This window comes from Pseudomonas sp. NPDC087814, from assembly GCF_044742865.1.
Classification (GTDB): Bacteria; Pseudomonadota; Gammaproteobacteria; order Pseudomonadales; family Pseudomonadaceae; genus Aquipseudomonas.
In genome coordinates this window covers 344,616-395,146 of record NZ_JBIUVK010000001.1, presented here as the reverse complement: position 1 = coordinate 395,146, position 50,531 = coordinate 344,616, and the positions used below count along the sequence as shown (strand labels likewise).

Here is a 50,531-nt window from a genome sequence, read left to right as displayed (position 1 = left end):
AACGATGACGCGGGCATTCTGGATGAACGCGGCGCTCTCAGGTTTTTCGCGAGCAAGCCCGCTCCCACAGAAAAGCAGATCTGTTTTCGCTCTGGCTTTTGATCTGGCTTTTAACACTCAAGCCGGCCGGGAGGCCGCTGTGCTTTTGCTTTTGCTTTTGATTTTGATCTGACTGCCCCAATAAGCCCGAGGCCGAACGCAGGCAGTGCGGAGCGGGTAAACCGGCAGGACGCCGGTTTAGCCGCGCCGGGCCATGGATGGCCCGTCGCGGCGGCCCGCTTCGCGGTGCCGGAGTGAGGGAACGCCGAGCCCTAGCGAGGCGCCGACAGGCGGGGCAGAGCCCTTTGCTTACTTTGGGGCTTTTCCAAAGTGAGCCGCTGTAAGAGCGGAACCATAAGCGGCCGTTACCCAAATAACGGATATGTACTCAATCACCCCCCAAACGCATCCCTGAGAAACCCCGGCGCGATATACCGCTGATAATGCGCCTCGGACAAAATAAAAAACTCCCGATCAATCGCATCCCGCAACTCAGGCAAACCCCACTCCCGAAACTCCGGCATCAACACCATCCCGTAAGCCTCAAGATTGCTGATCACCCGCGCCCCCCGTGCAATCAACTGATAGGCCCAGCAGTACTCCGACTGATGCGGTACAAATCGAATCTTGCGCTGCTCCAGCTGCCCCCGCAGCATTTTCGGGTCAAACACCTCAAGCTTCCCGGCCATCACCTGCACCAACAACTGCTCCAGCCGCAGCCAAACCGCACGTTTTTCTTCCTCGTTATACCCGTTCCACTGAATCACCTCATGGTGAAACCGCTTGCACCCCCGGCACACAAGATCGCCGTAAACCGTGGAGCACAGGCCTACGCAGGGGGTCTTGATGGTTTGGTTAGACATGGTCGACAACGCACAAATCAGCGAAACAGTTGCACATGTTAGCCCTTTGTCTAAGGTTGATCACCCTGCAAACTTGGCGCGGCAACTTACGTTTAGAATTTTTTTGCCGTAGAATCATCCGGCCTTGTAAGGCGCCAATAATCCGTTGGAAGCTGTTTTCAAAGCGTCACGAGCACAGTCGTTCCTAAAGAACGGTGTTGGCGATGGTTATTTACCCGGTAAATAGCCAGCGCCAACCCTCATCAGCTCCGTTCTGCAGGCGTAAAACTTTGAAAGCAGCTTCTGTGAGGATTGCCGGCAGCGCTGGCTCTACGGCCCAAAAAGCCCCTGAGCGCATGCGTGCCGTGCATTTCTGGATGAGCGTCCCGTGGGACCACTGATGAGGGTAATAACTGTGCTTGAAGCCTACCGCAAACATATCGAAGAGCGTGCAGCCCTGGGTATCGTTCCCCAGCCGCTTAACGCCGAACAAACCGCAGGCCTGGTCGAGCTGCTGAAAAATCCCCCGGCTGGCTAAGAAGAATACCACGATGACCTGATCACCAACCGCATTCCACCAGGCGTTGACGAAGCTGCCTACGTCAAGGCCGGTTTCCTGTCTGCCCTGGCCAAGGGCGAAGCCACTTCTCCCCTGATCGACAAGAAACGCGCTGTTGAACTGCTCGGCACCATGCAAGGCGGCTACAACATCGTGACCCTGGTCGAGCTGCTGGACGACGCCACCCTGGCCCCCGTCGCTGCCGCCCAACTCAAGCACACCCTGCTGATGTTCGATGCTTTCCACGACGTCGCGGAAAAAGCCAGGAACGGCAACGAACACGCCAAAGCCGTGATCCAGTCCTGGGCCGACGGCGAGTGGTTCAAGAACCGCCCGACCCTGGCCGACAAGATCAGCCTGCGTGTGTTCAAGGTCACCGGCGAAACCAACACCGACGACCTGTCCCCTGCCCCGGACGCCTGGTCCCGTCCTGACATCCCGCTGCACGCCCTGGCCATGCTGAAAATGGCCCGTGAAGGCATCGTGCCGGATGAGCAAGGCAAGACCGGCCCGATGAAGCAGATCGAAGAAATGCGCGGCCAGGGCTTCCCGATCGCCTACGTCGGTGACGTGGTCGGTACCGGTTCGTCGCGTAAATCGGCCACCAACTCGGTACTGTGGTTCTTCGGCGACGACGTGCCTTACGTGCCGAACAAGCGCGCTGGCGGCTTCTGCTTCGGCAGCAAGATCGCTCCAATCTTCTACAACACCATGGAAGATGCCGGCGCACTGCCAATCGAGTTCGACGTTACCAACATGAACATGGGCGACGTGATCGACCTGTACCCGCATGCTGGCAAAGTCACCAAGCACAACAGCGATGAAGTCCTGACCACCTTCGAAATGAAGACCCCGGTCCTGTTGGACGAAGTCCGTGCCGGCGGTCGTATCCCGCTGATCATCGGCCGCGGCCTGACCGAGAAGGCTCGCGCCGAGCTGGGTCTGCCACCTTCGACCCTGTTCAAGCTGCCGGAAGCCCCGGCTGAAAGCGACAAGGGCTATACCCTGGCGCAGAAAATGGTCGGCAAGGCCTGCGGCGTGGCTGGCGTTCGTCCAGGCACCTACTGCGAACCGAAGATGACCACCGTCGGCTCCCAGGACACCACCGGTCCCATGACCCGTGACGAACTGAAAGACCTGGCGTGCCTGGGCTTCTCCACCGATCTGGTAATGCAGTCGTTCTGCCACACCGCGGCCTATCCAAAGCCGATCGACGTGACCACCCACCACACCCTGCCTGACTTCATCATGACCCGTGGCGGCGTATCGCTGCGTCCGGGCGACGGCATCATCCACAGCTGGCTGAACCGCATGCTGCTGCCAGACACCGTCGGTACCGGTGGTGACTCCCACACCCGTTTCCCGATGGGCATTTCGTTCCCGGCCGGTTCCGGCCTGGTAGCGTTCGCCGCCGCCACCGGCGTCATGCCGCTGGACATGCCGGAATCGATCCTGGTGCGCTTCAAAGGTGAAATGCAGCCTGGTATCACCCTGCGTGACCTGGTTCACGCCATTCCTTACTACGCGATCCAGGCTGGCCTGCTGACCGTAGAGAAGAAAGGCAAGAAGAACGCTTTCTCCGGCCGCATCCTGGAAATCGAAGGCCTGGACAACCTGAGCATCGAACAAGCCTTCGAGCTGTCCGACGCCTCGGCTGAACGTTCGGCTGCCGGTTGCACCATCAAGCTGTCGAAAGAATCCATCACCGAGTACCTGAACTCCAACATCACCCTGCTGCGCTGGATGATCGGTGAAGGCTACGGCGATGCGCGCACCCTGGAACGTCGTGCCCAAGCGATGGAAGCCTGGGTTGCCAACCCTGAGCTGATGGTTGCCGATGCTGACGCCGAATACGCTGAAATCATCGAGATCGACCTGGCCGACATCAAGGAGCCTGTGCTCTGCGCGCCAAACGATCCGGACGACGCCCGTCTGCTGTCCAGCGTTGCTGGCGAGAAGATCGACGAAGTGTTCATCGGTTCGTGCATGACCAACATCGGTCACTTCCGCGCTGCCGGTAAACTGCTGGATCAGGTCAAGGGTCAGCTGCCAACCCGTCTGTGGCTGTCGCCGCCGACCAAGATGGACGCTCACCAACTGACCGAAGAAGGCTACTACGGCATCTACGGCAAGGCCGGCGCGCGCATGGAAATGCCGGGCTGCTCGCTGTGCATGGGTAACCAGGCACGTGTAGAGCCGAACTCGACCGTTGTGTCGACGTCGACCCGTAACTTCCCGAACCGTCTGGGTGACGGCGCAAACGTCTACCTGGCTTCGGCCGAGCTGGCGTCGGTGGCTTCCATCTTGGGTCGCCTGCCGACCGTCGAGGAGTACATGGAATACGCCGCGAAGATCAACACCATGGCCAGCGACGTGTATCGCTACCTGAGTTTTGACCAGATCGCCGAGTTCCGTGAAATTGCTGCAAGCGCCAACATCCCTGTGGTTCAAGCCTAAGGTTTTGTTGCTGTAAACGAACGCCGCGTATCGTCAGATGCGCGGCGTTTTTTTATGCGCCTCGATTGAGGCCCAGACCTTGTCCTGCGCCTGGGTGCACGGCGTGCCTTCCGGGTGTGCCTGGATCGTGGCGATCACCGCGCGTAACTCTGCCTTGCTCTGGTCCATTCGGGCTTGAAGCTCTTCTATCTGCGCAATCCTGCGCTCAAGCCTCAAGATGATATCGGCGCGTTTCGCCTCGCTCGGCGAATCGTCGGGCATCAGCGCCTTCAACTCCTGCAAGCTGAAACCGGCGCGCTGAGCGCCCTGGATCAATTGCAGCGTCTGCAACGTCTGCATGGGATAACGGCGATAGCCATTACCTTGTCGCTCGACCTGGATCAGCCCCTGGGCTTCGTAAAAGCGAATCTTCGAGGCTGCCAAGCCGCTGCGTTCCGCCAGTTCACCAATATTCATCGCCAACCCCATTGACCTTAAAGTGACCTTTAAGCTTAGCCTGAGCGCTCCCAATGTGAGGAGTCAAGCATGTCGCCCTTTGAAGCGTTGCAATTGCCCAACGGCCAGCTCATCAGTAACCGCATCGCCAAGGCGGCGATGGAAGAGAACATGGCGGATGCGAACCAGGCGCCTTCCGAGGCCCTGATGCGCTTGTATCAAGCCTGGGCCGACGGCGAGCCCGGCCTGATCCTGACCGGCAACGTGATGATTGATCGCCGTGCCATGACCGGCCCCGGCGGCGTGGTGCTGGAAGACGAACGTCACCTGGACAAGTTTCGCCAATGGGCCGCGATTGGCCGGGCCAAGGGCGCGCAGTTCTGGGTGCAGCTCAACCACCCGGGCCGTCAGACCATGGCCAACCTCGGCCAGCAGGCCCTGGCACCTTCGGCGGTGGCCCTCGATCTCGGCGGCTTTTCGAAGATGTTCGCCCAACCCAAAGCCATGACCGAGGACGATATCCAGGACGTCATCACGCGCTTCGCCACCAGCGCGCGTCTCGCCGAAAAAGCCGGTTTCAGCGGTGCGCAGATCCATGCGGCCCACGGCTACCTGCTCAGCCAGTTTCTCTCGCCCTTGAGCAACCAGCGCACAGACCGCTGGGGCGGCAGCCTGGAAAACCGCGCTCGGCTGTTGCTGGAAGTGATCAAAGCCGTGCGCGCCGCCGTGAGCGCGGATTTCTGCGTGGCGGTGAAACTCAACTCCGCCGACTTCCAGCGCGGTGGCTTTGACGCCGCCGACGCCCACGCCGTGGTCGAGCTGCTCAACCCGCTGGCCATCGACCTGCTGGAACTGTCCGGCGGCAGCTACGAAGCCCCGGCCATGCAAGGCGAGGCTCGCGACGGACGCACCCTGGCCCGCGAAGCCTATTTCATCGAGATGGCCAGCGACCTGGCGAAAGTCGCCAACATGCCGGTGATGGTCACCGGCGGCATCCGGCGCTTGCCGATCGTGCAGCAAGTCCTGGACAGCGGCATCGCCATGGCCGGGATCGCCACCGCGCTGACCCTGGAGCCGCACCTGATCAAGCAATGGCGCGCCGGCCGCGATCTCAACCCGCAACTGCCGCCGATCCGCTGGAAGCGTAAACCCCTGGCCAGCCTGGCGAGCATGGCGGTGGTGCGTTATCAGCTTCGCCGCCTGAGCCGTGGCCGCCAGCCGAAACCCGGGGTGACGCCGCTGCTGGCGTTGATAAAAGACCAACTGTTTATCGCCCGCCGCACTCGGCAATATCGCGCCGCGATGACCAATTCTTCACATTGAGCGGGGAGCATTCAGCGCCATGGAACTGTCCTTAACTGATCAGCAGCTTTTTACCCTCACTGACGATTGGAGTTCTTCATGGCGAAAATCACCCTGGCCCAGCAATTGGCGACCACCCTTGAACAGGCGGGCATCAAGCGCATCTGGGGCCTGACCGGCGACAGCCTCAACGGCCTGACCGACTCCCTGCGCACCATGGACAGCATCGAGTGGATGCATGTGCGCCACGAAGAAGTGGCCGCGTTTGCCGCCGGTGCCGAAGCCGCCGCCACCGGCGAACTGACCGTATGCGCCGGCAGCTGCGGCCCCGGCAACCTGCACTTGATCAATGGCCTGTTCGATTGCCATCGCAACCACGTGCCGGTGCTGGCCATTGCCGCACAGATCCCCTCCTCCGAGATCGGCCTGAACTACTTCCAGGAAACCCATCCCCAGGAACTGTTCAAGGAGTGCAGCCACTTTATCGAGCTGGTGACCAATCCCGAGCAGATGCCTCACGTGCTGCACCGTGCCATGCGCTCGGCGATCCTCAATCGCGGCGTTGCGGTGGTGGTGATTCCAGGGGATGTGTCACTGTTGGAAGTAGAAGATAAATTCAAACCGTGGCCGGCCCTGCTGGCACCGCGCACGTTGCCGGCGGAACAGGACCTGCAACGCCTCACCGACATCCTCGAACACAGCGGCAAAGTCACCCTGCTGTGTGGCAGCGGCTGTGCCGGCGCCCACGATGAGGTGGTGGCCCTGGCTGACGCCCTCGGCGCGCCCGTGGTGCATGCACTGCGCGGCAAGGAACATGTGGAGTGGGACAACCCGTTCGACGTCGGCATGACCGGCCTGATCGGCTTCAGCTCCGGCTACCACGCCATGCTCAACTGCGACACGCTGATCATGCTCGGCACCGACTTCCCGTATCGCCAGTTCTACCCGACCGACGCAAAAATTATCCAGGTCGACCGCAACCCACAGGCACTGGGCCGGCGTGCCACGCTGGACCTGGGCATTGCAGCTGACGTCAGCGAGACCATCCAGGCGCTGCTGCCGCGCCTGACCCGCAAGACGGACCGCAGCTTCCTCGAAACCTCGCTCAAGCATTATGAAAAAGCCCGCCAAGGGCTGGATGACCTGGCGGAACCGTCAAAGGCCGGCAGGCCAATTCACCCGCAGTATGTCGCGCGCCTGCTCAGCGAACTGGCGGACGACGACGCAATCTTCACCGCCGACGTGGGCTCGCCGACAGTCTGGGCGGCGCGTTACTTGAAAATGAACGGCAAGCGCCGGTTGATCGGCTCGTTCAACCATGGCTCGATGGCCAACGCCATGCCCCAGGCCATCGGTGCGCAAGCCGCGTTTCCCGGGCGCCAGGTGATTTCGATGTCCGGCGACGGTGGGTTCACCATGCTGATGGGTGACTTCATCAGCCTGGCGCAGCTGAACCTGCCGGTGAAGCTGGTGGTGTTCAACAACTCTTCTTTGGGCTTCGTCGCCATGGAGATGAAAGCAGCAGGCTACCTGGATACCGGCACCGAGCTGAAAAACCCGGACTTTGCCGCCATGTCCAACGCCATGGGCATCCTCGGTATTCGCGTAGAGCAGTCCGAAGACCTGGAACCGGCCCTGCGCCGCGCACTGGCCCACGACGGCCCGGTGCTGGTGGACGTGGTCACCGCCACCCAGGAACTGGTGATGCCGCCGAGCATCAAGCTGGAGCAGGCCAAGGGCTTCAGCCTGTACATGCTCAAGGCGGTGATGAGTGGGCGCGGTGATGAGGTGATCGAGTTGGCGAAAACCAACTGGCTGCGTTAATAGCGCCGTAGTGGCCGACCACGCGGCCTGACCGCAGACAAAAAAGACCCCGCTTAAATAGCGGGGTCTTCTTTCGCACGGCTGATCAGCCGTGCTGTTTTTCCACCCACTTGCCATAGGCGTCGATAAACGCCTGCAAAAACGGCTTGGTCTTTTCCGACACCTTCCCCGACTCATCGAACACGCTGCCCGCACCGCCCAGGTAGGCTTCCGGCTGCTGCATGCACGGCACATCGAGGAACACCAGCGACTGGCGCAAATGGTGATTGGCCCCAAAACCGCCGATGGCGCCGGGAGACACACTGATCACCGCACCCGGCTTGCCGCTGAAGACACTTTGGCCATAAGGACGTGAACCGACGTCAATCGCATTCTTCAATACACCCGGCACGGAGCGGTTGTATTCGGGGGTCACAAACAGCACCGCGTCGGATGAACGCACGTGTTGACGGAAAGTACTGTAGGCTGCCGGCGGTGCAGCACCGTCGATGTCCTCGTTGTAGAGCGGCAAATCGCCAATTTCGACAATATTCAACTTGAGGTTGGCGGGCGCCAACTCGGCCAGTGCCAGGGCGACCTTGCGGTTGATCGACTCTTTTCTCAAGCTGCCGACCAGTACGGCAATCGTGTAGACCTTGCTCATTGGGGTTTCCCGATTTCTGACTTAAGGAGTTTGTAGTTATAGAGCCTGCGCGACGCTATCACCAGCGCGTTTTTGCAATCCCCAGGGACGTTTACACCGCAGATGGATTTGTAAGTAATGTCTGAAAAAGTCAACGAATAGTATTTTTTTTCAATAGGTAAACTACCCCGCTCTCCTACGGTCTACAGAACCGCAAATCGAGTGTTTATCTCCAGAGGTTCTAAACAGATGGCAGCAGTACTTGTCGGACAGTTCCATGCCAGAGACGCGGAAGGTCGCGTTTATTCGGTGCATGAGTTCCAGGAATCCAACCCGCCCCTCGACGGCCTGGCTGGCTCGGCGCCCACCACCACCTACAAGCTGGCCATTGGCGACCGCGTAGAAAAACTGGATGGCGATGAGTTCAGGCTGATTCAGTCGGGCACTATCATCACCCGCGAATCCGCCACGATCCACGCTTCATAAGACGTTATTCCCCATAGGCGATATCAACATTATCGCCGACGCCTCCCAGTGTCCGGTCCTTGCCGAACGAGAACAGATCAAAGTTGGTTTTGGCCTGGCTGGGAGGATAGTGGTACTGATAGGCCACGCCCCAAGGGTCCGTCAGCATGTCCTGATCCTTGAGATAGGGGCCCCGCCACTTCCCTTCTCCCGCTGGCTGAACCGTCAACACCGCCAGCCCCTCGTCGTCGGTAGGATAACGCCCTACATCCTGATGAAACTGCTCGACTGCCTTGCCCAGCTCTTTCAACTGGACCTTGGCCGTGGCGATTTCCGACTGAGTCACGTCGCCGAAGATCCGCGGCCCCACCGCAACCGCCAACACGCCGACCACCAGCACCACCACCAGCAGGTCCCACAACGAAAACCCGCGCGTGTCTGTTTTACCGAGCATCGATAAGGCTCCCCCGTGGATCCTCTGGTTGATACGCCCTTTGTATGACCTGCTGGTTGCAGGCGCCAAGGGACTTGATCGTGCAAGTCTAGTTGGGGCGCTGCCGTGGCGGGTCTTTTTTCCACGCCCGGGCCTGAGCCATTGAATCCACGTCGCGCTGAACATAGACTCCGGCCATGCGTTTACGTCATATCGAAGTCATTCAAGCGATTTTACAGACCGGACACCTCGGCACCGCCGCCGAATGGTTGCAACTGCCCGTGGCCGATGTGGACGCAACCCTCAAGGATGCCGAGCTGCAATTGGGTTTCATGCTGTTTGCCAGTGTGCGCGGACGCTTGCAGGCCACCCGGGAAACCCTTGAGCTGCAGGCCGAAATCGCCCACCTCTATGCAGCCCTTGAGCCGGTGCAACGCCTGGCCAGCAGCCTTAAGCACCATCATGCCCCGCCCTTGCGCGCACTGTGCACCCCGCCGCTGGCCAATCAACTGCTGCCCCAGGCGATCGCCGTGCTGCGCCGACGTTTCCAAGACACGCCGTGCAACCTCTCCAGCCATTCCACCCGGGATATCGTCAAAAGCCTGCTGCTGCACGAAGCCGACCTCGGCCTGAGCCTGCACGACCCGGACCATCCGCAAATCCACAGCCAACCACTGGCCCACGGCAAGCTGCAATTGCTCGCGCCCCATGGCTGGCTGAAGCCTCGGCAGAAGTACATTGCGCTACAGGAACTGGCCGGGCAGTCGATGATCGGCCTTGAAGGCCAGGACCCGCTGAGTCGCCTGCTGGACAGCAAACTGCAAGCCCTGCGCCCGCTGCCGGTGGTGCAAACGCGGGTGCAGACGTATCAGATGATGCGCAGCATGGTAGAAGCCGGGGAAGGCCTGGCGATTGTCGACCCGTTCACCGCCAGCGGCGCACGGGAAGCCGGGCTGGATGCGTGCCCATTGTCACCGCCGATTATGGTGACCTTGTATGCGTTGACCCTGAAGGGCAGCGAGCCATCGCCCGCCTTGAATGCGCTGCTGGAGATTGTCACCGAGAAGGCTGAAAACCTGCTGACAAGCACATTGCCGTGAATGTGGGAGCTGTCGGGCCTTGGCGAGACTGCGAAGGCGGCGGCACAGTCGATAAAGAGGTTGCCTGACACACCGCCATCGCGGCCTCGCTGGGGCTCGACGGCTCCCACAGGGGGTCGGGGGAAGTCTGGGAGTTGTGTGCTCGGTCGCAAGTACTTGGGTTGCGCAAATCGAATGTGGGAGCTGTCGAGCTTTAGCGAGGCTGCGAAGGCGGCGGCACTGTCGATAAAGAGGTTGCCTGATACACCGCCATCGCGGCCTCGCTGGGGCTCGACGGCTCCCACAGGGGGTCGGGGGAAGTCTGGGAGCTGTGTGTTCGGTCGCAAGCACTTGGGGTGCGCAAATCGAATGTGGGAGCTGTCGAGCTTCAGCGAGGCTGCGAAGGCGGCGGCACAGTCGATAAAGAGGTTGCCTGACACACCGCCATCGCGGCCTCGCTGGGGCTCGACAGCTCCCACAGGGGGTCGGGGAAGTCTGGGAGTTGTGTGCTCGGTCGCAAGCACTCTGGTTGCGCAAATCGAATGTGGGAGCTGTCGAGCTTCAGCGAGGCTGCGAAGACGGCGGCACAGTCGATAAAGAGGTTGCCTGACACACCGCCATCGCGGCCTCGCTGGGGCTCGACGGCTCCCACAGGGGATCGAGGGAAGTCTGGGAGCTGTGTGTTCGGTCGCAAGTACTTGAGTTGCGCAAATCGAATGTGGGAGCTGTCGAGCTTCAGCGAGGCCGCGATGGCGGCGGCACAGTCGATAAAGAGGTTGCCTGACACACCGCTATCGCAGCCTCGCCAAAGCTCGACGGCTCCTACAGTTGATCGGTGCAGCTCAGACTGCTTCCAATTCTGTCTTGAACAACCGATACCAGAAAATCGCCACTTCGCGCGTCTGCGGATCAATCCCGCGATAGCGCAGGTGGTCGATCCCGCCCATCACATACCCGCAGCGCTCATACAGCCGGCAGGCACCGAGGTTGTTGTTCTGGGTCTCCAGCATCATCCCCGGCAGGTTCTTCTTGCGGCTCCAGAACTGCGCCACGTCCAGCAATGCCTTGGCCACCCCGTGGCGCCGCGCGGGCAAGACCACCGCCAGCTCATCCACATGGGCAAAGCCGTTCCAGTTGGTGCTGACCACGATATGCCCCACGGGCCGGTCATCGAGGTAGGCCATGAACACCGCACTGTCGGCCGCGTCACGGAAGCTGGCGAATTCCTCGGGGTCGATGCCGTAGCATTTGCGGTACGGCACGATACGCTCCACCGCCCACTGGTCGACGCGCTTGCCCATTTCCGGCTTGCCGTAGGCGTTGACTTCAAAGCTGAAGTCGTTCCCCCACACGTAGGCGTCAAATCCTTCGTCAGCCACCCGGACACTGAGGCCCGGGTACTTCGGGTTCATTACAGCTTGCATAAACATCCTTAACCCTTGATGCAGTCGACGGTGTAACAACGACCACTGCCGTCATCTTCGTGTTGCAGTCCATGAACATCGGCAACAAAGCCGGGGAAACTGCTATCGAACGTCCTGGCAAACGCCAGGTAATCAATGATCGAGCGAGTCGATTCGGTAAAGCGCTCACCCGGCATGATCAACGGAATGCCCGGCGGGTAAGGCACCAGCATGACCGCTGCGACCCGACCTGGCAAAGCGTCGATGGACACCGCCTCGACTTCGCCCTTGACCAACAGGTCATAGGCGTCGGCCGGTTTCATGGCGATTTCCGGCAGTACCGTGTACATCCGCTTCAGGTGCTTGGCCGTGGCATTGCTGCGGTAACAGCTGTGCAACTGGTCGCACAGATCCTTCAAACCCAATCCCTGATACCGCGCCGGGCCCTGCTGAAACACCGATGGCAAACAGACAGCAAGGCTCACGTTGGCGTCATAACTGCGCTTGAATTCCAGCAGTTCGGTGAGCAGGGTACTCCACTTGCCTTTGGTGATGCCCATGGAAAACAGCACGAGGAACGAATACAGCCCGGTCTTTTCCACCACCAGCCCACGTTCCCAGAGGAATTTACTGACCACCGCAGCGGGAATTCCGCACTCGCTCAAAGCCCCGCCGGCATTCAGGCCAGGCATCACCAGGGTGACTTTTATCGGGTCCAGCAGCACGTAGTCTTCGGCGATATCGCCAAAGCCATGCCAGTCGGCCTGGGGTTGCAGCAGCCAGTCTGCCGTCACCACCCGGTCAATGCCCGCCACCAGCGGCGGCTGCCAGATGGAAAACCACCAGTCTTCAGCGGCGATGTGCTGGCGCAGGTTGGCCAGGGCACGGCGGAAGCTCAGGGCTTCGTCAAACATCTCCTGCAGCAAGGAACGCCCCGCCGGCCCTTCCATCATTGCGGACGCCACATCCAGGGAGGCGATGATGCTGTACTGCGGCGAGGTGGAAATATGCATCATGAACGCTTCGTTGAAGCGGTCGCGGTCCAGCTTGCGCACGCCGCCATCCTGCACATGGATCATCGACGCCTGGCTGAACGCCGCCAGCAGCTTGTGGGTGGAGTGCGTGGTGAACACCAGCGGGCTGTCGGCCGTGCGCGAGGTGCCCATGCCGTAGCGCCCGGCAAAGAACTCATGAAACGCCGCGTAGGCGTACCAGGCTTCGTCGAAGTGCAGCACCTCGACGCTGTTGCCCAGTTGCTGCTTGATCAGTTCGGCGTTGTAGCACAGGCCGTCATAGGTGGAGTTGGTGACCACCGCCAGCTTGACCCTGGCCGGTCGGCCTCGGGTCAGCGGGCTGGCGTCGATCTTGGCGCGGATCGACTCGGGGCTGAACTCGCTCAGGGGAATCGGCCCGATGATCCCCAGTTCATTGCGCTCCGGGCACAGGTACAGCGGGATGGCGCCGGTCATGATGATCGAATGCAACACCGACTTGTGACAGTTGCGGTCCACCAGCACCAGGTCATCCCGGCCCACCATCGAGTGCCAGACGATCTTGTTGGCGGTGGAGGTGCCATTGATCACGAAGTAGGTGTGATCGGCACCGAAGTTGCGCGCTGCCCGCGCCTCGGCTTCGGCCAACGGGCCGGTGTGGTCCAGCAGCGAGCCGAGCTCCGGCACCGACACCGACAAGTCCGAACGCAGGGTATTTTCCCCGAAGAACTGATGAAACGCCTGCCCCACCGGGCTTTTGCGATAGGCCACGCCGCCGCCATGACCGGGGGTGTGCCAGGAATAATTGGAATCCGCCGTGTGCTGCACCAGGGCCTTGAAGAATGGCGGCAACAGGCCATCCAGGTAGGCGCGGGCCGCACGGGCCACTTGCCGGGCAAGAAACGGCACGGTGTCTTCAAACAGATAAAGAATGCCCCGCAACTGGTTCAGCTCGCTCATGGCATCGGCCGGGGCGTTTTCCAGGGTGACCTGCTCACCGAGGGCGAAGATCGGCAGGTTTGGCGCCCGCACCCGCGCCAGGCGGATCAGCTCCACCATGTTTTGCATCAGATGGGTATTTTCCCCGGCGCCCTCGGCGGCAATCAGCATGCAGGCCAGGCCGTGATGGGTCGAAGCCACCAGGCGACCCTCGGCGTAGTCCACCGCCGAAAAGATACTGAAGCCCTCCTGCTCAAGCTCCCGGGCGATGCCCCGGACGCGGTCGCCGGCAACGGTGTCGGCCTTGATGTCGCGGTGTACGATCAGAACCGGGAACTTCAGGTCTTTGTACATGAGCGCTTGGCGTCCTGAGGGCTATGCCTTCAGGGTAGAAGCTCGGGGCCGATGTGGCGAATGAAGATGTTCAACCGGTGTTCATAAAGCGCCGTCGATGACCTCGTGCAACACCAGCGCCGCTTGCACCGCTTGCTGGCGAGTCGCCAGGTTGGTGAAGCCCATCAACAGACCTTGCTGACCACCGGGCTCGATACTCCAGCCCGACACGGCCTGTATCCCCAGCCCGGCACGTGCGGCGGCCGCAGCGACGGCCTGATCGCAGACGTCCACCCGCAGCCGCGCCAGCAGGTTGATCCCGCCGGACTGCTCATCCACCTGCAAAAGCGCCCCGCAATGACTGGCCAGTGCCTCCACCAGAAAGCCGCGCCGCGCGGTGTAGAGCTGGCGCATTTTTTTCAGGTGGCGGGTGAAATGGCCCTGGTCGAGAAAGTCCGCCGTGGTGGCTTGCAACAATTCGGCGCTGCGGTTTTGCAGCACGCCGGCGCTGGCCTCAAAGGCCGGGAGCAGCGCCCGAGGCACCACCAGATAACCCAGGCGCAGCCCCGGGAAGAGCATCTTGCTGAAACTGCCGGAGTAGATCACCCGGTCGGCCGTGTCCTGGCTCTTGAGCGCGGCCAGGGGCTGGCCCTTGTAGCGAAACTCACTGTCGTAGTCGTCTTCCACCACCCAGCCGCCGTGGGCCTGTGCCCAATCGAGCAAGCGATGGCGCCGCGCAGCACTGAGGGCCACCCCCAGAGGGCTCTGGTGGGCCGGGGTGACAATCGCCAGCCGGGCGCCGGGCGCACGCCGTACGCCCTCCTCCACATCAAGCCCGTCGTGGTCCACCGGCACCGGGACCAACTGCACCCCCAGGTGCAGCAGCAGTTGCCGCGCATGCAGGTAGCCCGGGTCTTCGAACCAGCATGGCTGGCCGGCCATCTGCAGCGCATCACACACCAGCGCGAGGCACGCCGAGTAACCGGCACACACGAACACCTGCTCCGGCGAACATTCCACGCCCCGGTACAGCGCCAGGTATTGCGCGATCGCTACACGCAGCGAGCGGGCACCACGCACATCGCCCATGGCCAGGCTGTTCACATCGACTCGGCGCACTTGCCGGGTGACCAGCCGCGCCCACAGCTTGCGCGGAAAGCTGTCGAGCGCCGGCAAGCCCAACTGCAACAGGCGCGGGGCCGACGCCGGCGCCACGGGTTCGGGTTCAACCGGCAACGACTTGATCGAGCGCTGCGGCAACGCCTCGGCCACCACTGTTCCCGCCTGGCCCCGCGCCAGGAAGAACCCTTCGCTCACCAGCAACTGGTAGGCCGTCTCCACCGTGCCCCGGGCCACCTTCAGTTCCTGGGCCAGGCTGCGCACCGACGGCACCCGCTCACCGGGGCGCAGTTGGCCCTGGTCGATGGCCTGGCGAAAGCGCCGGTAGATCTCCTGGTATTTGGGCAGTGACGACATCGTTATCCGGCTCACAGTGAATCAGCCCTGAAGTCTGATCTTGTCCCAACCCGCTTGTCCATTCTTGGCCCTATTGAGCCGGCGACCCGGCCGCCACACTGACGGCATCACTTCACGAAACAAGGAGCACCCCATGCAACACCGTCTCGACTACGCCCTGGCGGCGCCCGTCGGCTACAAGGCCCTTGGCTCGGTGCACAGCTACATCCACGGCTGCGGCCTGGAGAAGGAATTGATTGACCTGGTGTACCTGCGGGTCTCGCAACTCAACGGCTGCGCCTACTGCCTGGACTCACATTCGCGCGACCTGCTCAAACAGGGCGTGAGCCTGGAAAAGCTGATGCTGCTGGCCGCCTGGCGCGAAGCGTTGCCGTTGTTCAGCCCGCGTGAACGCGCCGCGTTAGCTTGGGCCGAGTCGGTCACCCAGGTCGCACAAACCGAGGTGCCGGACGAACACTATGCCGAGGCCAAGGCCCTCTTCGATGACAAGGAAATTGCCGACCTGACCCTGGCTATCACCCTGATGAACGCCCTGAACCGCGTCGCCATCAGCTTTCGCAAAGTCCCTGCCGCCGTAAAAGCGCACATGGAGCACGGCAACCATGAATGACGCTGTTGAGTTTGTGCACATCGAAAGCGACGCCGACTGCCTGGCCTGCTTTGCCGTCATGCAGCAACTGCGGCCAAAGCTCGAAGACCCGCACGCCTTCGTCCAGCAGATTCAGCGCCAGCGCGAAACCGGCTACCGCCTGCTGGCCGCCCGGGAAAACGGCCAGGTGCTGGGCCTGGCCGGTTATCGCCTGACGGAAAACCTGCTGTATGGGCGCTTTATCTACGTCGATGACCTGGTGGTGGACGCCTCCCTGCAACGCCGACGCCTGGGTGCGCGCCTGCTGGACGAGGTACGCCAGCACACCCGCCGCCTGGGCTATCGCTACCTGGTGCTGGACACCGGCATGCACATGGCCCTGGCCCAACGCTTCTATTTTCGCCAGGGCCTGCTGCCACTGGGGATGCACTTTTCACAGGACCTCGGCCAATGACCCGCGCCCTGCTACTGAGCTTCAGCCCCCACGGCAAGGCCGCCCAGACCTTCCGCCTGGCCCGCGCCCTGCTCCGCGAACAGGCACCCGAGGCCGAAGTGGTCGAACGCGACTACGGCGGCCAGGGCTTGCCGGCGCTGACCCGGGAATACGCCAACGCCCTGACCACGCCCGGCGGCCTGAGCGGCCCGGCAACCGAGCGCTCCGAGCAACTGATTGTCGAGCTGGAAGCCTGTGACCTGTTGATCATCTGCACCCCCGTGCACAATTTCACGGTGCCGGCGGCCCTCAAGTGCTGGATCGACCATGTGGTGCGCATCCACCGCAGTTTCACGGTGAATCCGCAGTTTGAGAAAGTCGGCTTGCTCAAGGACCGGCGCACCTTTGTGCTGGTCAGCTCCGGCAGTTCGCGAAAAAACCGCGAGCCCGACTTCCTCACGCCCTACCTGCAGGCGATCCTTGGAACCGTGGGCATTCACGCGGTGGATTTCGTCTATCTGGGGGCCATGGTGCGTGGCGAAGCCGCCGTGCAGCGCAGCCTGGAACAGGCCCACACGCAGTTGGCCGAGGCATTTGACCGGCAAGCGGGCGCCCGGGCGGCAATCAGCGCTGGCGCGTAAAATTAATGGCGCTAGAATCAGCGCCATTTCTACGCCCGCCTCCCTGATACGAGCCACCCATGAGCTTTGATTTCGACACGATCCACTCCCGCCTCGGCACCGGCAGCACCAAGTGGAGTCGTTACCCGCAAGACGTTCTGCCGATGTGGATTGCCGACATGGACATCGCTGCCCCACCGGCCGTGCTTCAAGCGTTGCACGAGCGACTGGGTCAGCAGATCCTCGGCTACAGCGTGGCCTGCGATGGCGTGCGCGAGGCGATCGTCGCCGACCTGTGGGCCAAGTACGCCTGGCGCGTACAGCCGGATGAGTTGCTGTTCCTGCCGGGGGTCGAGCCTGGTTTCAACATGGCGCTGCACGCATTTGTGCAGCCCGGCCAACCGGTGGTGTTGCAAACCCCCAACTATCGCCCGATCCGCCTGGCGCCCGGCCACTGGAACCTGCCGAAGATCGAAGTGCCATTTGAGCTGAGCGCCGAAGGCGAGTACCTCACGCCGTTGCCGGCAATGCGTGAAGCCCTCACCGGCGCCGGGGCGCTGCTGTTGAGCAACCCGCACAACCCGATGGGCAAGGTCTTCCCCCGTGAGGAACTGCTGGCCGTGGCCAGCGCCTGCCTGGACCAGGGTGCGCTGATCGTCTCCGATGAAATCCACGCCGAGCTGTGCTTTGACGGCCGCCGGCATATTCCCACCGCCAGCCTCAGCCCCGAGATTGCCCAGCGCACCATCACCCTGATGTCGGCGAGCAAGGCGTATAACGTCGCCGGGTTGAAGACCTGCTTCGCGGTGATCCAGAATCCCGAGATCCGCGAGCGCTTCAACCAAGCCCGCTGCGGCATGGTCGACAGCGTCAGCCCCCTGGGCCTGGAAGCCACGCGTGCGGCCTACAGCGACTGCGGCGACTGGCTGCAGGCGCTGGTGGCCTACCTGCAAGGCAACCGCGATTACCTGCTGAACGCCGTGCAAACCCGCCTGCCCGGCGTGGTCATGCATGCGCCTCAAGGCACCTACCTGGCCTGGCTGGATTGCAGCGCCCTGGGCCTGGACGACCCGCAACGGTTCTTCCTCGAACAGGCCAGGGTCGGCTTGAGCGCCGGGATTGAATTCGGCGATGACAGCCAGCAATTCGTGCGCCTGAACTTCGGCTGCCCACGGGCCATGCTGGAAGAAGGCATCGCCCGCCTGGAACGCAGCCTGCGTCACCGTTAAGGCGCAATTCACAACTTTTCGCAACGACCGCCGAACCCCTGCTGTTACTGTTTTTGCCGATTCGTCCCACCGGTAACAGCAGGAGTTCCATGGCATGACGACCCAGCCGCTCAACCGCTCGACCGACCCCAAAGCCCTTCCTCTCACACCGCCCAAGTCCGGCGCGGCGTTCCACGTGCTGCTCAAGAACAGCGCCAACAACAAGAAGGTGGAGGCCGGCGACAAAACCGCGCAAGGGCTCGCTGCCAGCAAGGAACAAGGCTATGAACTGGCCGCCAAGGACGCCGCGCCGCCCACCACCCTGGGGGATTACAAGGCCATCGGCCCGGCGGACGAAGTCGGCCCCGGCCTGATCCGCTATGAAACCCAGGACGGCAAGAAAGTCATCGTCAGCGAAAAAGACAGCCCCGAGCTGTTCAAGCAAGTCAGCGCCGACTTCAAGGCACTCTCCGGCGTCAACGCCAGCGAAGCCGCCGGCTACCAGCGCCTGGGCGGCGACGCCACGGCCCCGGAAAAGCTCGGTGATTACAAATCCCTCGGCCCGCCCGACGAAACCGGCCCCGGCGTGATCCGCTACGAGACCCAGGACGGCAACAAGTTCGTCATCAGCCAGCGCGACAACCCGGAGGCCTTCCAGAAAGCCAAGGAAGCCTATGAAAGCTTCACCGGCCTGGGCAGCAGCGAAGACGCCGGCTACAAGCGCGCCAGCGACAACGAAGTGTGGCCGCCCTACGCCGGCACCACCGTCGGCCCCAAGGATGAAGTCGGCCCCGGCCTGATCCGCTTTGAAAGCAATGGCCAGAAAATGGTCGTGGCCCGCGACGACAACCCCAAGCTGTTCGACTACCTGGCAGGCCTGCACGAGGTCTACACCAACCCCGACAAAAAGGCCGCCGTAGAGTCCGCGCTCAACGACGGCTCGACCCTGGCAGACGCCAATACCAAGGCGCCGGAGCTGAACGACTACAAGGGCTTCGGCTGGATCGAAGGCCAGCAAGGCAATGTGCTGACCTATGAAACCCACGACGGCACCAAGGTCGTCGTATCGGCCGACGTCAGCCCGGAACTGTTCAAGAGCGTGGCCACCGCCCAGGACACCTGGAGCAAGATCCACTCCAGTGAAGACGCCGGCTACAAACTGGCCGGGCCGAATGACTTCCTGAAGAACACCGAGATCACCTTCGGTTCTCCCGACGAGCTGGGGGACGGCCTGATCCGCTATGAAACCAGCGAAGGCAAGGTCATCGTCTCCAAGGAGCTCAGCCCGCAGCTCTACGACGAAGTGGTGGCGAAATGGGAAGCCTGGAGCGCCGGCACCGTCGACGAGACCCGCGCCAAGTACAACCTGCCGAGCAACGATGAGCTCGACGTGCTCAACCTCGACACCGGCGTGCATGCCGACAAGGACGACGACAAGTCGCCGACCCAGAGCGTCAGCGAACTGGCCACCACCGAACTGATCGACACCTACCGCGCTGGCGTCAAGGACGGCTCGATTCCCAAGGACGACCCACGGGCCAAACTGGTCCGCGCCCTGGAAGCCCAGGCCGCCTACCAGAACGGCCATGGCATCACCGGCTACGAAGAATCCAAGCGCCCGTTCAACACCACCTGGCGCGAGTTCGATGACAAGCAGACCGAGCTGACTTCCGCCGACATGCACGACATCATCGACGGCAAGGCGGTGCAGGAGCAGATCGGCGAGTTGTTCAAGGACCCGACGGTGCAGGCCGACTACAAGACCAAGATGGACGACGCCATCAGTCACCTGCCCAACAAGGACGAGATCAAGCAGAAGCTTCTCGACCTGACCAGCAACCCCGACTATGTGCTGTACCTCAAGGACCTGCAAAAACAGGGCAAGAGCCACGAAGCCCAGCAGGACCTGAGCAACACCCTGACCTCGCTGTCGCTGTTCGACCCGGAAGCCGCCACCAAGGCCGCGCAGAATATCCAGGCCGATGGCCTCACCACCGACCTCAACGAGATTCTCTCGGACCCGAGCAAGATCTCCGACGACAACAAGGAACTGGCAACCAAGGACCTGTTCGGCCTGCTCAAGGGCGTGCTCAAGGGCAACCTGCTGGACCTGCCGCGCCGCAGCCAGGAAGTGCTGGAGAAATTCCTCAACGAGGGCCTGGAGGGCAAGGAGAAATCCTCGGCCGTGACCAAGGCCCTGGAAGAACTCGGCGACGTCTACAAGAACAGCGGCACCATCAGCGAAGCCGACGTGAAAACCGCCCTGAGCAAACCGTATATCCCGGTGGCGGATCGCGGCATGCTCGGCGAAGTGTTCAACACCCTCAACAGCAAAGGCATCCTCGGCTCGATGGGCGCCGGCGTCAGCCTGTTCTCGGGGATTTACCAACTGGTGGGTAAAGGCGGCAAGCTCGGCGAAACCCCGGCCCAACGCATGACCATCGCCAAGGACTTCCTGAGTTTTGCCGGCGGCGCCAGCCACTTCGTCAAGCTCGGTGACAAGATCGGCGAAGCCCTGGGCAAGGGCGGCCTGGTGGACTTCCTCGGCCTGGACAAGACCCTGCCGGAAATCTGGGGCAAGGAAGGTGCGGCCGGCAAAGTCATCGACTTCAGCAAGCCCACCGAAATCGACTCAAAGGTCAGCAAGGAAATTGCTGCGGCCCTGGACGCGGTTCCCGACAGCCAGTACGACGGCGTCGCCAAGCTGTTTGGCGAGGGCGACAAGGCGGTAACCGAAGCTACCGAAGGCCTCGCCACTCACCTGGATGACGGCCTCAAGGCAGCCGGTGCGGCCAAGCTTGGCGCCTCCCAATCGGCGAAGATCGCCGGTTCCGTGATCAAGGTGTTGGGCCCGGCGACGGACATTGCCGGTGGTTTTGCCGACATTGTGCTCGGCGCCCTGGCGATCAAAAGCGGCGTGGACAGCAAAGACCCGTTGGCTCAGGCCGCAGGTGGCTTGCAAGTGGCGGGCGGTGCGTTCGGCGCGTCGGCCGGGGTATTGGGTGCGGCGGCGCTGTTTGGCGCAGGCACGGCGGCGGCGCTGACCGGGCCGCTGTTCCTGGTGGGCGTGGTGTTGGCGGTGGTAGGCGGGATCATCGGCTACTTCGTCGACCACAACAAAAAACAGAAGGCCACCGAGAAGGAAAACGACTGGTACCGCGACCTGGCCGGCGACGGCTTGTTGCAGGACAACTGGGCCGACAAGGTCGAATACGCCCACTACGAGATACACCACTACCACGGCCGCGACACGCCGACCGATGACAGCCTGTTCCGCTTCCAGCAATCGGAGTGGGAGCATTTCGACTCCACACCACAAAGCGGCGGCTCGTCGAGCAACCGGCTGGATGGGGATTTGCACAAGGACTACAAGGACCCGAGTGAAACGCCCAAGGCACTGCCGGATGCTTCGGATGAGAAGCCAGGATCCCGGCCATCGGGCGGCGGGCCTCGGCTCAACTAACCCTCCAACGGCTGCATGCAAAACAAAATGTGGGAGCGGGCTGCTCGCGAAAGCGGTGGATCAGTCATTGTAGATGTCGACTGTCACACCGCATTCGCGAGCAAGCCCGCTCCCACATTTGGATTGGGTTCACCACTGGACTCGGGTTTACAGCTTGGCGATCGACACTTCAGTCGACTTCACAAAGGCAATCACTTCACTGCCCACCTTCAATTCGAGGTCACGCACCGAGCGTGTGGTAATCACCGACGTCACGATCCCCGACGCGGTTTGCACGTCGATCTCGGACACCACTTCGCCGATCAGGATTTCCTTGATCACGCCTTTGAACTGGTTGCGCACGTTGATCGCTTTAATGGTCATGTCGGCTTTCCTTTGGTCTGTTGGGTCAATCCGCACGAATGCGCAGGCACTCAAAGTGCCCTATTCGTGAAACCAACAAAAGGAATATATAACTCTTTATTTATTCCATAAAAACATATGAAAGCTGTTGCACAGCCAACAGTGATTCAACAAAGTGCCCGCCTCCCTACTCCCAACCACTCCCCACGTAGCAGCTGTCAAGCCCAAGCGAGACTGCGTCAGCGGTCTGTCTGACACACCGCGAACGCAGCCTCGCTTGGGCTCGACAGCTGCTACGCCAGGGTGTTGCCCTGCCCTGCAAAGACGCTGGCACAGAGACTGCATATTCCTATAACGCATGATGGAACATGCCATATGAATTTTCTGAATATAAGAAAAGCCTTCTCTTTTCCCGCCTTGTCCGGAGCTGTTCCATGAAACCCTTCTTCAATACCCTGTTGGGCGCCTGCGCCCTCGCCTTCAGCCTGCAACCCCTGGCCCATGCAGCGGAAACCGACCCTGCGCAAGTCAACCTGGACTACGCCTACTACTCCCCGGTGAGCCTGGTGCTCAAGCACTTCGGCTGGCTTGAAGAAGCGCTGCCGCAAACCAAGGTCGGCTGGGTGTTGAGCCAGGGCAGCAACCGTTCCCTGGAATACCTCAACAGCGGCGGCGTCGACTTCGCCTCGTCCGCCAGCCTTTCGGCGGTGCTCAGCCGGGCCAATGGCAGCCCGATCAAGTCGGTGTATGTGTACAGCCGCGCCGAGTGGACTGCACTGGTGGTGCGCAAGGACTCGACGTTCAACAGCGTCAGCGACCTCAAGGGCAAGAAAATCGCCGCCACCAAAGGCACCGACCCGTACCTGTTCACCCTGCGCAGCCTGCAGAAAGCCGGCCTGAGCAAGGACGACGTGGAGCTGGTGCACCTGCAACACCCGGACGGCCGTACCGCGCTGGAGAAAGGTGATGTGGACGCCTGGGCCGGTCTCGACCCGCACATGGCCGCCAGCGAAATCCAGGCGGGTTCGCGCCTGCTGTACCGCAACAAGGACTTCAACAGCTACGGCGTGGTCAGCGTGACCGACAAATACGCCAAGGAGCATCCACAGACCATCGCCAAGGTGCTCGGTGCCTATGAAAAAGCCCGCAACTGGGCGGTGAAACACCCCGACGAATTCGCCAAGCTGCTGGCCGACGAATCCGGCCTGCCCCTGGACGTGGCCAAGCTGCAATTGTCGCGTACCGACCTTAGCAGCCCATTGCTCACTGCCCAGGACGTGGTGTCGTCCAAGGCGGCCGCGCCGATCCTGGTGTCGGAAGAACTGGTGCGCCGTGGGGTGAATGTGGATCAGGTGATCGACCAGTTGATCGACCCAAGCTTTGGCCAGGCTTTGCCTCGTCCATAAGGGGAGCGTCATGAGCAGCAAAAGCGAAACCCTGCCCGTCGCACTCGCGCCAACGCTCACCGTGCAGCGCAGCGCCTGGCCGCGGCGGCTCAAGGGCCTGGCGTTGCCGGTGTTGATCCTGGTGATCCTTGAAGTGGTGGTGCGCATCGGCTGGCTGCCGTCCTACCAGATGCCGGCGCCCAGCGAGATCGCCGTGACCCTCACCGACCTCGCCGAAGGCGCGCTGTGGAAACACATCAGCGCCAGCCTGTTGCGGGTGCTGCTGGGGTTCACCATCGGCGCCGGCCTGGCCCTGGTGTTTGCCGCCTGGGTCGGCTTGAGCCGCGAGGCCGAGGCGTACCTGGAACCAACCTTCGCCGGCCTGCGCTCTATCCCGAGCCTGGCCTGGGTGCCGCTGTTGCTGCTGTGGCTGGGCATTGATGAGACCTCGAAGATCGTGCTGATTGCCATCGGCGCGTTCTTCCCGGTGTACCTCAATGGCGTCGCGGCCATTCGCGACATCGACCGCAAGCTGGTGGAAGTCGGGCAGATGTATGCCTTCAGCCGCACGCGCCTGGTGCGTCGCATCCTGTTGCCTGCCGCCCTGCCCGGCCTGTTCACCGGCTTGCGCAGCGGCCTGAGCCTGGCGTGGATGTTCCTGGTGGCGGCCGAGTTGATCGCCGCGACCAGGGGCCTGGGTTACCTGCTCAGCGATGGCCGGGAAACCTCACGGCCCGACATTGTGCTGGCGGCGATCATCGTGCTGGCGCTGCTGGGCAAGATCAGCGACGGCCTGTTGGCGGCCCTGGAAAAACGCTGCCTGGCCTGGCGCGATACCTTCAACGGCCAAGGCCCGGAGAATTGAGCATGAGTGAAGCGCTACTGGATATTCGCGTCGAGCGGAAAAACTTCGGCGCGACGACGGTGCTGACCAACGTCCATTTGGCCTTGCAGCCGCGGGAAGCCGTCAGTTTGCTGGGCCCCAGTGGCTGCGGCAAAAGCACCTTGCTGCGGATCGTCGCCGGGCTGGAAAAGGACTATCAGGGGGAACTGCTGCAAGGCGGTGGTGAGGTCGCGTTTGTATTTCAGGAGCCACGCCTGATGCCGTGGCTGACGGTGGAGCAAAACATTGGTTTCAGCGATGACGTTGGCTATGACAAGGCCTGGGTCGCGCAGTTGATCGATGAGGTGGGGCTTACGGGTTTTGGCCAGGCGTTGCCCAAGGCGTTGTCTGGCGGGATGGCGCAACGGGTGGCGATTGCTCGCGGGCTGTATTCACGACCGCAGGTGCTGTTGCTGGACGAACCGTTCAGCGCGGTGGATGCGTTTACCCGCATGAAGCTGCAGGACCTGCTGCTGCAATTGGCCGAGCACCACGGGATCGCCCTGCTGCTGGTGACTCACGATGTGGACGAGGCGCTGTACCTGAGTGACCGGGTGTTGGTGATGGATAACCGGCCGAGCAGTATTCGCCAGGAGCTGGCGGTGGAGCTGGTGCATCCGCGGGATCGGCGGGATCCGCTGTTGGCGCGGCTCAAGGCACTGGCGTTGACTGAGCTGCAGCGGGCGCATGTGATCTGAAAGGCACGTGTTGAGTCCGCCCAAAATCAAAAGCTAAAGCGGGCACGGTTCAAATGTGGGAGCGGGCTTGCTCGCGAAGGTCGTTAACGATGACGCGGGCATCCTGATTCAACGCGGCGCTCTCAGGTTCTTCGCGAGCACCCCCGCTCCCACAAGGATCGCATCAAGCAGCCGATTTACGCGGCGTCAACGTCACCCAATACTGCGTACGGGACTGCACTTGCAGCGGCATCGTCGACGCCAGCAACGCAAGAATTCGATTGGTATCAGCCAACTGAAAACTCCCAGTGACCCGCAGCGCTTCAAGGCTCGGGTCCCAGCGCAGCACACCCGGCCGATACCGCTCCAGCTCCCGCAAAAAATCACCCAACAGCTGGTTCTGCGCAGTCAGCACACCGTCGCGCCAACCCAATTGCAACGCATCAAACCCCACCGCAGCGCCCATCCCCGACGCCTGCAACCGTGCCTGCTGCCCCCCCTGCAATGTCGCCACTTGCCCACGCAGGTCCTGCACCTGCACCGCGCCCTTCAACACCGACACCAAACACCCGGAAGACAACTGCCGCACACACACTTCAGCCTGGCTGACGATCACCTGGCCATAACGCGTCTGCACCGTCAGCGCACCAGCCCCCGGCACCGTCAACGCCATCTCCCCTTCCACCAGCGTCACACGGCGCCGGGCCGTATCCACGTCCACCGCGCTCGCGGTATTCAGTTGCAGGCTGCTGCCATCCAACAGCGGCACTCGCTTGCGTTCGCCAGTGGCGGTGTGCAGGTCGGCGCGCCACACGTCGATAGGCAATTGCCGGCTGAGCAACCACGCGGTTGGCAACAACGCGGCGATACCCAAGGCACGCTTGAGTACTGCACGCCGTCCCGGTTGCGGACGATCAAGGCTGGCCATGGCCAGCGCTGGCGGCAAGTCGGTAAACCGTTGGCGCAGCGATTGGGCTTTTTGCCAGATCTGCTCATGCTGGGGATGGCTGTCACGCCACTGCTGCAGGCGGGCGTGATCACGTTCGGTGGCGCTGCCGGATTCCAGCAACGCCAGCCATTGCGCCGCCGCCCGGGCGAGATCCGGCGCAGCACGGCTCACAGTTCCACCAGCAGGCAATGCTCGTAAGCCTGGGCCATGTAGCGCTTGACCGTACGCTCGGACACCTTGAGCCGCTCGGCAATCTCCCGATAGCCGAGTCCTTCCAGCTGGCTCCAAAGAAACGCGCGGCGCACTACCGCCGGCAAACCGTCGAGCAATTCATCCAGGGCTTGCAGGGTTTCCAGCAGCAACCAGCGTTGCTCCGGCGACGGCACGCAAGCCTCCGGCAACTGCATCAACGCATTGAGATACGCCTGTTCCAGACTGCGCCGCTGGTGAAAATTCACCAGCAAGCGCTTGCCCACCGTCACCAGATAGGCCCGGGGCTCCTGCAATTGCGCAATCGGCTGCGCGCTGGCCAGCACCCGCAGGAACGTGTCCTGGCTCAGGTCGGCCGCATCCCAGGCGTTGCCCAAGCGGCGCCGCAGCCAGCTTTCGAGCCAGCTGCGGTGGTCGCGATACAACGTGTGAAGGCTGGGTTCAGCGAGGTGCCTCGGCACTACAGCATCATTCATGGCAAGTAACCTGCGCGGCGCGAGTCAGTCTCAAATGAGATTCATTCTATTTAATAACCTGCCGGCGTACCACGTTCTTTTGCACACGATGTTTAAAGCATTGCGGCCTTTTGCCTGAGCATGTCGATAAACAACCCCAACTCGCGGCTCACCGGGTCGCCCTTGCGCAGCAGCATCCCGAACGGTGCCAGTTGCACCTCCAGCACCACCGGCAAGGCCACCACGAGGCCCATTTTCAAGTAATCCCGCAGGGCGCTTTCCGAGAGCACCATGATCGCGTCGGTGAGTTGAATCAGTTGCTGCATGGAATACACCGAACTGCACTCGATAATGTCCGCCGGCTGCGGCAAGGCCAGGTGTTGCAATGCTTCATCAAAACCAATGCGCGCCGGGCTGGTTTGCGGTTGCAGAATCCACGGCCAGTCACTGACCAGTTCCGCCAGCGGCAGATGCTCGCGCTGGGCCAGGGGGTGGCCGGCGTGCACCACCACCAGCATGCGTTCGTTGCCCAGGGGCTCAAAGGTGTAATGCTCACTGTCGGTGGCGGCGTTGCGCCGGGCGATGGCCAGGTCGATGCGGCCTTGCTCCAGCAACTGGATCACCTGGTCGCTGGTATCGCCCATGATGCGAATGCGCATCTGCGGGTTGAGGGTTTTGATCTGCGCAATGGAGTCCATCACAAGGTCCGGCGCCGCGCCCATGATGGTGCCGATCGACAAATACCCGTAGCCGCCCTGCTGGCGCATCATCAGTTCCTCGGCGCAGCGGTCGAGGCCACTCAGCGCCGACTCGGCAAAGCGGATCAATTCCTTGCCCAGTGCCGTCGGGCGCATGCCCCGCGGCAGGCGCTCGAACAGGTCACAGGCAAACATATCCTCGATCTCGCGCAACATGCGCGTCGCCGCCGGCTGCGACATGTTCAGGCTTTGGGACGCACGGTGCAGGTTCTGGCTGGAACTCAAGGCCACCAGCATATGCAGATGCTTGTAGCGCAGTCGGTTGAACAGGCTGCGGGAGATTGCGGGACTACTCATTTTTTTCCTTGTTATCGATACCCTGAGGTTATCAGTTGTAAGCGAGATTCGATTTGTAGCGTATAGATGGAGCGCCGTACAGTCCTTCCCATAAGAACAAAACAACTGGACTGAACAATGAAGACCCTGCCTGCGTCCTTGCTCGCCAAGATTTCCTGGCGGCTGCTGCCCTTTCTGCTGTTGATGTACATCATGGCCTTCCTCGACCGCGCCAACGTCGGGTTCGCCAAGCAAGCCTTCCAGGCCGACACCGGCCTCAGTGATGCCGCCTTCGCCTTTGGCGCCGGGGTGTTTTTTGTCGGCTATGCGCTGCTGGAAGTGCCGAGCAACCTGATCATGCATCGCGTCGGTGCCCGCCTGTGGATGTGCCGGATCATGGTCAGTTGGGGCCTGGTGTCCGCCGCCATGATGTTTGCCCATAACGAAACCAGCTTCTACCTGTTGCGCTTCCTGCTGGGCGTGGCCGAAGCCGGATTTTTCCCCGGGGTGATTCTCTACCTCACCTACTGGTTCCCCTCTGCCGTGCGCGGCAAGGCCATGGGTTTCTTTTACTTTGGCGCGCCCCTGGCCTTCATCTTCGGCAGCCCGCTCTCGGGCCTGTTGTTGGAGCTGGACGGGTTCTCTGGGCTGCACGGCTGGCAATGGCTGTTCGCGGTGGAAGGCCTGATGGCCACCGCGGTTGGCATCTGGGCCTACTGGTACCTGGACAACCGCCCCGCCGATGCCAAATGGCTGAGCGTTGCAGAGCGCCGCCAGATCCAGGACCTGCTCGACCGCGAAGACCAGCACAAAACCTCTCACGGCCGTAGCCTGCTCACTGTGCTGTGCCAGCCCAGCGTGCTGTACCTGTGCCTGGTGTACATGCTGATCCAGGCCAGCGTTTACGGCGTGGTGTTCTACTTGCCAACCCAGGTCGGTGGGCTGCTGGGGACCAGGGTCGGCTTGATGGTGGGCCTGGTCTCGGCGATTCCCTGGGTCTGTGCGCTGTTCGCCGCGTGGTGGATTCCCGGCTACTCCGACCGCACCGGTGAACGCCGCAAAGCCGCGTCCCTGACCCTGTTGATGGCCGCCGCCGGGATCGCCTGCTCGGTGACCTTTGCCAACCCGCTGCTGGGCATGCTCGCCCTGTGCTTTGCCGCCTCGGGCTTTATCGCCGTGCAACCGGTGTTCTGGACCTTCCCGTCCAGCTACCTGGCCGGCAGCGCAGCGGCCGCCAGCATCGCCCTGATCAACTCCTTCGGCGCCCTCGGCGGTTTTATCGCCCCGGTGCTGAAGAACTGGGCAGAAACCGCCTTTCACTCCCCTGCGGCCGGCCTTTACCTGCTGTCCGCCACCACTGTAGTCGCAGCCTTGCTGGTACTCGGTATCCATTCCCCAGGCCATAAAGCGACGAACACGCCGGCCACTGTTTAATCAAGGAGTCACACCATGGGCAACATCACAATCAAGCACGTGCGCGCCTTTGTGCTGCGCGGCGGCGGCGCGGACTACCACGACCAGGCAGACGGCCACTGGATCGACGATCACATCAGCACCCCCATGAGCAAATACCCCGAGTACCGCCAGAGTCGCCGCAGTTTCGGGATCAACGTACTCGGCACGCTCGTAGTGGAAATCGAGGCCAGCGACGGCACCGTCGGGTTCGCCGTGACCACCGGTGGCGAGCCCGCCGCCTATATCGTCGAGAAGCACCTGGCGCGCTTCCTGGAAGGCGCCCGCGTCACCGATATCGAAAAAATCTGGGACCAGATGTACCAGTCCACCCTGTACTACGGCCGCAAGGGCCTGGTGATCAACACGATCTCCGGTGTCGACCTGGCGCTGTGGGACCTGCTCGGCAAAATCCGCCAGGAGCCGGTGCACCAGTTGCTCGGCGGCGCGGTGCGTGACGAATTGCAGTTCTACGCCACCGGCGCCCGCCCGGACCTCGCACAGAAGATGGGCTTTATCGGCGGCAAGATGCCCTTGCACTACAGCCCATCGGAAGGCGAAGAAGGCCTGCGCAAAAACCTCGAGGAACTGGCCACCATGCGCGAACGGGTCGGCCCGGACTTCTGGCTGATGCTCGACTGCTGGATGAGCCTGGACCTGAACTACGCCACCAAACTGGCAACCGGCGCCCATGAATACGGCCTGAAATGGATCGAAGAAGCGCTGTCGCCCGACGACTACTGGGGCTATGCCGCGCTGCGCAACAACGTGCCCAAAGGCATGTTGGTTACCACCGGCGAACACGAAGCCACCCGCTGGGGCTTTCGCATGCTGTTGGAGATGGGGTGCTGCGACATTATCCAGCCAGATGTGGGCTGGTGCGGCGGCCTCACCGAGCTGGTGAAAATCTCCGCCTTGGCCGATGCCCACAATGCGTTGGTGGTGCCCCACGGCTCGTCGGTCTACAGCTACCACTTTGTTGCGACCCGCCATAACAGCCCGTTCGCCGAGTTCCTGATGATGGCGCCCAAGGCAGACGAAGTGGTGCCGATGTTCCACCCGCAACTGCTCGGTGAACCCGTGCCGGTGAATGGCCGCATGCGCCTGTCGGTGCTCGACAAACCCGGGTTTGGCGTGGACCTCAACCCCGATTGCCAATTGCATCGCCCGTACAACCGCTGAGGACTCCTGCCATGAACATGCCCCACAACGCTTTCAAGGCCGCGCTGCGTAAAGACGCCGCGCAATACGGGATCTGGGCCGGCTTCGCCACCGCCTATGCCGCCGAGATCGTCGCCAGCACCGGTTATGACTGGATGCTGATTGACGGCGAACACGCCCCCAACACCGTGCCCAGCGTGCTCAACCAGCTCCAGGCCGTGGCTCCCTACACCACCGCCCCGGTGGTACGCGCGGTAAGCAGCGACGCCAACCTGATCAAGCAACTGCTGGACGTCGGCGCCCAGACGCTGATGATCCCGATGGTCGAAACCGCCGAGCAAGCCAAGGCCCTGGTGCGTGCGATGCGTTATCCGCCCCACGGTATTCGTGGCGTTGGTGGCGGCTTGACCCGCGCCACCCGCTGGGACGGCGTGTCGGATTACCTCAACACCGCCCATGAACAGCTGTGCCTGATCGTGCAGGTGGAGTCGCGTCTGGGCGTTGAAAACGTCGCGGCGATTGTGGCGGTGGAAGGCGTGGACGCGGTGTTTATCGGCCCCGCCGACCTGTCCATCGGCCTCGGTCACCCCGGCAATCCCGGGCACCCCGAGGTACAGGAGCGCATCCAGTACGCAGTCAATGCCACGCTGGCGGCCGGCAAGGCCTGCGGCATTCTCGCGCCCAACGAAGACGACGCCCGCCGCTATCAAGCCTGGGGCTGCCAGTTCATTGCGGTGGCCATCGACATCAGCCTGCTGCGCCAGGGTGCCATGGCGACCCTGGCCCGCTATCGCCCCGCCGCCGACGCCAAAGCACCGTCACGTACTTACTGAGGAGCCAAGCATGTCATCCGTACCGGTCTACCAGAACTTCATCAACGGCCGCTTTACCTCCAGCGATGCACACCTGGATGTATTGAACCCGGCCACCGGCGCCCTGTTGTCGAAGGTCCCGGCGTCCACCTCCGAAGACATCGACCAAGCCTTGGCTGCCGCACGTCATGCGCAAAAAGACTGGGCGCGCAAACCGGCGATCGAACGTGCCGGGCACTTGCGCCGCATCGCCGCCAAGCTGCGGGAAAACGTCGCCCACCTGGCGCGCACCATTACCCTGGAGCAAGGCAAGGTCAGCGGCCTGGCGGAAGTGGAAGTCAACTTCACCGCCGACTACCTCGACTACATGGCCGAGTGGGCGCGCCGCATTGAAGGCGAGATCATCACCAGCGACCGCCCCAATGAAAATATCTTCCTGTTCCGCAAACCCCTGGGTGTGGTGGCCGGCATCCTGCCGTGGAACTTCCCGTTCTTTTTGATCGCCCGCAAGATGGCCCCGGCGTTGCTCACCGGCAACACCATCGTGATCAAACCCAGCGAAGAAACGCCGAACAACTGCTTCGAGTTCGCCAAACTGGTGGCCGAGACCGACCTGCCGGCCGGGGTATTCAATGTGGTCTGCGGCGATGGCCGCGTCGGTGGCGCCCTCACCGCCCATAAGGGCGTGGACATGATCAGCTTCACCGGCAGCGTCGCTACCGGCTCGCGGATCATGGCTGCCGCCGCCCCCCATATCACCAAGCTCAACCTCGAGCTGGGTGGCAAGGCACCTGCCATCGTCCTCGCCGATGCCGACCTGGACCTCGCGGTAAACGCCATTCGCGACTCGCGGATCATCAACAGCGGCCAGGTGTGCAACTGCGCCGAACGGGTGTACGTGGAGCGCAAGGTGGCTGACCAGTTCATCGAGCGCATCAGCGCCGCGATGGCTGCCACCCGCTACGGCGATCCCATCGCCCAGGCCGATGTGGAGATGGGCCCGCTGATCAACCGCCAAGGCCTGGACAGCGTCAATCGCAAGGTACGCACCGCCTTGAGCCAGGGTGCATCGCTGGTCACCGGTGGACAGATCGCCGACCTGGGCCAGGGCTTTCACTTCCAGCCGACGGTATTGGCCGGTTGCCACGCCGACATGGAAATCATGCGCGAAGAAATTTTTGGCCCCGTGCTGCCGATCCAGATTGTCGACGACCTGGATGAGGCCATCGCCATGGCCAACGACTGCGACTACGGCCTGACCTCTTCGATCTACACCCGCGACCTGGGCAAGGCGATGCAGGCGGTGCGCGAATTGTCGTTCGGCGAAACCTACGTCAACCGCGAGAACTTCGAGGCGATGCAAGGCTTTCATGCCGGCGTGCGTAAATCCGGGATCGGCGGCGCCGATGGCAAGCACGGCCTGTACGAGTACACCCACACCCATGCGGTGTACTTGCAGAGCTGAAGTGGTGCAACGGGCCTTGGCGCGGTAGCGTGCGGGCCCTTCCCCATCCATTGTTCCGAAGGATTGCGCTATGCCCCTTACCCCTTACAGCGGGCCGATCATCGACAGCCATTTGCACCTGTTCGACCCGCGCCGCCCCCAGGGTATTCCCTGGCCCGAGCCGGGAAACGCGCTGTATGCCGCACATTTGCCGGCGGATTATTGGCCGCTGGCAGGCGAACATAACGTGATCGGCGCGATTGCCGTGGAAGCCAGCCCGTGGCGCGACGACAACCGCTGGTTGCTGGAGACCCTGCGCAGCGACCTGCGCATGCTCGGTTTCGTCGGCAACCTTGACCCGCTGCACGGCGACTTTGCGGCAGACCTCGATGCCTTGGCCCATGAACCGCTGTTCCTCGGTTTGCGCTACGGCAACCTGTGGGACCGCGATTTGCCAGACGACCAGAAGCGCCCCGGCTTTATCGAAGGCCTGCGCCGCCTCGCCGAATACGGGCGTGGCCTGGACAGCGCCAACCCCAATCCGCGCTTGATCAAAGGGCTGCTGCATTTGAGCGATGCCTTGCCCGAGCTGCGCATCATCGTCGATCACCTGCCCAATGCCAGCGTGCCCGCCGGCGAAGAATCCGCGTATCACGCCGACCTGATGCGCCTGGCAGAGCGGCCGAATGTATTTGCCAAACTGGCGGAAATCCCCCAGGTCGGCCCGCAGGGTCTGATCCTTGACCCGGCGTTCTACAACGACCGCCTGGCCGTGCTGTGGGAAGCCTTTGGCGAAGACCGTTGCTTCTTCGGCAGCGACTGGCCCAACAGCGATCACCTGGCCAGTTTCGCCACCACCCTGGGCCTGGTGAAAGCCTGCATGGCGGGCAAATCCGAGGACGTACAGGGCAAGTTCTTCCTGCACAACGCGGTGCGCATCTACAGTCCTACGCCACCCCACGGAGGCAACTAATGCAGACCCGAGCCTTTCGCATGAACCTCAACCCCGGTCAGCACGCCGAGTACCGTCGACGCCACGATGAGATCTGGCCCGAACTGGCCCAGGCCCTGCGTGATGCCGGCGTGGTGGACTACCGGATCTTCCTCGACGAGGCCAGCAACGCCTTGTTCGCCGTGATGACCCACGAAGAGCGGCACGGGCTCGACGCACTGCCGGGCACCGCGCTGATGCAACGGTGGTGGCAGTACATGCAAGACATCATGCCCAGCCAGCCGGACGCCTCGCCCGTCAGCGTGGATTTAATCCCGATGTTCAGCCTTACCCCAGGCTAAAACAGCGCGCTACCACAACAATAAAAAAGGATTCGACTACTTGGAAATCATTCTCTTCGGTGTGATTCTGCACTTCATCGGCGGCTTCGCCTCCGGCAGCTTCTACATCCCCTACAAGAAAGTCCGCGGCTGGGCCTGGGAAAGCTACTGGATCACCGGCGGCCTGGTGTCATGGCTGATCGTGCCGCTGATTGCCGCGCAACTGACCGTGCCCGGCTGGGCCGACATCCTGCGCCAGGCCGACAGCAGCACCTTGCTCTGGACCTACCTGTTCGGCGTGCTCTGGGGCATCGGCGGGCTGACCTTCGGCCTGACCATGCGCTACCTCGGGCTGTCCCTGGGCATGTCGCTGGTACTGGGCCTGACCTCGGCCCTTGGCGCCTTGATGCCGGCGCTGTATCGCGATCTGTTCACCGACGCCACCGAAGGCACCCTGACCTCAATGCTCGCCTCCCAGGGCGGGCATTGGGTGCTGTGGGGCGTGGCGGTATCGCTGGTGGGCATCGCCGTGTGCGGCAAGGCCGGGCTGATCAAGGAACGAGAAGTGCCGGAAGCGGTGAAATTCGCCAGCATCAGCGAGTTCTCGGTGGCCAAGGGCATGCTGGTTGCGGTGATCTCCGGGGTGCTGAGCGCGTGCTTCAGCTACGGTATTTCAGCCGGGCGCCCACTGGCTGCCGCGGCTGTCGAGCATGGCGCCAACAGCCTGTTCCAGAACAACGTGACCTTCATGGTGATCATGTGGGGTGGCCTGACCACCAACGGCCTCTGGTGCCTGTGGCTGAACTGGCGCAACCGCACGTTCCACAACTACACCGACCGCAGCACTCCGCTGCTTGGCAACTACCTGTTGGTGGCGTGTGCCGGCACCCTGTGGTTCCTGCAGTTTTTCTTCTACGGCATGGGCGAAAGCCGCCTGCAGAACGACGCCAGTTCGTGGGTGTTGCACATGTCTTTCATCATCATCGTATCCAACTGCTGGGGCCTGTATTTCCGCGAATGGCAGGGCACCAGCGCCACCAACAAAGGCGTATTGGCCGCGGGTATCGCGGTGATTCTCGGTGCCATTGCCATGGTCGGTTACGGCAACTATCTCGGCTGAGGCCGCTTTTTTTCAGGAGTTCACTTATGTTACTTGCAGACAAAACCGTGATTATTACTGGCGCCTCCCGTGGAATCGGCCGCGCCGCCGCCAGGGAATGTGCACGCCAGGGTGCCCGTGTGGTCATCGGCCACAGTGGTAGCGGCCAAGGCACTGAAGCGGCGTTTTCGTTGATCGAGGAAATCAAGGCGTTCGGCGGCCAAGCGGTGGAGGTGGGCGGCGATGCGGCTGATCCGGACACCGGCGACAAACTGGTGGCCGGCGCGCTCAAGGCATTCGGCAGTGTGGATGTGTTCGTCAACAACGCCGGGATTTGTCCGTTCCACTCGTTTCTCGACATGCCGCGTGAGGTGTACCTGAAGACGGTCAACACCAACCTCAACGGCGCCTACTTCGCCGTGCAAGCGGCGGCAAACCAGATGAAAAACCAGGGCAAGGGCGGCGCGATCATCGCCGTCAGTTCCATCAGTGCGCTGGTGGGTGGCGGGATGCAGACGCACTACACGCCGACCAAGGCCGGGCTGCACTCGTTGATGCAGTCCTGTGCGATTGCGTTGGGGCCGTATGGTATTCGCTGCAACTCGGTGCTGCCGGGAACGATTGCCACCGATATCAACAAGGAAGACTTGGCCGACGAGGAGAAGCTGACGTACATGACTTCGCGCACGCCGTTGGGGCGCCTGGGTGAACCCGACGACGTCGCGGGGCCCATCGTGTTCCTCGCCTCGGACATGGCGCGGTATGTGACCGGAGCTTCGCTGTTGGTAGACGGGGGATTGTTTGTCAACTTGCAGTAGCGTTGGGAAGCGGGCCGCCGCGACGGGGCGTCCCTGCCCCGTGCTACCTGCGTTCGGCCAGCGTGGTTTAACGGGGCGCCTAAGATCAAGATCAAAAACAGATCAAGAGCACAGCGGCCTGAAAGCCGACTTGAGTGTTGAAGAGCAAAATCAAAATCTAAAGCGAGCACGGTCAAAAAATGTGGGAGCGGGCTTGCTCGCGAATGCGGTGTGTCCGTCACCCAATGCATCAACTGACAGACTGCATTCGCGAGCAAGCCCGCTCCCACATTTGGACCGTGTGCGCCCTTGATCTTGCTCTGGCTTCTACCACTCAAGCCGGCCTGTAGGCCGCTGTGCTCTTGCTTTTGATTTTGATCTGGCTCTGACTGCCCCAATAAGCCCGAGCCACAGCGAGGCGCCGACAGGCGGGGCAGAGCCCTGTGCTTACTTTGGGCTGGGCCGGCATTCCGGCTTTTCCAAAGCGAGTCGCTGTAAGAGCGAAACCATAAGTAGCCGTTACTCAACTAACGGATATGTACACCAAAAACCCCCTACCGCTCACAATCGAAAACCTCCCCACGCCTAACCACACTACCCGCCGCAAGCACCGCTCCCGGTGCCAACACACCATTGGCTCCAACCCGCGACTGATCCCCAAGCAGCGCGCCAAACTTGTCACAGCCGGTGCGCTGCAACTGCCCGTCAATGCGCACCTGCACTTCCTTGTCGTCACGCTCGTTCCGGTAGTTGGCCACGATACTGCCGGCTTCCAGGTTAACCCCGCGGCCCAATACCGAATCACCGACAAAGTTGAAATGCGCCAACTTGCTGCCGCTGAAGACAAAGGACGTCTTGAGCTCGGCACCCGGTCCGAAGATGCAATATTCATCCACCCAGCAACCGCCGCGAAGGTAGGCACCGGCAGCGATAAAACAGTGGGCGCCGATGATCAGCGGCGATTTCAAAACAGCGCCCGCCTCCACGACCGCAGTACGGTGCACGGCAATCTCGTCATGAATCTCATAGTCGTCATCAGAAAGCCCCGCCAGCAATTTGCGAACGATTTCCGGCGCCTGGGTCACCAACTCCCACGGCGCAAGATCCACCCAGGGTGCCAGCGGCGAACGGGAAAAATCAGCGATGTAATCGGTCAGTCGAATCAACGTCGAGCCCTCTACAGATCAGAGAAGCCCGAAACGCTAGCATGAAATGCAACTTTACAGTTTGTATAGACATGGATATTTTATCCATCTAACGACATTCGAGAGGTCCCTCCCATGCCACCGTCTTCCTACCATGACGTAATCAAAGCCGCCGAGCGCCTGGAAGGCTTCGCCCACCGCACGCCGGTGTTCACCTCGCGTACCCTCGATGCCGAGACCGGCGCCCAGGTGTTTATCAAGTGCGAAAACCTGCAACGCACCGGCTCGTTCAAGTTTCGCGGCGCCTTCAATGCGCTGTCGCGTTTTGATGAGCAGCAGCGCAAGGCTGGCGTCGTGGCGTTTTCCTCGGGTAATCATGCGCAAGGCATCGCGCTGGCCGCGCGGTTGTTGCAGATGCCGGCAACCATCGTGATGCCCACCGACGCCCCCGCCGCGAAGGTCGCCGCTACCCGGGAATACGGTGCAAGGGTGGTGTTCTATGACCGCATCACCGAAGACCGCGAGCAGATTGGTCGCACACTCGCCGAGCAACACGGCATGACCCTGATCCCCTCCTTCGACCACCCGGACGTGCTGGCCGGCCAAGGCACTGCCGCGAAGGAGCTGCTGGAGTTAACCGGCCCGCTGGACGCGCTGTTTGTCGGCCTGGGTGGTGGCGGCATGCTCTCCGGCACCGCGCTGGCCACCCGTGCGCTGGCGCCCGATTGCCTCTTGTACGGGGTCGAGCCCGAAGCCGGGAACGACGGCCAGCGCTCCTTCCAGAGCGGCAGCATCGTGCACATCGACACGCCCGTCACCATCGCCGACGGCGCCCAGACCCAGCATTTGGGTCAGCACACCTTCCCGATCATTCGCGAGCAGGTCACTGACATTTTCACTGTCTCGGACGCCGAATTGGTGGCCTCGATGAAGTTCTTCATGCAGCGCATGAAGATGGTCGTGGAGCCCACCGGCTGCCTTGGCCTCGCGGCCCTGCGAAACCTCAAGCATCAGTTCCGGGGCCAGCGCGTGGGCGTCATCGTGACCGGCGGCAACGTCGACCTCCAAACGTATGCGCAGTTGCTGAGCGCTCCACAATGAACTTCATCCACACCCCCGCGGCCTCGGCGCCTGCCGGGCACTACTCCCAGGCCGTAAGCCATCAGGGCACGCTGTACATCTCCGGTCAATTGCCGGTGAGCCCTGACGGGCGTCATAACCTCGAGGCTTCGTTTGCCGAACAGGCTCAAGTGGCCCTGGACAATCTGTTGGCGATTTTGAAGGCCGCAGGCGGCTCACCCGCAGACCTGGTGAAAGTCACGGTGTACGTGGTGGGGGTAAAACACTGGCCTGAATTTGATGGCTTGTACGCCGCTGCGCTGGGAGATCACCGCCCCGCCCGCGCGGTGGTGCCGGTGCCGGAACTGCACCACGGCTATCTGATTGAAATCGAAGCCGTGGCGCGCTCGGCATAGGTCATTTGGCGTAGGTGTAGACCGCCGCCCGCGAGACCCCAAGGTGTGAGGCAACCGTTTCCATGGCACGCCGGATGTCCATCACGCCGGCTTCTTTCAGCTCTTGCATCAACAGGCGCCGGTCGGCGGCCTTGAGGGCACGTGGGGTGGTCGCCAGGCGTGCGGCGAACTGGTCGATGCGCGCACGAATGGCGTCCGCACCGGACGGGTCGAGAGACTCGGCGGGCCGGTCGCCGCTGACCGAGCCGAACTGTTCCAGCATGCCCTGCAAGCCACGGAACAACGAGAGGTCGACGTTCATGCACAAGGCCGCCACGTACTTGCCGGTGGAGTCCTTGATACCGATGGAAGTGCTCTTGACCTGACGCCCGTCGGCGAACTGGTTCTGGTAGTTGGCGATCACCTGCGGGTACTCGGGATCGGCAATCCGCGCCAGGCCCAGCTCGGTGGCCGGGTCACCCGGCTGGCGCCCGGAGAGGTTGTTGTGGATGGCCATGATTGCGTGCTGCGGGTCGCGCAGGTCGTGCAGCACGACCTCGCAAAACGGGCTGAAGGTCTTGCTCAGGCCTTCGGCAATCTGTTCGAGCTGGCTGATCAAGGCCGCTTGTTCGGGAGTGTGTTTTTTCATTCAGACAACATATCCAGTACTGGATAGACCGTCAATTTACCTTTTGGAGTGTGCACGATGGAAACCCCGACAGCTTTGCTGGATGTGAGCCGGATGCAGCGCAATATCCTGCGTATGCAGCAGCGTGCCGATGACTTGGGTGTGAGCTTGCGGCCCCATGTGAAGACCCATAAATGTGCCGAGGTGGTGGCGGCGCAAATCGCTGCCGGGGCCACGGGGATTACGGTTTCGACGTTGAAGGAGGCCGAGTATTTTTTCGACCTCGGCATTCGGGACGTTCTGTATGCGGTGGCGATGGCGCCGCATAAATTGCCTCAGGCGTTGGCGTTGCGTCGTCAGGGGTGTGCGCTGACGCTGATCACCGACAGCCTTGCCGGGGCCCGGGCGATTGTCGAGTTTGGTGCGCTGCAGGGTGAGGTTTTTGCGGTGCTGATTGAGATTGACTGTGATGGGCACCGGTCCGGGGTGAAGCCTCAGGATCCGCTGTTGCTGGAGATCGCCAGGCTGCTGTATGGCGGCGGGATGCTTGCCGGGGTGTTGACTCATGCCGGGGAAAGTTACGGGCTGGATACGCCTGAGGCGTTGCGGGCGATTGCCGAGCAGGAACGGGCGCGCTGTGTTGCAGCGGCCGAGGTGATTCGGGGGGCGGGGTTGCCTTGCTTGCAGGTGAGTGTGGGTTCGACGCCCACGGCGCTGTCGGCGGTGAGCCTGGAGGGTGTGACTGAGCTGCGGGCCGGGGTTTATGCGTTTTTTGATTTGGTGATGCATAACGTTGGGGTGTGCCGCATTGATGAGCTGGCGTTGAGTGTGCTGACTACGGTGATCGGGCATCAGGTGGAAAAGGGCTGGATCATTACCGACGCGGGGTGGATGGCGATGAGTCGGGATCGTGGGACGCAGTCGCAGAAGCGGGATTTTGGTTATGGGCAGGTGTGTACCGAGGGTGGTGAGGTGATTGAGGGGTTGCTGGTGGGCAGCGCGAATCAGGAGCATGGGGTGGCTTGGTTCGACGGGGTGGCGGTGGATGTGGTTGAGCGGTTTCCGCTGGGGACGCGGCTGAGGGTTTTGCCTAACCATGCGTGTGCTACGGGGACGCAGTTCGGCAGCTATGGCGCGCTGCTGGAGAATGGTGAGGTGCAGGTTTGGGAGCGGTTGCGGGGGTGGTAGATCGGGGGCATATCCGTTATTTGGGTGATGGCCGATATTGGTTCCGCTCTTACAGCGGCCTGAAAGCCGGCTTGAGTGTTAAAAGCCAAATCAGAAGCTAAAGCGGGCACGGTCCACTGTAGGAGCTGGCTTGCCGGCGATGGCATCAACTGGGTGTACCTGATGCACCGAGGTGTCTGCATCGCCGGCAAGCCGGCTCCTACAGAAAAGCGCTTGGTTTTTAACACTCAGGTCGGCTTTCAGGCCGCCGTGCTCTTGCTTTTGATCTTGATCTGACTGCCCCAATAAGCTCGAGGCCGAACGCAGGTATTGCGCAGCGGCCCTCGCTGTAAGAGCGAAACCATAGGTAGCCGTTACCCAGATAACGGATATACACCCATACCAAAAGAGTATCAAACCATACCAACCCGATATTAGACGAAAGCAAAACCAGCAGAGGAAACTACCCACAATTACAAAAATACCTAAAGAGTATAAAAAATGCCCACCCACTCCTCATGGATCGTACTGTCCATCACCGGCCTGTACATGCTCAGCCTGGCACTGATCAGCTACGGCGTGCGCCGCCACTCCCGCAGCGCCAACAACTACACCACCGGCGGCGGCCACTTCCCGGCGTTCCTGATCGGCTTCCTGATGCTCTCGGAATTTATCGGCACCGCAGTCAGCATCGGCACCGCCCAAACCGGCTTCAAGGTCGGCATCTCCGCCGCATGGAACCTGTTCGCCCTGGCCCTGGGCTTCGTACTCTTCGCCTGGCTACTGGCGCGCAAATACAAGGACCTGGGCGACAACACCATCTCCGGCGTACTCGCGCGCAACTACGGCCAACGCACCCGCTTCGCCACGTCGATCATCACCATCTTTGCCCTGGAGATCGTCGCCGTCTCGATCTACGCCAGCGGCGGCGCCGTATTGGCCAGCGTGATGCAAGTAGACCGAACCCTGGCGATCGTGATCGTCGGCGTAGTCTCGGTGGCATACGTCAGCATCGGCGGCATGCGCTCAGTGATCTACACCAACTTCGTCCACGCCGCCCTGAAATACCTGGGCGTCGGCCTGGCCTTGTGGTTCGGCTTGAAGCAGGTGGGCGGCATCGGCCAGCTGCAAGCGCAATTGCCTGCCAGCATGTTTGACTGGACCGCCGTGGGTTGGGGCCAGATCATCGCCTGGATGATCGCCGGGATCGGTTCGATCTTCTCCACCCAATACGTAATCCAGGCGGTGAACACCGTCAGCCACGCAGGCAAGGCCCAGCGCGCCTGCTTCTACGTGGCGGTGCTGATGGTGCCGTTCGGCATCGGCGCAGCACTGATCGGTATGTGCAGCGCGGTGCTGTTCCCCCATGTCGACTCCCTGCAAGCCTTCCCCACCCTGATCGCCAGCATGGACCAACTGACGGCCGGGCTGGTGGTGGCAGGCCTTGCCGGCTCGCTGTTCGGCACCATTTCGGCGGTGAGCATGGGCTCGGCGACGTTGTTGCTGCGGGACTTCTACGAGCCATGGTTCAACCCGGAAAAAAGCGACGCCAAGTCCCTGCGCTTCGTGCGCCTGGCGACCATCGCTGTCGGCCTGTTGCCGATTGCCCTGGCACTGACCTCGGACAAGGTGCTGATGATCGCCTTCCTCGGCAAGGCGTTGCGCGCCTCCCTGGCCGTGCTGGTGTTGATGGTGTTCTACGCGCCGAAATTCGGCACGGCGGCCGGGGCATTCCTGAGCATCATTGCCTCGTTGCTCGCGACCGTGGGCTGGTTCCTCGCCGGTAATCCGTGGGGCATCGACAACGCCTACATCGCCCTGTTCACGCCGTTGATCATCATGGGCATCAGCCATGTGACGCGCCGCAGGACACCGGCCGCCCCCCTGGTGGCAGCCACGAGCTGAGGTAGGATGGCAGCCTCACCCAAAAGGAACTTGTGAAATGCTGCCGATTCGCACCCCGTTGATCCTGCACCCCGGCTTGTCTACCGCTACCCGGCGGGTCTGGCTGAAGCTCGAGAACCTGCAACCCTGTGGCTCGTTCAAGTTGCGCGGCATGACCACGCTGTGCGCCTACGCGGCGAGCCAGGGCAAGACCACGGTGGTATGCCCCTCCGGCGGCAATGCCGGGCTGGCCACGGCCTTCGCGGCGCGCGGCCTGGGGTTGCAGGCGCGGATCGTGGTGCCGACCACCACCCCCGAAGCCACCTGCGCACGCATCCGCCAGGCCGGGGCCGAGGTGGTGGTACACGGTGATCTGTGGGATCAATCCAATGAGCTGGCGCTGCAACTCTCCAAAGCACCCGAGGCACTGTATGTGCCGGCCTTTGATCACCCGCTGTTGTGGGAAGGCCACAGCAGCATGATCGATGAGATTCTTGAGGACTGCCCTCAGGTGGGCGCCATCGTGACCTCGGTGGGCGGCGGTGGACTGCTCGCGGGCGTTCTGACGGGCCTGGAGCGTCATGGGCGGTTCGGCTGCAAGGTGATTGCGTGTGAAACGGCGGGCGCGGCTTCGTTTGCTGCTGCCGTAGAGGCTGGAAAGTCCGTGCGGCTGGCGAAGATCGATACCGTGGCCAAGTCGTTGGCCGCGACCCAGGTGGCGGCGTGGCCGGTGCAGCATATCGGCAGGTTTGCCCATCAATGCGTGGTGTTGAGTGATGCCGACGCGATGATGGGCGTGGCGCGGTACGCCGATGATTTACGCCAGTTGGTGGAACCGGCATGTGGGGTTTCGTTGGCCGTGGCGTATCTGGAGCATGGGGCGATTGCCGGGATTGAGGATGTGGTGGTGATTGTGTGTGGTGGGGTAAGCATCAGTGCCGAAACGGTTGCCCAGTGGCAAAACACGGTCTCTCTACCGAATTAAATCCCCCTGTGGGAGCGGGCTTGCTCGCGAAGGCGGTGGTTCAGTCGACATATCCAGCGCCTGACACACCGCCTTCGCGAGCAAGCCCGCTCCCACATTTTATCGGTGGTGCACTCAGGCATCCTGCAGGATCAGATCCGCACCCTTCTCCGCCACCATCAACACCGCCGCATGGGTATTGCCCGAGGTCACGTTGGGGAAAATCGACGCATCGACAATCCGCAGCCCTTGCATCCCGTGCACCTTCAGGCGCTTGTCCACCACCGACACCAGCGGGTCCGAGCCCATGGCGCAAGAGCCACACAGGTGATAGATCGAGCCGCTGTTCTCGCGGAAGTACTGCAGCATCTGCTCATCGGTTTGCACCGCCGGCCCCGGCAATACCTCGGCCACAGTAACGCCCTTGAGCGCCGGCGCCTGCATGATCTTGCGCATCAGCCGGCTGCCCTGGATCACCTCGTCGATGTCCTTTTGGGTGCTCAGGTAGTTGGGGTCGATCAAGGCCGCGTCCCGTGGGTTTTTCGAGGCGATGCGGATCGTCCCGCGGCTGGTAGGCCGGCACGGGTTGAAGCACAGCAGGAAGCCTGAATACGGCTCGGGCTTGAGGCTGGCCTTGTTGTTTTTCGGGATCTGGTACGACAGCGGGTTGAAGTACAGCTGCAGATTGGGGTGCGCCTGCCCTTCGTTGCCGCGAAAGAACCCGCCGGCCTGGTTGACGCTCATGGCCAGCGCGCCCTTGCGGGTCAGCAGGTATTTGAGGCCGAGTTTGAACTGGCCAAACAGCGAACTGAGCTGGTCGTTCAGGGTCGGGATATTGGCCTTGTAGTAATAACTGGCGCAGAGGTGGTCCTGCAGGTTCTGCCCCACTGCAGGCAGGTCCTTGACCAGCGGGATGTTGTGTTCGGCGAGCAATTGCTTGTCCGCCACACCCGACAGTTGCAGGATCTTCGGCGTATCCACCGCCCCGGCGCACAGGATCACCTCCTTGCGCGCGCTGAAGGTGCGAACCACGCCGTGCTGGGTCACGCTGATGCCGGTGGCGCGCTGCTGATCGTCGAACAGCACGCGGTCTACCAGCGCATGCAACTCCACGGTCAGGTTCGGCCTACCCAACGCCGGGTGCAGGTGCGCAAAGCTGCTGGAGCAGCGCTCACCGTTGCGGGTGTTGACGTCGTAGAGACCCGCACCTTCGAAGTTCGGCCCGTTGAAGTCATCGCTCAGGCCATAGCCCAATTGCTCGCAGCCCTTGAGAAATACATCGCAGATGGCATGGGTCTGGCCCTTCATCGGGGTGATGCTGATGGGGCCGCTGCTGCCGTGGTATTCGGTGTCGCCCAGGGGGTGATTTTCCAGCTTGCGGAAGTACGGCAGCACGTCCTTGAAGCCCCAGCCGTCGTTGCCATTAGCCGCCCAGTCATCGAAATCATGGGCCTGGCCGCGCACGTAGATCATGGCGTTGATCGAGCCGGAACCGCCCTGCACCTTGCCCCGCGGGGCATAGATGGCACGGTCGGCCAGCTGTTTTTGCGGCTGGCTGTAGTACATCCAGTTGAAGGTCGGGTTGTAGTACATCTTGGCGAAACCGACCGGGATCTTGAACCACCAGGAGCTGTCCTTGCCGCCGGCTTCCAGCAGCAATACCGAATGCTCGCCCGAGGCGGAGAGTCGGTTGGCCAGGACGCAACCTGCGGCGCCGGCGCCGGCGATGATGTAGTCGTATGTCATTCACGGTTACCGCATAAGTCGTTTTTTTTAGCCCTTGGCGGGCGAAGTGTCTTTCACGTCAGCAGGCGTGGGCGCCATTTGCAGGTGCAGCCGCTCGCCGGTGTACGGCGTGTGCTTGCGCACCACGTCCATGTTCAGCTCCACCCCAAGGCCCGGCTCGGTGGACGGGATGATGTAGCCATCCTCCCATTGCAGCGGCTTGGTCAGCACTTCGGCATGGAAGCCGCCCCAGGTCATGATGCTTTCCTGGATCAGGAAGTTCGGCGTGCACGTGGCCAACTGGAAACTCGCCGCTGCGCCGATCGGTCCGTTGTACAGGTGCGGGGCGATCTGCGCGTAGTAGGCCTCGGCCATGCTCGCGATTTTCTTGGCTTCCAGCAGGCCACCGCAGCGGGCCACGTTCATTTGCAGGATCGATGCACCACCGGCCTGCAAGAGCTTGAAGAACTCGTACTTGGTGGTCAGGCGCTCGCCGGTGGCGATGGGAATGCTGGTCTTCGCCGCGACCTGGGCCATGGCCTCTTCCTGGCCTGGTGGCACCGGTTCTTCGAACCACAGCGGGTCGTATTTCTCCAGGCGCTTGGCCAGGCGAATCGCCGACGACGGCACCATCTGCCCGTGGGTGCCGAACAGCAGGTCGCACTTGTCGCCCACCGCCTCGCGAATCTTGCGGCAGAAGGTTTCGCAGCGTTCCAGCACTTCCAGGGAGATCTGGTGGCCGGAGTACGCGGTGTACGGGCCTGCCGGGTCGAACTTCACGGCGGTGAAGCCCTTGTTCATGTTCTCGATCGCGCATTCGGCGGCCAGGTCCGGGTCGTCATAGTCGTACTCGCCCTTGCTGTTGACCGGGTACAGGTAGGTGTAGGAACGCAGGCGCTCGTTGACCTTGCCCCCCAGCAACTCATAGACCGGCTTGTTGGCGGCCTTGCCGATGATGTCCCAGCAGGCCATTTCCAGGCCGCTGACCACCCCCATCATGGTCAGGTCGGGGCGCTGGGTGAAACCGCTGGAGTACGCCTGGCGGAAGAAGCGCTCGATGTGGTGCGGGTCGTGGTTGAGCAGGTAGCGCTCGAACACGTCCTCGATGATCGGCAGCATGGCCTTGGGGCCGAAGGTGGCGGCGTAGATCTCGCCCACGCCTTCGATGCCGCAGTCGGTTTTCAGTTTGACGAACAGCCAATACATGCCGCCGATGTGCGGCGGCGGTACGGCGACAATATGGGTTTCAAGGGCGACGATTTTCATCTCAGGCACCTGTCTGGTTGAATTTTTTACGATTGATCCGGGCGCGCAAGGTCAGGGCCGCGAGGGTCCCGAGCACGCCGATGAAGGCGATGTAGCCGAAGTACAGGTTGTAGCCGACCTGCCCCGGGTATGTGTCGGTGAGGTAGCCATTGATCAGCGGGATAAAGGTGTCCGGCAGGTAACCCACCACCGAGACGATGCCGATGGCCAGGCCGGTGATGCGCAGCGGGATGTCGCAGCTGTCGAGGATCGCCCAATACAGGCCGCGAATCGCGTAGGTCATCAGGCCGATAAAGATCACCGTGCCGATCAGCAAGCCGAGGCTGCCAATGGCCGGGAACACGATCAGGCCGACCATCGCCAGGGTTACCAGCAGCAGCGCGACGATCAGCACCGAGATGTTCGAAAACTTGTCCCCCAGCCAGCCGCCGCCGATCCCGCCGATGGGTCGCATCCACAACTTGATGGTGGTGATGGTGCCGGCCATCACGGCGGTCATGCCGCTGCCTTGCAGGTAATCGGAGAAGCTGTAGGTGGCCCAGAACATGTGGTAACCGCAGAACACGATGGCGGTCACCAGCCACAGCTCGGGGATTTTCACCAGGGTGGTGAGGTCGGCGATCAGGTTGAACTTGCCCTTCTCGACCGCCGCAGTTTCGGCCATGGACTTGGGGTCCTTGAGCAGCACCAGCACACAACCAATGGCGATACACACGAACGAATACAGGTACACCACGTGCTTGAAGCCTTCGGCCGCAGTTTGGCTGCGGGTCTCGGTGGCGTAGGCGAACAGCCCCAGGGCCACGGTCGCCAGCAAGGCTTCCACCAGGCCACGGCCGCCGTCGAGGATGCCGAAGAAACGGCCCTGCTCACTGTGATGGGCGATCATCTTCACCCGCTTGAGCACCGAAGCCCAGAAGGTCAGGCCGGTGGTCAGGCCCCAGCAGCCGAAGATGATCATCAGGCCGGTCATCGACGGCACGGTGGAGTACCAGATACCCAGGGCCCCGGTGGCCACCAACGAAAAGAAGATCAGGAAGCGTGGCGGCAGGCGATCGGCCAACCAGCCGCTCGGCAGGTAGCTGAGCAGGAAGATCGTACCGAGCATCGAGTACAGATAACCCAGCTGGCTGTGGTTGATCTGGAACACCTCGAGCATGGTGGTCTGGTAGACCTGGCGCAGGTAGAGGATCGGGTAGATCGCCCCGGCAGCCAATACCAGCAACATCAATTGGAAGTAGCGACTGGCTTTGTCGCTTTTAGCCGCGGACACGGCATCGAAACCCGGGGCAACGGGTGCAGGCTTGGACATCTTGTAGACCTCGGGCACCCACTGTGCAGGTGCCCCGATAATTGTTTTTATTGAGGTGAAGCCGGTGATCGGTGAATCAGTACTTCATGACCACCAAACGGGTCTGGGTGAATTCAAGCATCCCGTGCTTGCCGTCATCGCCGCCCAGCCCTGAGCGTTTCCAGCCGGCGTGGAAACCCTGGTAAGGGTCGGCCGGGGTGCGATTGACGTACAACTCGCCGGCCTCGATGGCGTTGGCGACTTTCATGGCCGTGCGGTAGTTCTCGGTATAGAGCACCGACGACAGGCCGAACTGGTGATCGTTGGCCATGGCCAGCGCTTCGTCGATATCGCGGTACTTGAGCACCGGCAGCACCGGGCCGAAGATTTCTTCCTGGATGATTTCCATGTCCTGGCGGCAGGCGCTGAGCAGCGTCGGCGGGTAGAAATGGCCCGGGCCGTCGGGGAGTACGCCGCCTGTTTCCAGTACAGCACCGTCGGCGATGGCGCGCTCGACCATGGCGTGAATATTCTGCCGGGAGCTGGCGTTAACCAGTGGGCCCATCAGGCCCGCATCCGTGGCACGGTCACCGAATTTGACGGCGCTGATCTTGGCCTTGAGCAGGGCCAGGAATCGGTCATAGACGCTTTCCTGCACATACACCCGCTCGACGGCCGTGCACAGTTGGCCGCAGTGGGTGGTCTTGGAAGCGATGATGTCGCTGGCGGCTTTTTCCAGGTCGGCGTCGGCCTCGATGATCGCCGGGGTCTTGCCGCCCAGCTCCAGGGACGGCTTGGCGATGTTGGCCTTGCAGTAGTCGAGCACGATGCGCCCGGCGTTGACGCTGCCGGTCAGGGTGATCAGGCCCACGGCCTTGTGGGTGCACAGGGCGGCGGCGGTGGCGTGGTCCATGGTCAGGATGTTGATCACGCCGGCCGGCATGCCCGACTGCTCGACGGCGCGGGCGATTTCAAAGGCGGACAACGGCGTGTTGTTGCTCGGGCGCACCACCACGGTGTTGCCGGCAATCAGCGCCGGGGCGATTTTGCGCAGCAGGGTATAGACCGGGTAGTTGAACGGAATCAGGCAAGCCACGACGCCAATCGGCTCGCGTTGCAGGAACAGGTTTTCGTCCGGGGTGTCGCTGGGGATGATTTCGCCTTCGATGCGGCGTGCCCATTCGGCGTGGTAGCGGGTGATCTGGGCGGCGTAGCGCGCTTCGTTGCTGGCGTCGTCGAGGCTTTTGCCGGATTCGCTGGCCAGCGCCCGGCCTATGCTTTCAGCACAGGTTTCGAGGGCGGCGGCGAAAGCCCGCAGGTATTCGGCGCGCTGGATGCTGGTGAGCTTGCCCCAGGTTTTCTGTGCGCTGGCGGCGGCATCGACGGCCGCAATGGCTTCATCAGGAGTGGCGGCGGACACCCGGCCTACCTGGGCCTCGGTCGCGGGGTTGTAGACCGCGATTTGGGCGGTGCTGACAGGTTCGGCGAAGTGGCCGTTGTAAAAGTTGCGCTCGATTTGCATATGGTTTTTTGCCCAATCGTTGTTGTTTTGCGAGTGACTTGCAGTTTTGTCATTGGGCGGGGGTTGGACAAACGATTTATTGACGGGGGTAACGTGCGGAAAATGCAGGTTAGTGGCTGATCCGTATTAATGACCCGGGTCTGAGTCTGTATTGTTCTACCCATACTTCCTACAGTGCCGCCCACTTGGAACCGTGGGAGGACTAAGCATGCAACCACCATCAACCGCACAGGCCTACAACTACAAGGTCGTGCGTCAATTCGTCATTGCAACCATCGTCTGGGGCGTGGTCGGCATGGCCATGGGCGTGTGGATCGCCTCGCAACTGGTGTGGCCCGAGATGAACCTCGACCTGCCGTGGACCACCTTCGGGCGCCTGCGCCCGCTGCACACCAGCCTGGTGATTTTCGGCTTTGCCGGCAGCGCGCAATTCGCCGCCAGCTACTACGCAGTACAGCGCACCTGCCAGGTACGGCTGTACTCGGACAAGCTCGCTGCCTTTACCTTTTGGGGCTGGCAGTCGGTGATCGTGATCATGCTGGTCAGCCTGCCACTGGGTTACACCACCACCAAGGAATACGCCGAGATCGAGTTCAGCGGCGCGGTGTGGATGACCGTGGTGTGGGTGGCCTATGCGATCGTGTTTTTCACCACTGTGGTGCAGCGCAAGACCCAGCACATCTACGTCGGCAACTGGTTCTTCGGTGCATTTATCGTGGTGATCGCGATGCTGCACGTCGTCAATCACCTGTCGATCCCGGTGGACTGGTTCAAGTCCTACCCGGTGTATTCCGGGGCCACCGACGCGATGGTGCAGTGGTGGTACGGGCACAACGCCGTGGGGTTCTTCCTGACCACCGGTTTCCTGGGGATGATGTACTACTTCGTGCCGAAGCAGGTCGGGCGGCCGGTGTATTCCTATCGCCTGTCCATCGTGCACTTCTGGGCGCTGATCACCCTGTACATCTGGGCCGGTCCGCACCACCTGCACTACACCGCGCTGCCGGACTGGGCGCAGTCGCTGGGGATGGCGATGTCGCTGATCCTGCTGGCGCCGAGCTGGGGCGGGATGATCAACGGCATGATGACGCTTTCCGGGGCCTGGCATAAATTGCGCACCGACCCGATCCTGCGCTTCCTGGTGCTGTCGCTTGCGTTCTACGGGATGTCGACCTTTGAAGGGCCGATGATGGCGATCAAAACCGTCAACGCCCTCTCCCATTACACCGACTGGACCATCGGCCACGTCCACGCCGGCGCCCTGGGCTGGGTGGCGATGATCACATTTGGCTCGCTGTACCACATGATCCCGAAAATCTTCGGGCGCGCGCAGATGCACAGTGTGGGGCTGATCAATATGCACTTCTGGCTGGCGACCATTGGCACGGTGCTGTACATCGCGTCGATGTGGGTCAACGGCATCACCCAGGGCCTGATGTGGCGGGCGGTGAACGATGACGGCACCCTCACCTACTCGTTTGTGGAAGCGTTACAGGCCAGCCATCCGGGATTTGTGGTGCGATTCGTCGGCGGGGTGTTCTTCCTCAGCGGCATGTTGCTGATGGCGTACAACACCTGGCGCACGGTGCGAGTGGCGGATTTGAAGGTGGCGCAGCTTGACGCGCAGATCGCCTGATGTGGGAGATAGCGCTGAACCTGGCGGCGGTGATCAGTCTGTATGGCGCGGTGGAGTATTGCCTGCGGGGCCAGTCGAAGGAGAGCCTGGATGAGGCCAGCCTGATGCCGTTCGCCGATGACCCGGAGGTGGCACGGCGGGTGGAGCTGGCCACGGGCAAGCGGTTCAACGCGGTGGCGCCTGAGGAAACAAAGCAGGACTGGGGCAATATAGAGATCTAATTGTGGGAGCGGGCTTGCTCGCGAATGCGGTGGTTCAGTCAACATATACAGCGACTGACACACCGCTTTCGCGAGCAAGCCCGCTCCCACACAAGCACCACATTGAGCGACTAGCCGCGTTCGCGGGGAATCAGGCTCTGCAA

At 62.0% G+C, this 50,531-nt stretch carries 45 protein-coding genes and 1 pseudogene (1 of these 46 only partly in view); 28 read left to right on the top strand and 18 right to left on the bottom strand.

Translation table 11 applies throughout. The annotated features are described in order from the left end of the window. Positions 1 to 431 precede the first annotated feature (431 nt). Positions 432 to 902: a DUF1289 domain-containing protein gene (locus ACIOMR_RS01960; protein WP_003209237.1), complete on the bottom strand. Its 471-nt coding sequence runs from the start codon at positions 900 to 902 to the stop codon at positions 432 to 434. Positions 903 to 1,296: 394 nt separating this feature from the next. On the opposite strand from ACIOMR_RS01960, the pseudogene acnB reads away from it, so the two are divergent. Then, positions 1,297 to 3,897: pseudogene (gene acnB / locus ACIOMR_RS01955) on the top strand (bifunctional aconitate hydratase 2/2-methylisocitrate dehydratase). A gap of 33 nt (positions 3,898 to 3,930) precedes the next feature. Here the strand turns inward: acnB and ACIOMR_RS01950 are convergent. Beyond that, complete coding sequence (locus ACIOMR_RS01950; RefSeq protein ID WP_087693749.1) at positions 3,931 to 4,353, bottom strand: MerR family transcriptional regulator; 423 nt, start codon at positions 4,351 to 4,353, stop codon at positions 3,931 to 3,933. Positions 4,354 to 4,422: 69 nt separating this feature from the next. Here ACIOMR_RS01950 and ACIOMR_RS01945 point away from each other — a divergent pair, with 69 nt between their 5' ends. Together ACIOMR_RS01945 and poxB are read left to right on the top strand one after the other, a co-directional pair. Then, positions 4,423 to 5,655, top strand: a complete 1,233-nt coding sequence (locus ACIOMR_RS01945) for an NADH:flavin oxidoreductase/NADH oxidase family protein (RefSeq protein WP_401191893.1) — start codon at positions 4,423 to 4,425, stop codon at positions 5,653 to 5,655. 78 nt (positions 5,656 to 5,733) lie between these two features. Beyond that, entirely contained in the window at positions 5,734 to 7,458 is a 1,725-nt protein-coding gene (poxB, locus tag ACIOMR_RS01940; RefSeq protein WP_008431335.1) for a ubiquinone-dependent pyruvate dehydrogenase, read from the top strand. Positions 7,459 to 7,543: 85 nt separating this feature from the next. Here poxB and ACIOMR_RS01935 read toward each other — a convergent pair whose 3' ends face one another. Next, a complete protein-coding gene (locus ACIOMR_RS01935; RefSeq protein ID WP_008431334.1) occupies positions 7,544 to 8,101 on the bottom strand; it encodes an NADPH-dependent FMN reductase in 558 nt (185 codons plus the stop codon). A 228-nt stretch (positions 8,102 to 8,329) separates the two neighbouring features. On the opposite strand from ACIOMR_RS01935, the gene ACIOMR_RS01930 reads away from it, so the two are divergent. Further along, a complete protein-coding gene (locus tag ACIOMR_RS01930; RefSeq protein ID WP_003209248.1) occupies positions 8,330 to 8,566 on the top strand; it encodes a hypothetical protein in 237 nt (78 codons plus the stop codon). A gap of 4 nt (positions 8,567 to 8,570) precedes the next feature. On the opposite strand, the gene gspG is transcribed toward ACIOMR_RS01930, so the two are convergent. Continuing rightward, positions 8,571 to 8,999: a type II secretion system major pseudopilin GspG gene (gspG, locus tag ACIOMR_RS01925; protein WP_102369043.1), complete on the bottom strand. Its 429-nt coding sequence runs from the start codon at positions 8,997 to 8,999 to the stop codon at positions 8,571 to 8,573. A gap of 176 nt (positions 9,000 to 9,175) precedes the next feature. Between gspG and ACIOMR_RS01920 the strand changes: the two genes are divergently transcribed. Next, positions 9,176 to 10,078, top strand: a complete 903-nt coding sequence (locus tag ACIOMR_RS01920; RefSeq protein ID WP_401191890.1) for a LysR substrate-binding domain-containing protein — start codon at positions 9,176 to 9,178, stop codon at positions 10,076 to 10,078. An 821-nt stretch (positions 10,079 to 10,899) separates the two neighbouring features. Here the strand turns inward: ACIOMR_RS01920 and ACIOMR_RS01915 are convergent. From ACIOMR_RS01915 to ACIOMR_RS01905, 3 genes are all read right to left on the bottom strand, one after another. After that, positions 10,900 to 11,469 (bottom strand): GNAT family N-acetyltransferase, encoded by a 570-nt coding sequence (locus ACIOMR_RS01915; protein WP_003217028.1) that lies wholly within the window; start codon positions 11,467 to 11,469, stop codon positions 10,900 to 10,902. 20 nt (positions 11,470 to 11,489) lie between these two features. Beyond that, a complete protein-coding gene (locus ACIOMR_RS01910) occupies positions 11,490 to 13,745 on the bottom strand; it encodes an arginine/lysine/ornithine decarboxylase (protein WP_087693840.1) in 2,256 nt (751 codons plus the stop codon). Positions 13,746 to 13,826: 81 nt separating this feature from the next. Next, positions 13,827 to 15,200 (bottom strand): PLP-dependent aminotransferase family protein, encoded by a 1,374-nt coding sequence (locus ACIOMR_RS01905; protein WP_401191887.1) that lies wholly within the window; start codon positions 15,198 to 15,200, stop codon positions 13,827 to 13,829. 133 nt (positions 15,201 to 15,333) lie between these two features. On the opposite strand from ACIOMR_RS01905, the gene ACIOMR_RS01900 reads away from it, so the two are divergent. The 5 genes from ACIOMR_RS01900 (at position 15,334) to ACIOMR_RS01880 (ending at position 21,513) form a co-directional block, all read left to right on the top strand. Further along, positions 15,334 to 15,810 (top strand): carboxymuconolactone decarboxylase family protein, encoded by a 477-nt coding sequence (locus ACIOMR_RS01900; protein WP_401191884.1) that lies wholly within the window; start codon positions 15,334 to 15,336, stop codon positions 15,808 to 15,810. Then, entirely contained in the window at positions 15,803 to 16,243 is a 441-nt protein-coding gene (locus ACIOMR_RS01895; RefSeq protein WP_177044556.1) for a GNAT family N-acetyltransferase, read from the top strand. Before ACIOMR_RS01900 ends, ACIOMR_RS01895 begins: the two co-directional genes overlap by 8 nt. Continuing rightward, positions 16,240 to 16,863, top strand: coding sequence for an FMN-dependent NADH-azoreductase (locus ACIOMR_RS01890; RefSeq protein ID WP_178903882.1), 624 nt, complete (start codon positions 16,240 to 16,242; stop codon positions 16,861 to 16,863). Before ACIOMR_RS01895 ends, ACIOMR_RS01890 begins: the two co-directional genes overlap by 4 nt. A 59-nt stretch (positions 16,864 to 16,922) precedes the next feature. Further along, positions 16,923 to 18,071, top strand: coding sequence for a MalY/PatB family protein (locus ACIOMR_RS01885; RefSeq protein ID WP_401191880.1), 1,149 nt, complete (start codon positions 16,923 to 16,925; stop codon positions 18,069 to 18,071). A gap of 94 nt (positions 18,072 to 18,165) precedes the next feature. Continuing rightward, positions 18,166 to 21,513: a hypothetical protein gene (locus ACIOMR_RS01880; RefSeq protein WP_134326606.1), complete on the top strand. Its 3,348-nt coding sequence runs from the start codon at positions 18,166 to 18,168 to the stop codon at positions 21,511 to 21,513. A gap of 147 nt (positions 21,514 to 21,660) precedes the next feature. On the opposite strand, the gene ACIOMR_RS01875 is transcribed toward ACIOMR_RS01880, so the two are convergent. Then, positions 21,661 to 21,876: a molybdopterin-binding protein gene (locus tag ACIOMR_RS01875; RefSeq protein ID WP_003217010.1), complete on the bottom strand. Its 216-nt coding sequence runs from the start codon at positions 21,874 to 21,876 to the stop codon at positions 21,661 to 21,663. 413 nt (positions 21,877 to 22,289) lie between these two features. On the opposite strand from ACIOMR_RS01875, the gene ACIOMR_RS01870 reads away from it, so the two are divergent. Genes ACIOMR_RS01870 through ACIOMR_RS01860 form a run of 3 tightly spaced genes read left to right on the top strand, consistent with a single transcriptional unit; the run spans position 22,290 to position 24,821 of the window. Continuing rightward, positions 22,290 to 23,261, top strand: coding sequence for an aliphatic sulfonate ABC transporter substrate-binding protein (locus ACIOMR_RS01870; RefSeq protein ID WP_177051391.1), 972 nt, complete (start codon positions 22,290 to 22,292; stop codon positions 23,259 to 23,261). A 10-nt stretch (positions 23,262 to 23,271) separates the two neighbouring features. Next, a complete protein-coding gene (locus tag ACIOMR_RS01865) occupies positions 23,272 to 24,105 on the top strand; it encodes an ABC transporter permease (RefSeq protein ID WP_401191875.1) in 834 nt (277 codons plus the stop codon). Between the two features lie 2 nt (positions 24,106 to 24,107). Next, positions 24,108 to 24,821, top strand: coding sequence for an ABC transporter ATP-binding protein (locus tag ACIOMR_RS01860; protein ID WP_177019626.1), 714 nt, complete (start codon positions 24,108 to 24,110; stop codon positions 24,819 to 24,821). A gap of 163 nt (positions 24,822 to 24,984) precedes the next feature. Here ACIOMR_RS01860 and ACIOMR_RS01855 read toward each other — a convergent pair whose 3' ends face one another. The 3 genes from ACIOMR_RS01855 to ACIOMR_RS01845 all read right to left on the bottom strand — a co-directional run bounded on the left by ACIOMR_RS01855 (position 24,985) and on the right by ACIOMR_RS01845 (position 27,469). After that, on the bottom strand, positions 24,985 to 25,920 hold the full coding sequence (locus tag ACIOMR_RS01855) for a FecR domain-containing protein (RefSeq protein ID WP_401191872.1): 936 nt from the start codon (positions 25,918 to 25,920) through the stop codon (positions 24,985 to 24,987). Continuing rightward, on the bottom strand, positions 25,917 to 26,435 hold the full coding sequence (locus ACIOMR_RS01850; RefSeq protein WP_102605246.1) for a sigma-70 family RNA polymerase sigma factor: 519 nt from the start codon (positions 26,433 to 26,435) through the stop codon (positions 25,917 to 25,919). Before ACIOMR_RS01850 ends, ACIOMR_RS01855 begins: the two co-directional genes overlap by 4 nt. Before the next feature lie 92 nt (positions 26,436 to 26,527). Then, positions 26,528 to 27,469: a LysR family transcriptional regulator gene (locus ACIOMR_RS01845; protein WP_087693849.1), complete on the bottom strand. Its 942-nt coding sequence runs from the start codon at positions 27,467 to 27,469 to the stop codon at positions 26,528 to 26,530. 117 nt (positions 27,470 to 27,586) lie between these two features. On the opposite strand from ACIOMR_RS01845, the gene ACIOMR_RS01840 reads away from it, so the two are divergent. From ACIOMR_RS01840 to ACIOMR_RS01805, 8 genes are all read left to right on the top strand, one after another. Then, complete coding sequence (locus ACIOMR_RS01840) at positions 27,587 to 28,882, top strand: MFS transporter (RefSeq protein WP_177051389.1); 1,296 nt, start codon at positions 27,587 to 27,589, stop codon at positions 28,880 to 28,882. A 15-nt stretch (positions 28,883 to 28,897) separates the two neighbouring features. After that, the gene (gene rhmD / locus ACIOMR_RS01835) at positions 28,898 to 30,082 is read left to right on the top strand and encodes an L-rhamnonate dehydratase (RefSeq protein WP_177019627.1); all 1,185 of its coding nucleotides are present in this window, start codon (positions 28,898 to 28,900) and stop codon (positions 30,080 to 30,082) included. An 11-nt stretch (positions 30,083 to 30,093) separates the two neighbouring features. Beyond that, entirely contained in the window at positions 30,094 to 30,894 is an 801-nt protein-coding gene (locus ACIOMR_RS01830; protein WP_401191867.1) for an HpcH/HpaI aldolase/citrate lyase family protein, read from the top strand. A 10-nt stretch (positions 30,895 to 30,904) separates the two neighbouring features. Further along, positions 30,905 to 32,338 (top strand): aldehyde dehydrogenase, encoded by a 1,434-nt coding sequence (gene aldA, locus ACIOMR_RS01825; RefSeq protein WP_178965456.1) that lies wholly within the window; start codon positions 30,905 to 30,907, stop codon positions 32,336 to 32,338. Between the two features lie 70 nt (positions 32,339 to 32,408). Beyond that, positions 32,409 to 33,290, top strand: coding sequence for an amidohydrolase family protein (locus ACIOMR_RS01820; RefSeq protein WP_401191864.1), 882 nt, complete (start codon positions 32,409 to 32,411; stop codon positions 33,288 to 33,290). Next, positions 33,290 to 33,610 carry an L-rhamnose mutarotase gene (gene rhaM / locus ACIOMR_RS01815; RefSeq protein ID WP_087693855.1) on the top strand — a complete coding sequence of 107 codons (321 nt, stop codon included), beginning with the start codon at positions 33,290 to 33,292 and terminating at the stop codon, positions 33,608 to 33,610. Before ACIOMR_RS01820 ends, rhaM begins: the two co-directional genes overlap by 1 nt. Positions 33,611 to 33,650: 40 nt before the next feature. Next, entirely contained in the window at positions 33,651 to 34,709 is a 1,059-nt protein-coding gene (rhaT, locus tag ACIOMR_RS01810) for an L-rhamnose/proton symporter RhaT (RefSeq protein ID WP_102605252.1), read from the top strand. A gap of 26 nt (positions 34,710 to 34,735) precedes the next feature. Then, positions 34,736 to 35,506 (top strand): SDR family NAD(P)-dependent oxidoreductase, encoded by a 771-nt coding sequence (locus ACIOMR_RS01805; protein ID WP_087693857.1) that lies wholly within the window; start codon positions 34,736 to 34,738, stop codon positions 35,504 to 35,506. A gap of 533 nt (positions 35,507 to 36,039) precedes the next feature. Here ACIOMR_RS01805 and ACIOMR_RS01800 read toward each other — a convergent pair. Further along, positions 36,040 to 36,651 (bottom strand): LpxA family transferase, encoded by a 612-nt coding sequence (locus tag ACIOMR_RS01800; protein ID WP_401191860.1) that lies wholly within the window; start codon positions 36,649 to 36,651, stop codon positions 36,040 to 36,042. Between the two features lie 114 nt (positions 36,652 to 36,765). Between ACIOMR_RS01800 and ACIOMR_RS01795 the strand changes: the two genes are divergently transcribed. After that, on the top strand, positions 36,766 to 37,731 hold the full coding sequence (locus ACIOMR_RS01795) for a threo-3-hydroxy-L-aspartate ammonia-lyase (protein WP_214498831.1): 966 nt from the start codon (positions 36,766 to 36,768) through the stop codon (positions 37,729 to 37,731). Then, positions 37,728 to 38,105: a RidA family protein gene (locus ACIOMR_RS01790; RefSeq protein WP_177039962.1), complete on the top strand. Its 378-nt coding sequence runs from the start codon at positions 37,728 to 37,730 to the stop codon at positions 38,103 to 38,105. Before ACIOMR_RS01795 ends, ACIOMR_RS01790 begins: the two co-directional genes overlap by 4 nt. A gap of 1 nt (position 38,106) precedes the next feature. Here the strand turns inward: ACIOMR_RS01790 and ACIOMR_RS01785 are convergent, their stop codons facing one another. After that, positions 38,107 to 38,733, bottom strand: a complete 627-nt coding sequence (locus tag ACIOMR_RS01785) for a transcriptional regulator (protein WP_003212543.1) — start codon at positions 38,731 to 38,733, stop codon at positions 38,107 to 38,109. Positions 38,734 to 38,790: 57 nt separating this feature from the next. Here ACIOMR_RS01785 and ACIOMR_RS01780 point away from each other — a divergent pair, with 57 nt between their 5' ends. The 3 genes from ACIOMR_RS01780 to ACIOMR_RS01770 all read left to right on the top strand — a co-directional run bounded on the left by ACIOMR_RS01780 (position 38,791) and on the right by ACIOMR_RS01770 (position 42,748). After that, a complete protein-coding gene (locus ACIOMR_RS01780) occupies positions 38,791 to 39,900 on the top strand; it encodes a DSD1 family PLP-dependent enzyme (protein ID WP_177067357.1) in 1,110 nt (369 codons plus the stop codon). A gap of 480 nt (positions 39,901 to 40,380) precedes the next feature. Then, entirely contained in the window at positions 40,381 to 41,784 is a 1,404-nt protein-coding gene (locus tag ACIOMR_RS01775) for a sodium:solute symporter family protein (RefSeq protein ID WP_134326584.1), read from the top strand. A gap of 37 nt (positions 41,785 to 41,821) precedes the next feature. Continuing rightward, a complete protein-coding gene (locus ACIOMR_RS01770) occupies positions 41,822 to 42,748 on the top strand; it encodes a pyridoxal-phosphate dependent enzyme (protein ID WP_401191854.1) in 927 nt (308 codons plus the stop codon). 114 nt (positions 42,749 to 42,862) lie between these two features. Here the strand turns inward: ACIOMR_RS01770 and ACIOMR_RS01765 are convergent, their stop codons facing one another. The 4 genes from ACIOMR_RS01765 to aldA (ACIOMR_RS01750) all read right to left on the bottom strand — a co-directional run bounded on the left by ACIOMR_RS01765 (position 42,863) and on the right by aldA (ACIOMR_RS01750) (position 48,531). After that, positions 42,863 to 44,473 (bottom strand): GMC family oxidoreductase, encoded by a 1,611-nt coding sequence (locus tag ACIOMR_RS01765; protein WP_177039956.1) that lies wholly within the window; start codon positions 44,471 to 44,473, stop codon positions 42,863 to 42,865. Between the two features lie 27 nt (positions 44,474 to 44,500). After that, on the bottom strand, positions 44,501 to 45,718 hold the full coding sequence (locus ACIOMR_RS01760) for a mandelate racemase/muconate lactonizing enzyme family protein (protein ID WP_008432553.1): 1,218 nt from the start codon (positions 45,716 to 45,718) through the stop codon (positions 44,501 to 44,503). 1 nt (position 45,719) lies between these two features. Then, positions 45,720 to 47,030, bottom strand: coding sequence for a nitrate/nitrite transporter (locus ACIOMR_RS01755; protein ID WP_401191850.1), 1,311 nt, complete (start codon positions 47,028 to 47,030; stop codon positions 45,720 to 45,722). A gap of 76 nt (positions 47,031 to 47,106) precedes the next feature. Continuing rightward, a complete protein-coding gene (gene aldA / locus ACIOMR_RS01750) occupies positions 47,107 to 48,531 on the bottom strand; it encodes an aldehyde dehydrogenase (RefSeq protein WP_401191847.1) in 1,425 nt (474 codons plus the stop codon). A gap of 208 nt (positions 48,532 to 48,739) precedes the next feature. Here aldA (ACIOMR_RS01750) and ccoN point away from each other — a divergent pair, with 208 nt between their 5' ends. Together ccoN and ACIOMR_RS01740 are read left to right on the top strand one after the other, a co-directional pair. Next, complete coding sequence (ccoN, locus tag ACIOMR_RS01745) at positions 48,740 to 50,167, top strand: cytochrome-c oxidase, cbb3-type subunit I (protein WP_008432550.1); 1,428 nt, start codon at positions 48,740 to 48,742, stop codon at positions 50,165 to 50,167. Then, positions 50,167 to 50,388, top strand: a complete 222-nt coding sequence (locus ACIOMR_RS01740) for a cbb3-type cytochrome c oxidase subunit 3 (protein ID WP_401191843.1) — start codon at positions 50,167 to 50,169, stop codon at positions 50,386 to 50,388. The genes ccoN and ACIOMR_RS01740 overlap by 1 nt, the downstream gene beginning before the upstream one ends. Before the next feature lie 110 nt (positions 50,389 to 50,498). On the opposite strand, the gene ACIOMR_RS01735 is transcribed toward ACIOMR_RS01740, so the two are convergent. Next, on the bottom strand, positions 50,499 to 50,531 hold the 3' end of the coding sequence (locus ACIOMR_RS01735) for a hypothetical protein (RefSeq protein ID WP_003212554.1). Its footprint extends 462 nt past the window's final position; the window shows 33 of its 495 coding nt (coding positions 463–495); its start codon lies beyond the right edge, outside the window; its stop codon occupies positions 50,499 to 50,501.

Coding starts and splice junctions, on each gene's coding strand:
- ACIOMR_RS01960 (WP_003209237.1), bottom strand. CDS start 902: ATGTCTAACCAAACCATCAAGACCCCCTGCGTAGGCCTGTGCTCCACG.
- ACIOMR_RS01950 (WP_087693749.1), bottom strand. CDS start 4,353: ATGAATATTGGTGAACTGGCGGAACGCAGCGGCTTGGCAGCCTCGAAG.
- ACIOMR_RS01945 (WP_401191893.1), top strand. CDS start 4,423: ATGTCGCCCTTTGAAGCGTTGCAATTGCCCAACGGCCAGCTCATCAGT.
- poxB (WP_008431335.1), top strand. CDS start 5,734: ATGGCGAAAATCACCCTGGCCCAGCAATTGGCGACCACCCTTGAACAG.
- ACIOMR_RS01935 (WP_008431334.1), bottom strand. CDS start 8,101: ATGAGCAAGGTCTACACGATTGCCGTACTGGTCGGCAGCTTGAGAAAA.
- ACIOMR_RS01930 (WP_003209248.1), top strand. CDS start 8,330: ATGGCAGCAGTACTTGTCGGACAGTTCCATGCCAGAGACGCGGAAGGT.
- gspG (WP_102369043.1), bottom strand. CDS start 8,999: ATGCTCGGTAAAACAGACACGCGCGGGTTTTCGTTGTGGGACCTGCTG.
- ACIOMR_RS01920 (WP_401191890.1), top strand. CDS start 9,176: ATGCGTTTACGTCATATCGAAGTCATTCAAGCGATTTTACAGACCGGA.
- ACIOMR_RS01915 (WP_003217028.1), bottom strand. CDS start 11,469: ATGAACCCGAAGTACCCGGGCCTCAGTGTCCGGGTGGCTGACGAAGGA.
- ACIOMR_RS01910 (WP_087693840.1), bottom strand. CDS start 13,745: ATGTACAAAGACCTGAAGTTCCCGGTTCTGATCGTACACCGCGACATC.
- ACIOMR_RS01905 (WP_401191887.1), bottom strand. CDS start 15,200: ATGTCGTCACTGCCCAAATACCAGGAGATCTACCGGCGCTTTCGCCAG.
- ACIOMR_RS01900 (WP_401191884.1), top strand. CDS start 15,334: ATGCAACACCGTCTCGACTACGCCCTGGCGGCGCCCGTCGGCTACAAG.
- ACIOMR_RS01895 (WP_177044556.1), top strand. CDS start 15,803: ATGAATGACGCTGTTGAGTTTGTGCACATCGAAAGCGACGCCGACTGC.
- ACIOMR_RS01890 (WP_178903882.1), top strand. CDS start 16,240: ATGACCCGCGCCCTGCTACTGAGCTTCAGCCCCCACGGCAAGGCCGCC.
- ACIOMR_RS01885 (WP_401191880.1), top strand. CDS start 16,923: ATGAGCTTTGATTTCGACACGATCCACTCCCGCCTCGGCACCGGCAGC.
- ACIOMR_RS01880 (WP_134326606.1), top strand. CDS start 18,166: ATGACGACCCAGCCGCTCAACCGCTCGACCGACCCCAAAGCCCTTCCT.
- ACIOMR_RS01875 (WP_003217010.1), bottom strand. CDS start 21,876: ATGACCATTAAAGCGATCAACGTGCGCAACCAGTTCAAAGGCGTGATC.
- ACIOMR_RS01870 (WP_177051391.1), top strand. CDS start 22,290: ATGAAACCCTTCTTCAATACCCTGTTGGGCGCCTGCGCCCTCGCCTTC.
- ACIOMR_RS01865 (WP_401191875.1), top strand. CDS start 23,272: ATGAGCAGCAAAAGCGAAACCCTGCCCGTCGCACTCGCGCCAACGCTC.
- ACIOMR_RS01860 (WP_177019626.1), top strand. CDS start 24,108: ATGAGTGAAGCGCTACTGGATATTCGCGTCGAGCGGAAAAACTTCGGC.
- ACIOMR_RS01850 (WP_102605246.1), bottom strand. CDS start 26,435: ATGAATGATGCTGTAGTGCCGAGGCACCTCGCTGAACCCAGCCTTCAC.
- ACIOMR_RS01845 (WP_087693849.1), bottom strand. CDS start 27,469: ATGAGTAGTCCCGCAATCTCCCGCAGCCTGTTCAACCGACTGCGCTAC.
- ACIOMR_RS01840 (WP_177051389.1), top strand. CDS start 27,587: ATGAAGACCCTGCCTGCGTCCTTGCTCGCCAAGATTTCCTGGCGGCTG.
- rhmD (WP_177019627.1), top strand. CDS start 28,898: ATGGGCAACATCACAATCAAGCACGTGCGCGCCTTTGTGCTGCGCGGC.
- ACIOMR_RS01830 (WP_401191867.1), top strand. CDS start 30,094: ATGAACATGCCCCACAACGCTTTCAAGGCCGCGCTGCGTAAAGACGCC.
- aldA (WP_178965456.1), top strand. CDS start 30,905: ATGTCATCCGTACCGGTCTACCAGAACTTCATCAACGGCCGCTTTACC.
- ACIOMR_RS01820 (WP_401191864.1), top strand. CDS start 32,409: ATGCCCCTTACCCCTTACAGCGGGCCGATCATCGACAGCCATTTGCAC.
- rhaM (WP_087693855.1), top strand. CDS start 33,290: ATGCAGACCCGAGCCTTTCGCATGAACCTCAACCCCGGTCAGCACGCC.
- ACIOMR_RS01805 (WP_087693857.1), top strand. CDS start 34,736: ATGTTACTTGCAGACAAAACCGTGATTATTACTGGCGCCTCCCGTGGA.
- ACIOMR_RS01795 (WP_214498831.1), top strand. CDS start 36,766: ATGCCACCGTCTTCCTACCATGACGTAATCAAAGCCGCCGAGCGCCTG.
- ACIOMR_RS01790 (WP_177039962.1), top strand. CDS start 37,728: ATGAACTTCATCCACACCCCCGCGGCCTCGGCGCCTGCCGGGCACTAC.
- ACIOMR_RS01785 (WP_003212543.1), bottom strand. CDS start 38,733: ATGAAAAAACACACTCCCGAACAAGCGGCCTTGATCAGCCAGCTCGAA.
- ACIOMR_RS01780 (WP_177067357.1), top strand. CDS start 38,791: ATGGAAACCCCGACAGCTTTGCTGGATGTGAGCCGGATGCAGCGCAAT.
- ACIOMR_RS01775 (WP_134326584.1), top strand. CDS start 40,381: ATGCCCACCCACTCCTCATGGATCGTACTGTCCATCACCGGCCTGTAC.
- ACIOMR_RS01770 (WP_401191854.1), top strand. CDS start 41,822: ATGCTGCCGATTCGCACCCCGTTGATCCTGCACCCCGGCTTGTCTACC.
- ACIOMR_RS01765 (WP_177039956.1), bottom strand. CDS start 44,473: ATGACATACGACTACATCATCGCCGGCGCCGGCGCCGCAGGTTGCGTC.
- ACIOMR_RS01760 (WP_008432553.1), bottom strand. CDS start 45,718: ATGAAAATCGTCGCCCTTGAAACCCATATTGTCGCCGTACCGCCGCCG.
- ACIOMR_RS01755 (WP_401191850.1), bottom strand. CDS start 47,030: ATGTCCAAGCCTGCACCCGTTGCCCCGGGTTTCGATGCCGTGTCCGCG.
- aldA (WP_401191847.1), bottom strand. CDS start 48,531: ATGCAAATCGAGCGCAACTTTTACAACGGCCACTTCGCCGAACCTGTC.
- ccoN (WP_008432550.1), top strand. CDS start 48,740: ATGCAACCACCATCAACCGCACAGGCCTACAACTACAAGGTCGTGCGT.
- ACIOMR_RS01740 (WP_401191843.1), top strand. CDS start 50,167: ATGTGGGAGATAGCGCTGAACCTGGCGGCGGTGATCAGTCTGTATGGC.